51 protein-coding genes (1 of these 51 only partly in view) are annotated in these 50353 nt (G+C 73.5%); 29 read left to right on the top strand and 22 right to left on the bottom strand.

What is annotated here, in order from left to right; translation table 11 throughout:
* Nucleotides 1-592, bottom strand: a 592-nt coding sequence (locus T328_RS25490; protein ID WP_496498506.1) for an IS256 family transposase, incomplete at its 3' end; no start/stop codon positions are given.
* A gap of 218 nt (nucleotides 593-810) precedes the next feature.
* Entirely contained in the window at nucleotides 811-1275 is a 465-nt protein-coding gene (locus T328_RS25485) for an ATP-binding protein (protein WP_496498490.1), read from the bottom strand.
* A gap of 205 nt (nucleotides 1276-1480) precedes the next feature.
* Here T328_RS25485 and T328_RS25480 point away from each other — a divergent pair, with 205 nt between their 5' ends.
* From T328_RS25480 to T328_RS25440, 9 genes are all read left to right on the top strand, one after another.
* Nucleotides 1481-2389, top strand: a complete 909-nt coding sequence (locus T328_RS25480) for a hypothetical protein (protein WP_496498489.1) — start codon at nucleotides 1481-1483, stop codon at nucleotides 2387-2389.
* 168 nt (nucleotides 2390-2557) lie between these two features.
* The gene (locus T328_RS25475) at nucleotides 2558-3331 is read left to right on the top strand and encodes a YcnI family copper-binding membrane protein (protein ID WP_496498488.1); all 774 of its coding nucleotides are present in this window, start codon (nucleotides 2558-2560) and stop codon (nucleotides 3329-3331) included.
* A gap of 131 nt (nucleotides 3332-3462) precedes the next feature.
* On the top strand, nucleotides 3463-4134 hold the full coding sequence (locus T328_RS25470) for an SCO family protein (RefSeq protein ID WP_496498487.1): 672 nt from the start codon (nucleotides 3463-3465) through the stop codon (nucleotides 4132-4134).
* The gene (locus T328_RS25465) at nucleotides 4131-4637 is read left to right on the top strand and encodes a copper chaperone PCu(A)C (protein ID WP_496498486.1); all 507 of its coding nucleotides are present in this window, start codon (nucleotides 4131-4133) and stop codon (nucleotides 4635-4637) included. The genes T328_RS25470 and T328_RS25465 overlap by 4 nt, the downstream gene beginning before the upstream one ends.
* 10 nt (nucleotides 4638-4647) lie before the next feature.
* Entirely contained in the window at nucleotides 4648-6882 is a 2235-nt protein-coding gene (locus tag T328_RS25460) for a copper resistance CopC/CopD family protein (protein WP_496498485.1), read from the top strand.
* Nucleotides 6879-8303: a Dyp-type peroxidase gene (locus T328_RS25455; RefSeq protein ID WP_496498484.1), complete on the top strand. Its 1425-nt coding sequence runs from the start codon at nucleotides 6879-6881 to the stop codon at nucleotides 8301-8303. Before T328_RS25460 ends, T328_RS25455 begins: the two co-directional genes overlap by 4 nt.
* Before the next feature lie 197 nt (nucleotides 8304-8500).
* Nucleotides 8501-9436 carry a prephenate dehydratase gene (gene pheA, locus T328_RS25450; protein ID WP_496498483.1) on the top strand — a complete coding sequence of 312 codons (936 nt, stop codon included), beginning with the start codon at nucleotides 8501-8503 and terminating at the stop codon, nucleotides 9434-9436.
* 518 nt (nucleotides 9437-9954) lie between these two features.
* Nucleotides 9955-11244 carry a serine--tRNA ligase gene (gene serS / locus T328_RS25445; RefSeq protein ID WP_496498482.1) on the top strand — a complete coding sequence of 430 codons (1290 nt, stop codon included), beginning with the start codon at nucleotides 9955-9957 and terminating at the stop codon, nucleotides 11242-11244.
* Complete coding sequence (locus T328_RS25440; RefSeq protein ID WP_496498481.1) at nucleotides 11241-12053, top strand: HAD family hydrolase; 813 nt, start codon at nucleotides 11241-11243, stop codon at nucleotides 12051-12053. Before serS ends, T328_RS25440 begins: the two co-directional genes overlap by 4 nt.
* Nucleotides 12054-12154: 101 nt before the next feature.
* On the opposite strand, the gene T328_RS25435 is transcribed toward T328_RS25440, so the two are convergent.
* The gene (locus T328_RS25435) at nucleotides 12155-12910 is read right to left on the bottom strand and encodes a sulfite exporter TauE/SafE family protein (protein WP_496498505.1); all 756 of its coding nucleotides are present in this window, start codon (nucleotides 12908-12910) and stop codon (nucleotides 12155-12157) included.
* A 201-nt stretch (nucleotides 12911-13111) separates the two neighbouring features.
* Here T328_RS25435 and T328_RS25430 point away from each other — a divergent pair, with 201 nt between their 5' ends.
* On the top strand, nucleotides 13112-14002 hold the full coding sequence (locus T328_RS25430; protein ID WP_496498480.1) for a LysR family transcriptional regulator: 891 nt from the start codon (nucleotides 13112-13114) through the stop codon (nucleotides 14000-14002).
* Between the two features lie 45 nt (nucleotides 14003-14047).
* A complete protein-coding gene (locus T328_RS25425) occupies nucleotides 14048-14203 on the top strand; it encodes a hypothetical protein (RefSeq protein ID WP_496498479.1) in 156 nt (51 codons plus the stop codon).
* 254 nt (nucleotides 14204-14457) lie between these two features.
* Here the strand turns inward: T328_RS25425 and T328_RS25420 are convergent, their stop codons facing one another.
* Nucleotides 14458-15108 (bottom strand): DsbA family oxidoreductase, encoded by a 651-nt coding sequence (locus tag T328_RS25420; protein ID WP_496498478.1) that lies wholly within the window; start codon nucleotides 15106-15108, stop codon nucleotides 14458-14460.
* 63 nt (nucleotides 15109-15171) lie between these two features.
* Between T328_RS25420 and T328_RS25415 the strand changes: the two genes are divergently transcribed.
* The 6 genes from T328_RS25415 to T328_RS25390 all read left to right on the top strand — a co-directional run bounded on the left by T328_RS25415 (nucleotide 15172) and on the right by T328_RS25390 (nucleotide 21630).
* A complete protein-coding gene (locus tag T328_RS25415; protein ID WP_496498477.1) occupies nucleotides 15172-15567 on the top strand; it encodes a winged helix-turn-helix transcriptional regulator in 396 nt (131 codons plus the stop codon).
* Nucleotides 15568-15759: 192 nt separating this feature from the next.
* Nucleotides 15760-16155 carry a hypothetical protein gene (locus tag T328_RS25410; protein WP_496498476.1) on the top strand — a complete coding sequence of 132 codons (396 nt, stop codon included), beginning with the start codon at nucleotides 15760-15762 and terminating at the stop codon, nucleotides 16153-16155.
* Between the two features lie 194 nt (nucleotides 16156-16349).
* Nucleotides 16350-17951 carry an MFS transporter gene (locus T328_RS25405; protein WP_496498475.1) on the top strand — a complete coding sequence of 534 codons (1602 nt, stop codon included), beginning with the start codon at nucleotides 16350-16352 and terminating at the stop codon, nucleotides 17949-17951.
* Between the two features lie 348 nt (nucleotides 17952-18299).
* Nucleotides 18300-18914 (top strand): LysE family translocator, encoded by a 615-nt coding sequence (locus tag T328_RS25400; protein WP_496498474.1) that lies wholly within the window; start codon nucleotides 18300-18302, stop codon nucleotides 18912-18914.
* 2 nt (nucleotides 18915-18916) lie between these two features.
* Nucleotides 18917-19693, top strand: coding sequence for a B3/B4 domain-containing protein (locus T328_RS25395; RefSeq protein WP_496498504.1), 777 nt, complete (start codon nucleotides 18917-18919; stop codon nucleotides 19691-19693).
* 245 nt (nucleotides 19694-19938) lie between these two features.
* Nucleotides 19939-21630 carry an aminotransferase-like domain-containing protein gene (locus T328_RS25390; RefSeq protein ID WP_496498503.1) on the top strand — a complete coding sequence of 564 codons (1692 nt, stop codon included), beginning with the start codon at nucleotides 19939-19941 and terminating at the stop codon, nucleotides 21628-21630.
* Nucleotides 21631-22057: 427 nt separating this feature from the next.
* Here T328_RS25390 and T328_RS25385 read toward each other — a convergent pair whose 3' ends face one another.
* The 3 genes from T328_RS25385 to T328_RS25375 form a co-directional block, all read right to left on the bottom strand.
* Nucleotides 22058-22861 (bottom strand): ABC transporter permease, encoded by an 804-nt coding sequence (locus tag T328_RS25385; RefSeq protein ID WP_496498502.1) that lies wholly within the window; start codon nucleotides 22859-22861, stop codon nucleotides 22058-22060.
* 94 nt (nucleotides 22862-22955) lie between these two features.
* Nucleotides 22956-24617 (bottom strand): DUF1349 domain-containing protein, encoded by a 1662-nt coding sequence (locus T328_RS25380; RefSeq protein ID WP_496498473.1) that lies wholly within the window; start codon nucleotides 24615-24617, stop codon nucleotides 22956-22958.
* Between the two features lie 107 nt (nucleotides 24618-24724).
* Nucleotides 24725-25666, bottom strand: a complete 942-nt coding sequence (locus tag T328_RS25375; protein ID WP_496498472.1) for an ABC transporter ATP-binding protein — start codon at nucleotides 25664-25666, stop codon at nucleotides 24725-24727.
* Nucleotides 25667-25809: 143 nt separating this feature from the next.
* On the opposite strand from T328_RS25375, the gene T328_RS25370 reads away from it, so the two are divergent.
* The 3 genes from T328_RS25370 (at nucleotide 25810) to T328_RS25360 (ending at nucleotide 28741) form a co-directional block, all read left to right on the top strand.
* Nucleotides 25810-27249, top strand: a complete 1440-nt coding sequence (locus tag T328_RS25370) for a sensor histidine kinase (RefSeq protein WP_496498471.1) — start codon at nucleotides 25810-25812, stop codon at nucleotides 27247-27249.
* Nucleotides 27246-28004 carry a response regulator transcription factor gene (locus T328_RS25365; protein ID WP_496498470.1) on the top strand — a complete coding sequence of 253 codons (759 nt, stop codon included), beginning with the start codon at nucleotides 27246-27248 and terminating at the stop codon, nucleotides 28002-28004. The genes T328_RS25370 and T328_RS25365 overlap by 4 nt, the downstream gene beginning before the upstream one ends.
* A 65-nt stretch (nucleotides 28005-28069) precedes the next feature.
* The gene (locus T328_RS25360) at nucleotides 28070-28741 is read left to right on the top strand and encodes an HAD family hydrolase (RefSeq protein ID WP_496498469.1); all 672 of its coding nucleotides are present in this window, start codon (nucleotides 28070-28072) and stop codon (nucleotides 28739-28741) included.
* Between the two features lie 78 nt (nucleotides 28742-28819).
* Here the strand turns inward: T328_RS25360 and T328_RS25355 are convergent, their stop codons facing one another.
* Nucleotides 28820-29377, bottom strand: coding sequence for a GNAT family N-acetyltransferase (locus tag T328_RS25355; protein ID WP_496498468.1), 558 nt, complete (start codon nucleotides 29375-29377; stop codon nucleotides 28820-28822).
* 64 nt (nucleotides 29378-29441) lie between these two features.
* Nucleotides 29442-30440, bottom strand: a complete 999-nt coding sequence (locus tag T328_RS25350) for a LysR family transcriptional regulator (RefSeq protein WP_496498467.1) — start codon at nucleotides 30438-30440, stop codon at nucleotides 29442-29444.
* 73 nt (nucleotides 30441-30513) lie between these two features.
* Here T328_RS25350 and T328_RS25345 point away from each other — a divergent pair, with 73 nt between their 5' ends.
* Both T328_RS25345 and T328_RS25340 read left to right on the top strand, forming a co-directional pair.
* A complete protein-coding gene (locus T328_RS25345) occupies nucleotides 30514-31830 on the top strand; it encodes a DMT family transporter (protein WP_496498466.1) in 1317 nt (438 codons plus the stop codon).
* A 10-nt stretch (nucleotides 31831-31840) separates the two neighbouring features.
* Nucleotides 31841-33211, top strand: coding sequence for a serine hydrolase domain-containing protein (locus tag T328_RS25340; protein ID WP_496498465.1), 1371 nt, complete (start codon nucleotides 31841-31843; stop codon nucleotides 33209-33211).
* A gap of 151 nt (nucleotides 33212-33362) precedes the next feature.
* Here T328_RS25340 and T328_RS25335 read toward each other — a convergent pair whose 3' ends face one another.
* The 3 genes from T328_RS25335 to T328_RS25325 all read right to left on the bottom strand — a co-directional run bounded on the left by T328_RS25335 (nucleotide 33363) and on the right by T328_RS25325 (nucleotide 35695).
* Nucleotides 33363-34523, bottom strand: coding sequence for a winged helix DNA-binding domain-containing protein (locus tag T328_RS25335; RefSeq protein ID WP_496498464.1), 1161 nt, complete (start codon nucleotides 34521-34523; stop codon nucleotides 33363-33365).
* A 153-nt stretch (nucleotides 34524-34676) separates the two neighbouring features.
* Nucleotides 34677-35129 carry a GNAT family N-acetyltransferase gene (locus T328_RS25330; RefSeq protein ID WP_496498463.1) on the bottom strand — a complete coding sequence of 151 codons (453 nt, stop codon included), beginning with the start codon at nucleotides 35127-35129 and terminating at the stop codon, nucleotides 34677-34679.
* A 101-nt stretch (nucleotides 35130-35230) separates the two neighbouring features.
* Nucleotides 35231-35695, bottom strand: coding sequence for a MarR family winged helix-turn-helix transcriptional regulator (locus T328_RS25325; protein ID WP_496498462.1), 465 nt, complete (start codon nucleotides 35693-35695; stop codon nucleotides 35231-35233).
* A gap of 159 nt (nucleotides 35696-35854) precedes the next feature.
* On the opposite strand from T328_RS25325, the gene T328_RS25320 reads away from it, so the two are divergent.
* Nucleotides 35855-37291, top strand: coding sequence for an MFS transporter (locus tag T328_RS25320; protein ID WP_496498461.1), 1437 nt, complete (start codon nucleotides 35855-35857; stop codon nucleotides 37289-37291).
* Here the strand turns inward: T328_RS25320 and T328_RS25315 are convergent.
* On the bottom strand, nucleotides 37248-37625 hold the full coding sequence (locus T328_RS25315) for a cupin domain-containing protein (protein WP_496498460.1): 378 nt from the start codon (nucleotides 37623-37625) through the stop codon (nucleotides 37248-37250). The two genes, T328_RS25320 and T328_RS25315, sit on opposite strands and share 44 nt — an antisense overlap.
* 68 nt (nucleotides 37626-37693) lie before the next feature.
* Between T328_RS25315 and T328_RS25310 the strand changes: the two genes are divergently transcribed.
* On the top strand, nucleotides 37694-38167 hold the full coding sequence (locus T328_RS25310; RefSeq protein WP_496498459.1) for a MarR family winged helix-turn-helix transcriptional regulator: 474 nt from the start codon (nucleotides 37694-37696) through the stop codon (nucleotides 38165-38167).
* 81 nt (nucleotides 38168-38248) lie between these two features.
* Nucleotides 38249-38638, top strand: a complete 390-nt coding sequence (locus tag T328_RS25305; RefSeq protein WP_496498458.1) for a hypothetical protein — start codon at nucleotides 38249-38251, stop codon at nucleotides 38636-38638.
* Nucleotides 38639-38756: 118 nt separating this feature from the next.
* On the opposite strand, the gene T328_RS25300 is transcribed toward T328_RS25305, so the two are convergent.
* Complete coding sequence (locus tag T328_RS25300) at nucleotides 38757-39425, bottom strand: winged helix-turn-helix transcriptional regulator (RefSeq protein ID WP_496498457.1); 669 nt, start codon at nucleotides 39423-39425, stop codon at nucleotides 38757-38759.
* A gap of 105 nt (nucleotides 39426-39530) precedes the next feature.
* On the opposite strand from T328_RS25300, the gene T328_RS25295 reads away from it, so the two are divergent.
* The gene (locus tag T328_RS25295) at nucleotides 39531-40427 is read left to right on the top strand and encodes an alpha/beta fold hydrolase (RefSeq protein WP_496498456.1); all 897 of its coding nucleotides are present in this window, start codon (nucleotides 39531-39533) and stop codon (nucleotides 40425-40427) included.
* Between the two features lie 51 nt (nucleotides 40428-40478).
* Here the strand turns inward: T328_RS25295 and T328_RS25290 are convergent, their stop codons facing one another.
* Entirely contained in the window at nucleotides 40479-42065 is a 1587-nt protein-coding gene (locus T328_RS25290; RefSeq protein WP_496498455.1) for a VWA domain-containing protein, read from the bottom strand.
* A gap of 290 nt (nucleotides 42066-42355) precedes the next feature.
* On the opposite strand from T328_RS25290, the gene T328_RS25285 reads away from it, so the two are divergent.
* The gene (locus T328_RS25285; protein ID WP_496498454.1) at nucleotides 42356-42958 is read left to right on the top strand and encodes a Repetin; all 603 of its coding nucleotides are present in this window, start codon (nucleotides 42356-42358) and stop codon (nucleotides 42956-42958) included.
* 112 nt (nucleotides 42959-43070) lie between these two features.
* Here T328_RS25285 and T328_RS25280 read toward each other — a convergent pair whose 3' ends face one another.
* The 4 genes from T328_RS25280 to T328_RS25265 form a co-directional block, all read right to left on the bottom strand.
* Nucleotides 43071-43892, bottom strand: a complete 822-nt coding sequence (locus T328_RS25280; RefSeq protein WP_496498453.1) for a GNAT family N-acetyltransferase — start codon at nucleotides 43890-43892, stop codon at nucleotides 43071-43073.
* Nucleotides 43893-44180: 288 nt separating this feature from the next.
* Nucleotides 44181-44636, bottom strand: coding sequence for an ASCH domain-containing protein (locus T328_RS25275; protein WP_496498452.1), 456 nt, complete (start codon nucleotides 44634-44636; stop codon nucleotides 44181-44183).
* Nucleotides 44637-44640: 4 nt separating this feature from the next.
* The gene (locus T328_RS25270; RefSeq protein WP_496498451.1) at nucleotides 44641-44874 is read right to left on the bottom strand and encodes a hypothetical protein; all 234 of its coding nucleotides are present in this window, start codon (nucleotides 44872-44874) and stop codon (nucleotides 44641-44643) included.
* Nucleotides 44875-44966: 92 nt separating this feature from the next.
* A complete protein-coding gene (locus T328_RS25265) occupies nucleotides 44967-45578 on the bottom strand; it encodes a hypothetical protein (RefSeq protein ID WP_496498501.1) in 612 nt (203 codons plus the stop codon).
* Between the two features lie 447 nt (nucleotides 45579-46025).
* Here T328_RS25265 and T328_RS25260 point away from each other — a divergent pair, with 447 nt between their 5' ends.
* Entirely contained in the window at nucleotides 46026-46196 is a 171-nt protein-coding gene (locus tag T328_RS25260) for a hypothetical protein (RefSeq protein ID WP_496498450.1), read from the top strand.
* Between the two features lie 120 nt (nucleotides 46197-46316).
* Here the strand turns inward: T328_RS25260 and thiC are convergent, their stop codons facing one another.
* Nucleotides 46317-48080, bottom strand: a complete 1764-nt coding sequence (gene thiC / locus T328_RS25255; protein WP_496498449.1) for a phosphomethylpyrimidine synthase ThiC — start codon at nucleotides 48078-48080, stop codon at nucleotides 46317-46319.
* 193 nt (nucleotides 48081-48273) lie between these two features.
* Between thiC and T328_RS25250 the strand changes: the two genes are divergently transcribed.
* The gene (locus T328_RS25250; RefSeq protein WP_496498500.1) at nucleotides 48274-49722 is read left to right on the top strand and encodes a YibE/F family protein; all 1449 of its coding nucleotides are present in this window, start codon (nucleotides 48274-48276) and stop codon (nucleotides 49720-49722) included.
* Between the two features lie 70 nt (nucleotides 49723-49792).
* On the opposite strand, the gene T328_RS25245 is transcribed toward T328_RS25250, so the two are convergent.
* Nucleotides 49793-50005, bottom strand: coding sequence for a DUF5326 family protein (locus tag T328_RS25245; RefSeq protein ID WP_496498499.1), 213 nt, complete (start codon nucleotides 50003-50005; stop codon nucleotides 49793-49795).
* A gap of 137 nt (nucleotides 50006-50142) precedes the next feature.
* A protein-coding gene (locus tag T328_RS25240; RefSeq protein WP_496498448.1) for a cupin domain-containing protein crosses the window boundary here: on the bottom strand, nucleotides 50143-50353 show its 3' portion. It continues 107 nt past the right edge of the window; 211 of the gene's 318 nt are visible here — the last part of the coding sequence; the start codon falls outside the window, past its right edge — the gene reads right to left on this strand; its stop codon occupies nucleotides 50143-50145.

Below are 50353 nucleotides of genomic sequence, written 5' to 3'. Positions count from 1 at the left end.
CACCGGCCCAGATCCCGAGGATGTCGCGGTGTCCGTCGACGGTGACAGCCATGACGACGTAGACCGGCCGGTTGGCGACCTGCCCGTCACGGATCTTCACGTGGATGGCGTCCACGAACAACACCGGATACACCGCATCGAGCGGACGGTTCTGCCACTCGGCCATGCCGTCCATCACGCTGTCGGTGATCGTGGTGATGGTCGACTTCGACACACTCGCGCCGTAGACCTCGGCCAGGTGAGCGGATATTTCGCCGTGTGTGAGGCCCTTGGCGGACAGCGACAGCACCATCTCATCCACCCCGGTCAGCCGCCGCTGCCGCTTCTTCACGAGCTGAGGCTCGAAGGAGCCCTCGACGTCCCGGGGCACGCTGATCTCGACCGGGCCGACGTCGGTGGTCACCGTCTTCGAGCGGCGGCCGTTGCGGGAGTTGCCGCCGTCCCGGCCGGCCACGTCGTGCTTCTCGTAGCCGAGGTGGTCGGTCATCTCGCCGTCCAGGGCGGACTCGATGACCCGCTTCGTCAGCTGCTGCAGCAGCCCGCCTTCCCCGGTCAGCTGCAGGCCCTCCGCCCGGGCCCGGTCGACCAGCATCCCGATCAGCTGGTCATCCACCACCGGCTCCCGGCCAGCACCCTCCGCGGCTGCCTCGTTCTCAACCTCGGGTACAACATCAGTCATTCGGTGTCACTCCATGATCCAGTTCCACCGTCTGTTGTACACGCCCAGAGCCGCCGTTCGGGCGTACTTCCCGCGACACGAAGTGATCGATTAAGAGGGAAGTGTGCAGGTCAACAGACCGAGACGGGTGGTTACGCAGCCTGCAGCGGGGCGTCCGCGCGCCATTTGAGGATCTTGTCGAAGCTCACCACCGCGCCGCGGCCCGGGCGGTCGCGGATGTCGACGTGGTCGCTCAGCTCCGCGATCAGGAACAGGCCGCGGCCGCCCTCCGCGCCGGTGTCGGTGGGGGGTGGCACCGTGGGGCGGGTGGCGGGGGTTTCGGGGGGTGGGGGGTGGGGGGTGAAGCCGGGGCCGGAGTCGATGACCTCGATGTGGCAGCGGTCGCCGTCGAAGTAGGCGGTGACGCGGTAGTCCTCGCCGGCCCCGGCGCCGCCGTGTTCGACGGCGTTGGCGCACGCCTCGGTGAGGGCGAGGGAGAGGTCGAAGGCGACGTCCGGGTCGACCCCGGCCGTTTCCATCGCGCCGACCAGCAGGCGGCGGGCGAGCGGGACGCTGGCCGCCTCCCGGCGCAGTCGCAGGGACCACCACATGCTCATGCGTTCAGCCTCCTGGCCGCCACCCCGACATACGGTACGTATAACCCTTGTGTCGGCACCGTAAGCACGCGAGTTGCGTGAGAACCCTCATTCGGCGGAGTGGTTTCTTCCGCCTTCCGGGGTGGGACATGACAAAACCTGGATACGGCCGATCGGCGCCCCGGCCGGGTCGGCGCGGCCGTGCGGTGAGATGATGGCGCCCGCCATGGCTGCCCCTCTCGCCTCCGCCGGTACGGAGCTGCGCCTCCTGCGGGCCGCGGTGTTCACCGCGGTCTGCGTCGTGCTGGCCGCCGGGGGGCACGTACTGGCCTCGGACGAGGCGGTGCCGCTGTGGACGTTCGGCGTCGCCGCGGCGCTGGTGTTCGCCGTGGCCGCGCCGCTGGCCGGGCGGGAGCGGTCGCTGCCCGGGATCGCGGCGCTGCTGGCGGTCGGGCAGACCGGGCTGCACGGGGTCTTCGGGCTCGGGCAGCACTGCGCCGTCGGCGGTACGGCGGCGGGTGCGGGTGCCGGTGCGGGTGCGGGTGCGTACGCCCACGGTGGCGCGGATGCGGGCGGCGAGGGCGGCAGTGCCGCCGTCGACCTCGCCCACCGGCTGCTGTGCAACGACACCGTGATGAACCTCACCGAGGGCCAGGCCCGCGAGATCGTCACCAACGCCGGCCTCGACCCGGATGTCGGCGCTGGCGCTGGCGGCGTCGCCGGTACGGCGGACGCGGCAGCCGGGGCGGCGGCCGGGGCGCACCCGCCGCACGCCGGGCACGGCGGCGGGCTCGGCGACGGCCTCGGCGCCGCGTTCGACATCTCCACGTACTCCCTGCCGATGGTCCTCGGCCACGTCCTCGCCGCCCTCGTCGCCGGCTGGCTGCTGCGCCGCGGCGACGCCGCCGTCACGTCCCTGCTGCGCATCGCCGCCGCCACCGGCGCCGGCCTCGGCCCGCTCCGCGCCGCCGTGCGCTACGCGCGGGTCCTCGACAGCGGGCTCGACGACGCCGGCCGGCCGGCCGTGCGCCCGGGGGCGGCGACGGCGTACGACGGGCAGAGCGCCCGTACCGTACGCGCACTGCAGCACGCCGTCGTACGCCGCGGGCCCCCGGCCCTCGCCCTCGCGGCCTGACGCGACGGCACCTCTCCGGCTTACGGCCCGCGCGCCGCACGCCCCGTACGACACGGGCGGGTGCGGGCGCCGGTCTCGGATGAGCGGGTGGTCGCGCCGCTGCCGCACGCGCGCTACCCCACCATCCACCACACCGACCGGAGTGTGTCACTCATGAAGTCATCCCGTATGCGCCGAATGTCCGTCAGTACCGCTGTTGCCGCCGGCGCCGTCCTGATCCTCGCCGGGCCGGCCGCCGCGCACGTCAGCATCGACCCCGGAGAGGCCGAGCAGGGCGGCTACGCCACCGTCAACTTCAAGGTGCCCAACGAGCGCGACGACGCGTCGACGGTCAAGCTGGAGGTCACCCTGCCGGCCGACCACCCGCTGACGTCCGTCATGCCCCAGCCCGTACCCGGCTGGGACGTGAAGGTGGAGAACGCCAAGCTGGACACCCCGATCGACTCGCACGGCGAGAAGATCACCGAGGCGGCCAGCAAGATCACCTGGTCCGGCGGGAAGATCGAGCCGGGGACGTTCCAGCAGTTCCCCGTCTCCATGGGCGCCCTCCCCGAGGACGCCGACCAGCTCGTCTTCAAGGCCATCCAGACGTACGACAGCGACGAGGTCGTCCGCTGGATCGAGGTCCCCGAGGAGGGCGCGGAGGAGCCGGAGCTGCCGGCTCCCGTGCTGGCCCTGGAGCCGGCCGAGGACGGCGGCCACGGCGACGACGCCGGGAACGCCGACGACGACACCGAGCCCGCCGCCGCCGAGAGCGGCGACGACGCCGACTCCGACGCCGACGATACGGCCGCCGACAGCGACGACGGCTCCTCCGACACCATGGCCCGCACGCTGGGCATCGTCGGTATCGCGCTCGGCGCCGCCGGGGTCGCGTTCGGCGTGCAGTCGCGGCGGCGCGGCGGCTCGGGCGGTTCGGGCGGTTCGTCCGCGGCGCAGTAGGCGCGGAAGGCACAGCAGGACCAGCAGGACCAAGCAAGCGCAGTAACAGCATTCGGCACGTCGTACGAATTACGCAGGTGGCCCGGCCGGCGACCCCGGGCGGGCCACCCGACCCCTCAAGGGAACACAGCATGCGCACAACCCGTACCACCACCGCCTACGCCGCCGCGGCCCTCGCCGCCGCCGCGGCGCTCACCCTCACCGCCTGCGGCTCCGACTCGGGCGACGACGCCGGCTCCGCCCAGCCGGCCGTCGAGGTCTCCGGCGGCAGCACGAAGCCCGGCGTCGTCCTCGACACTCCTAAGGAGAAGCCGGATCTCGTCCTCACCGACACCGAGGGCGAGGAGTTCGACCTCGTCGCCGAGACCGCGGGCAAGCCCACCCTCCTCTTCTTCGGCTACACCAACTGCCCCGACGTCTGCCCCACGACGATGAGCGACATCGCCATCGCGAAGCAGAAGCTGCCCCGCGCCGATCAGGAGAAGCTGCAGGTCGTCATGGTCAGCACCGACCCGAAGCGCGACACCCCGAGCCGGCTGGGCGAGTGGCTCGACGCCCAGGACAAGGACTTCATCGGCCTCACCGGCGACTTCGACGCGATCGAGGCGGCGGCGAAGAGCGTCGGCGTGCACATCGACAAGCCGGTGAAGGAGAAGGACGGCAGCATCACCGTCAGCCACGGCGCGTCTGTCCTGGCGTACTCGCCGAAGGACGACAAGGCGCACATCCTGTATCTCGCCGGGGTGACGGCGGGGCAGTACACCAAGGACATGCCGAAGCTGATCAAGGGGCAGAAGCCGTGAGGCGTACGCGCTCGACCGCGGCGGTCGCGGCGGCGGCTGCCCTGTCGTTCGCCCTGTGCCTCGGCGCCTGTTCCGCCGACGACTCCGGTACGGCCACGAAGGCGGACTCCGGCGGCGGCCCGGGCTCCGGTGACGGCCCGCGGCTGCGCGCCGAGGGCGGCTTCGTACCGCAGCCGGTGCTGAAGGACCTCGCCGCCGGCTACCTGACCGTACGCAACGACGGCCCCGCCGACGACCGGCTCACCGCCGTCAGCACCGACCTCGCCGACGACGTCACCCTGCACACCGCCGAAGGCGAGCGGATGCGCGCCGTCGACGGCTTCGACGTACCCGCGGGCGGCGAGCTGAGCCTCGCCCGCGGGGGCGCCCATCTGATGCTGGAGAAGCTGGATCGCAAACCGGAGGTTGGCGAGAAGGTCTCCTTCGTGCTGCACTTCGCCGAGTCGGAGCCGATCGAGGTCGAGGTGCCGGTGCAGCCGACGACGTATCGCCCCGCGGAATGAGAGGCGTGCCATGACCCCCTACGCACAGAACCGCCGCGCACCGGTCCGCCGGCGCACGGTGTCCCGCAGGCGCGTGGTCGGTGCGCTGTGCGCCGCCGTCGCCGCCGTGCTGTGCGTCCTCGTCCCCGGCGCCACCCCGGCGACGGCGCACGCCGCGCTGACCGGCACCGACCCCGCCGAGGGCACGGTCGTGCAGGAGGCGCCGGCGGCCGTCTCGCTGACCTTCTCCGAGTCCGTGCAGCTGGCCGACGACGCCATCCGCGTCCTCGACCCCGACGGCAACGACGTCACCAAGGGGGCCTCCGGCCACGCCGACGGCGACGCGACGACGGCGACGGCCGCGCTGCGCCCGGGGCTGCCGGACGGCACGTTCACCGTGGTCTGGAAGACCGTCTCCGCCGACAGCCACCCCATCTCCGGCGCGTTCACCTTCTCCATCGGCAAGCCGTCGAAGACGACGGTGGCGGTGTCCGAGGCGGGCGAGGACAACGGCAGCGCCAAGACGCTCTACGACACCGCGCGCTACGTCGCGTACGCGGGCTTCGTCCTGCTCGTCGGCGGCGCCGTGTTCGCGGGCGTGTGCGGCGGGCGCAACCCGGTCGTGCGGCGGGTGGCGAGCGGGGGGTGGGCGCTGCTGTTCGCCGCCACCGTGGCGCTGCTGCTGCTGCGCGGGCCGTACACGGGCGCGGACTTCGGGCTCGACTCGGTGCGCGACGTGCTGGAGACCCGCCCGGGCACGGCGCTGCTGTCGCGGCTGCTGCTGCTGGGTGCGGCGGCGGTGGTGCTGGCGGTGCTGTTCGGGATGTACGGGCGGGACGGCCGGGAGAACGCGGCCGCCGGTACGGGCCCGGCAGGTGATCCGGGTACGGGCCCGGATGCCGAGGCGGGTACGGACGACGAACGACCCGCCGCGGACGAGGACGACGCCGATGACGACTCCGGCACCGGTATCGACGTCGGCGCCGACGTCGATACCGACACCGCCCGGGACCGCGACCTGGCGATCGGCCTCGGGCTCGGCGGCGGCGTGGTCGCCGTCGGCCTCGCCGCGACGTGGGGCATGGCCGAACACGCCTCCACCGGCATCCAGCCGTGGCTGGCCGTGCCGATGACGATGGTCCACCTGCTGGCCGTCGCCGTCTGGCTCGGCGGCCTGACCTCGCTGGCGCTGAGCCTGCGCATCGGCCCGCGGGTTCCGTCGTACGTCATACGCCGCTTCTCGCGGATGGCGCTGACGTCGGTGACCGTGCTCGCCGGGACGGGCCTGTACCAGGCGTGGCGCGGGCTCGGCAGCTGGGGCGCGCTGACGGACACGACGTACGGGCAGCTGCTGCTGGTGAAGCTGGGGCTGGTGGCGGTGCTGGTCACCGCGGGGTGGACGTCGCGCCGCTGGACGCACCGGCTCGCCGGTACGGGCCTCGCGGCGAGCGCGGAGCCGGCGGCGGAGGAGGCGGAGGCGCTCGTGCCCGCCGCGGCCACCGCGAAGGCGGGCGCCGGCGCCGGGACGGTGCCGGCCGCCTCCGGCGGCGGGGCGCGGGACGGCGCCACGGTGCCGGCCCAGGGCTCCGGCTCCGGCGGCGACTCCGCACCGGACGACGACACCACCTCCGACGACAACCCCCGCACCGACACCGGCGCAGACGTAGACACAGAAGCAGACACAGACACCGACGACCCCGAACGCGCCGCCCAGCTCGCCCGCCAGCGGGCCGCCGTCGCCGCGAACCGCGCGCGTAAGGAGCGCGACTCCGACCCCGCGCGCCGCGGACTGCGCCAGTCCGTCCTTGTCGAGACCCTCCTCGCCGTCGTACTGCTCTCCGTCGTCACCCTGCTGACGGGCACCCAGCCGGGCCGGGCCGAGACCGAGCAGGCCGCGGCCGAGGCGGCGCAGCAGCAGCCGGCCGGGCCGGTGAAGGTGAAGGTCCCGTACGACACGGGCGGGCAGGGCGGCGCCGGAACCGCGGAGATCACCGTCGACCCCGGACGGGCCGGCGACAACCAGCTGCACGTCTACCTCACCGACGCCAACAACCAACTCCTGAACGTCCCCGAGCTGAAACTCTCCTTCACCCTTGAGGAGAAGAACGTCGGCCCGCTCGACATCGCCCCCACCCCCGTGGAGAACGGGCACTGGGCCGCCACCGGCGTCCAGCTCCCGCTGGCCGGCGAGTGGACGCTCCGGCTGACCGTGCGCACCTCACCCATCGACCAGGTGACAGAAGAGAAGAAGTTGACCATCCCGTGAGTTCGACCCGCTCCTCCAGCACCACACCGGACACCAACCCCGGCACCGACGCCAACCCCGGCACCGATGCCACCCGGCACCCGGTCTCCCGCCGCCGCCTCGTCGGCGCCGCGGGGGCCGCCGGGGCGGCGGGGCTCCTCGCCGGCGGCGCCTCCGGCGCCGTCGCCGCCGAGGCGCTGCGCGACGAGCCGCCCACGCCGCTGACGGCGATCGGCGCGAACGCGGTGTCGTTCCACGGCCCGCACCAGGCGGGCATCACCACCCCGCCGCAGGCCGCGGGCCACTTCGCCGCCTTCGACCTGGCCCCGGGCGCCGGGCGCAGCCAGGCCGCGGCGCTCCTCAAGCGCTGGTCGGCCACGGCCCGCGAGCTGAGCGAGGGCCGGGCGGCGGCGGCCGGCACGGGCAGCGCGCTCGACGCCGGGCCCGCGGCGCTGACCGTGACGTTCGGCTTCGGGCGCACGTTCTTCGACCGCACCGGCCTGGCCGACCGGCGCCCCGGCGGGCTCGACCCGCTGCCGCCGTTCTCCGCCGACGCGCTGGACGCGCGGCGCAGCGACGGCGACCTGTGGCTGCAGATCGGCGCCGACGACGCGCTCGTGGCGTTCGACGCGCTGCGTACGCTCCAGCGCCGGGCGGGCGACGCGGCGGTGCTGCGCTGGCAGATGAGCGGCTTCAACCGCACCCCCGGCGCCACCGACCGGCCCCGTACCGCACGCAACCTCATGGGGCAGATCGACGGCACCAACAACCCCAGGCCCGAGGACCCGGACTTCGACGCGCACATCTTCGTCCCCGCCCATGGGGGTACCCCCGCCAATGAGGGCGTAGCCGGCGGGGGAGGGGGTACCCACGCCGGTGGGGGCACCCCCGCCAGTGAGGGCGTAGCCGGCGGGGGAGAGGGCGTAGCCGGCGGGGGAGACCCGGCGTGGCTGGCGGGCGGCTCGTACGCCGTCTTCCGCCGGATCCGGATGCTGCTCGACACCTGGGACCACCTGTCGCTGGAGCGGCAGGAGCGGGTCATCGGCCGCCGCAAGTCCGACGGCGCCCCGCTGTCGGGCGGGGAGGAGACGACGCCGGTCGATATGAACAAACAACTCGCGGACGGGTCGCTCGCCATCGCGGGGGACGCGCACGTACGGGTGGCGGCGCCGGAGTCGAACGGCGGGGCGACGATGCTGCGGCGCTCGTTCTCGTACCACGACGGCTATCTGGACACCCGGGACGGGCCGGTGCCGGACGCCGGGCTGCTGTTCGTCGCCTGGCAGGCCGATCCGCTGAAGGGCTTCGTGCCCGTCCAGCGCAAGCTGGACCGGGGCGACGGGCTGTCGCGCTTCCTGCGGCACGAGGCGAGCGGGCTGTTCGCGGTGCCGGGCGGGGCGGAGGAGGGCGAGTACGTGGGTCAGCGGCTGCTGGAGGGCTGAGCCGGCGGGCCGTCTCTTACAGAGGAGGCTCCCGCGGCTCCCGTACGGAACAGCCGGGCCCGGCCCGTACGGAACGCGGACCCGGCGCCTTCGCCGCCCCCCACACCATGATCGTCCGTTACCCGGACGGCCGCCCCCCGACCCCCGCCCGTGGGTATCGTGGCCGTCTCGCCGATCGCGCACGAGGAGCCGCCCCCATGTCCGCCAGCCGCTTCACCTATCTCGGCCCCGAAGGCACCTTCACCGAAGCCGCGCTGCGCACCCTCCCCGAGTCGGCGACGCGCGAGCTGGTGCCGATGGTCTCGGTGCCCGCGGTGCTGGACTCGGTGCGCAGCGGGGAGGCCGCGGGCGCGCTGGTGCCGATCGAGAACTCCGTCGAGGGCGGCGTCACCGCCACGCTCGACGAGCTGGCGCTCGGCGAGCCGCTGATGATCTACCGCGAGGTGCTGCTGCCGATCGCGTTCGCCCTGCTCGTGCGGCCGGGGACGCGGCTCGCGGACCTCAAGACCGTCACCGGGCACCCGGTGGCGCAGCCGCAGGTGCGGCGCTGGCTGGCCACGCACCTGCCGGACGCGGTGTGGGAGTCGTCGGCGTCCAACGCCGACGGTGCGCGGCAGGTGCAGGAGGGGCGGGTGGACGGGGCGTTCGCGGGCGAGTTCGCCGCGTCGGTGTACGGGCTGGAGCCGCTGGTCTCGGACATCCACGACGCGGAGAACGCCGAGACCCGGTTCGTCCTCGTCGGCCGGCCGGCGCGGCCGGCGGCGCCGACGGGCGCGGACAAGACGTCGGTCGTCATCTGGCTCGGCGAGGACCACCCGGGCGCGCTGATGGAGCTGCTGCAGGAGTACGCGGTGCGCGGCGTCAACCTGCTGCGCATCGAGTCGCGGCCGACGGGCGAGGGCATCGGGCGGTACTGCTTCTCGGTGGACTGCGAGGGACACATCACCGACCGCCGGGTGGGCGAGGCGCTGATGGGGCTGAAGCGGATCTGTCCGCGGGTACGGTTCCTCGGCTCGTACCCGCGCGCGGGGCTGTCGCCGGCGGACGTACAGCCGCTGCGGCTGGGGACGTCGGACACGGCCTTCACGGAGGCGTCGGACTGGCTGACGCGGTGTCTGGACGGCCGCGCCTGACCTGGGGTCTGTGCACAGTTCACAGAGTTATCCACAGGGCGTCGGCATGGACTGTGTATAACTTCGGCGCCCCGGACGGGCAATGTCGACAAATCTGTCTAGTGACTGATTTCCGGCGTACAGCTGCTGAGATGGTTACTCGTCACGGCAATTCTCTTGATCCACTCCAAGGCGGTAGGCAATTCCGCTCCAAAGGGTGTGTAGTCGGGGCGGCAACGGGGAATTCCTGCGCCAGCACCGGCCGCACGGAACGATCTTCCCCGTCTTCCACAGGCCGCCTCCCCCGCCTGTGGATAACTTTAAGCATCCGCGGCCACCTGTGGAAAAGGGATCCTCAACTCCCCTGCGCACCACGGACGCAGGGAAGCTTTATGTCCTAATTGCACCGCATCGCCCTTTTTCTTCGGTGCTCCAGAAGTATGACCCGCGAAACGGTCTATTCACCGCAGAACGCTGGGAAATCCACAGCGGTGGAAATCGTCTGCGAGCCTGTCCGCGGACCCCGGTAACCTGGCTCCGTGATTGACCTTCGCCTGCTTCGTGAGGACCCCGACCGAGTGCGCGCGTCGCAGCGCGCCCGTGGAGAGGACGTCGACCTCGTCGACGTCCTGCTCTCCGCCGACGAGCGGCGCAGGTCGTCCAGTACCCGCTTCGACGAGCTGCGAGCCGAGCAGAAGCAGCTCGGCAAGCTGATCCCGCGCGCGCAGGGCGAGGAGAAGCAGGAGCTGCTGCGGCGCACCGGCGAGCTGTCCGCCGCGGTCAAGGCCGCGGACGCCGAGCAGGACGAGGCCGCCGCCGAGACGCAGCGGCTGCTGCTGCGCCTGGGGAACGTGGTGCATCCCGACGTGCCGGTCGGCGGCGAGGACGACTTCACGCTGCTGGAGACCGTCGGCACCCCGCGCGACTTCGCCGCCGAGGGCTTCGAGCCGCGGGACCACCTGGAGCTGGGCCGCATCCTCGGCGCCATCGACACCGAGCGCGCCGCGAAGGTCTCCGGCTCCCGCTTCTACTACCTGACGGGCGTCGGCGCACTGCTGGAGCTGGCCCTGGTCAACGCCGCGATCGCGCAGGCCACCGCCGCCGGCTTCACCCCGATGCTCACCCCCGCGCTGGTCAAGCCGCGCGCCATGGAGGGCACGGGCTTCCTCGGCCAGGCCGCCGAGGACGTGTACTACCTAGAGCGGGACGACTTCTACCTCGTCGGCACCTCCGAGGTCACGCTCGCCGCGTACCACATGGACGAGATCATCGAGACCGACCAGCTGCCCCTGCGCTACGCCGGGTTCTCGCCCTGCTTCCGCCGCGAGGCGGGCTCGCACGGCAAGGACACCCGCGGCATCATCCGGGTGCACCAGTTCGACAAGGTCGAGATGTTCTCGTACGTCGTCCCGGAGGACGCGGAGGCGGAGCACGCGCGGCTGCTGGAGTGGGAGAAGCAGTGGCTGTCGTCGCTCGGCCTGGCGTACCGCGTGATCGACGTGGCGTCGGGCGACCTGGGCGCGTCGGCGGCGCGAAAGTACGACTGCGAGGCGTGGATCCCGACGCAGGGGAAGTACCGCGAGCTGACGTCGACGTCGAACTGCGGGGAGTTCCAGGCGCGGCGGCTGTCGGTGCGGATGCGCGACGGGCAGGGCCAGAAGAAGGCGGCGCGCCCGCTGGCGACGCTGAACGGGACACTGTGCGCAGTGCCGCGGACGATCGTGGCGATCCTGGAGACGCACCAGCGGCGGGACGGCTCGGTGGCGGTCCCGGAGGTACTGCGGCCGTACCTGGGCGGGCGCGAGCTACTGGAGCCGGTCGCCACATGAGCGGCGCCCTTCCGTACCGGCTCATCGCGACCGATCTCGACGGCACGCTGCTGCGCAGTGACGAGACGGTCTCGCCGCGCACACGCACCGCCATCGAGGCGGCATGCGCACGGGGCGCGACGCACATCGTCGTCACCGGCCGCGCCGTGGTCTGGACCCGGCCCATCCTCGACGAGCTGGGCTACGAGGGACTGGCCGTCTGCGGCCAGGGCACGCAGGTGTACCACGCGGGCGAGCACCGGCTGCTGACCTCCGTGACCCTCGACCGCCGCCTCGCCGCCGCCGCCGTGGCGAAGCTGGAGGCCGAGGTCGGCGAGGTCGCGGTGGCCGTCAGCACGGACGGGCTCGCGGGCGAGGTGCTCGTCGGCCCCGGCTTCCGCGCGGTGGCGGCTCGGGAGACCGTGCCGGTCCGCCGGGTGGCGGCGCGTGACGAGCTGTGGGCGCAGCCGATCGGCAAGCTCTACCTCCAGCACGCCGAGCTGGACGACGACGCGCTGACGGCCGCGGCCCGGGAGACCGCCGGCGACCTCGTCGGGGTGGTGCTCGCCGGCGCCGACACCGTCGAGATGCTGCCGCACGGGCTGAGCAAGGCGACGGGGCTGTCGCTCGCGGCGCGCCGGCTCGGGGTCACGGGGTCGGAGACGATCGCGTTCGGGGACATGCCGAACGACATCCCGATGTTCCGCTGGGCCGGACGCGGGGTGGCGATGGCGGGGGCGCACGCGGAGCTGGTCGCGGTGGCGGACGAGGTGACGGCGTCGAACGACGAGGACGGCATAGCGGCGGTGCTGGACCGGCTGTTCGCGTAGGCGCGCGTCTGCGGACGGACGGCGCGGGGCGGTCTGCGGACCGACGGCGCAGGGCGCACGGCGCAGTACGCAGGGCGCACGGCGCAGGGCCGGGCGCGCCCTCAGCGGATGATCATCGTGAGGGCGGCGGTGGTGCCCACGGCGACGATGACGGTACGCATCAGGGTGGGCGTGAGCTTGCGGCCCAGGTGGGCGCCGAGGAAGCCGCCGGCCGTGGAGCCGGTGGCGATGATCCCGGCCGCGGTCCAGTCGACGTCGGTGACGATGACGAAGACGATCGAGGCGACGCCGTTGACGAGGGCGGCGAGGACGTTCTTGACGGCGTTGAGGCGCTGGAGGTCGTCGCGGACGAAGGCGCCGAACAGGCCCATGAGGATGACGCCCTGCGCGGCCCCGAAGTAGCCGCCGTAGACGCCCGTACCGAGGACGCCGAACCACATCGGGGTGCCGCCGTCGGTGTCGCCGTCGTCGTCGCGCCGGGCGAGGCGGCGGCTGAGGACGGGCTGGAGGAGGACCAGGGCGCAGGCGGTGAGGATGAGGACGGGGATCACGGCCTGGAACGTCTCGGCCGGCAGTTGGAGGAGCAGCAGCGCGCCGGCCAGGCCGCCGAGGAGGGAGGCGGTGGCGAAGCGGAGTATGCGGCGGCGCTGGCCGCGCAGCTCGCGGCGGTAGCCGTAGACGGCGCCGACGACGCCGGGGACGAGGCCGACGGTGTTGGAGACGTTCGCGAGGACCGGGGGGTAGCCGAGGGCGAGGAGGGTGGGGAAGGTGATGAGGGTGCCGGAGCCGACGACCGCGTTCATGCCGCCTGCGACGAGTCCGGCGCCGGCGAGCGCGGCGGCTTCGAGCGGTTCCACGGCGTCCTCGTTCCGTAGGTCGGGCTGTCGGTCGGTCGGGCTGCGGGGCTGTAGGTCGGTCAGGCTGCGGAGCTGTCGGGCTGTCGGGCCGCCGGGCTGTGTGCCGTGCGTTGCGAAGATCGTGGTCATCGTGGGCGCGACGATCCGCCCAAGTCAATCCTCGGGTGTTCTTGGGCGTCCCCAAGGGCTAGCTTGACGCGCATGACTCTGGACGACCTGCGGGTGTTCGTCGCCGTGTGCCGGGCGGGCAGCCTGAGCGCGGTGGCGCGGGAGCTGGGCTGTACGCAGTCGGCCGTCAGTCAGCACGTCAAGCGGCTGGAGCGGGAGGTCGGGCTCAGCCTCGTGGAGCGGCATCCGCGCGGCGTCGTCCCCACGCACGCCGGGGAGCTGCTGCGCGGCGCCGCCGCCGAGGGCATCGGCGGCGTGGACCAGGCGCTGCGGCGGCTGGGCGACCTGGCGCGCGGGGACGGCGGGTCGGTGCGGGTGACGACGGGAGCGACGACCGTACGGCACTTCATGTCGGCGGCGGTCGTCGCGTTCCGCGAGCGGTATCCGCAGGTCAGCCTGGAGTTCCAGACGGAGAACTCCAGCCGCGGCTGCGTGGCCGCGCTGGCCGCCGGCGGCGCCGACCTGGCGTGGATCACGATCGCCGCGCCGGTACGGGGCGTGGAGCTGCGGCGCGCGGCGGAGCTGCGGTGGGTGCTGGCGGTCCGGGAGGGCGATCCGCTGGCGGAGCGGCCGGCGGTGGGGGCGGCGGACCTGGCGGCGGTGCGGCTCATAGGTCTGCCGGGTAACTCCAGTTCGCGGGCGCATCTGGAGGCGTGGTTCGCGGAGTCGGGGGTGCCGCTGCCGGCGTTCGACACGTCGGTCGCGGACTGGGACACGGCGATTCTGCTCGCGGAGCTGGGTCTCGGGTACGCCGTCGTACCGGAGCTGCCCGGCTGGCGGCACGGGCGGCATCCGGGGGTGCGGCTGGTGCCCGTACCGGAGCTGCCGCCGCTGTGGGCGGGCTGGGCGGTGCGGCGGTGGGCGGCGCTGTCGCCGCTGGCGCGGGCGTTCGCGGACATGGTGGCGGTGGAGGCGGCGGCTTAGGACGCCTTCGGTACGGGCGAGCAGTTGCAGAAACGCGGGGCCGGCATGGTACTGGACGACGCGGAACTGCAGAATGACCCGGCCGCCCTCTCCATCGCCCTATCCGCCCTGCTGACCGACTCCTCGCACTGGGAGGCGGCCCGGGAACTGCGGGAGGAGATGGCCACATGCTGTCACCCGCCCAGGTGGCCGCGGACCTGACCCGGTCGGCGGCGCGGTAGACGGTACGAAGGGGCGGCCGGAACCCCAGGGCCAGCTGGGAGCCTGGGTACGGGTACCGCGCCGCCTTCTTCGTTTCTCCCACCGGTCCGCGCCTGTAGCGGGGGGAGCTGGATAGCCCGGTCCGGCAGCGGTGCGCCGACGGCGTGCCGCGGGGGCGAAGAAGACGGCGTGGAGTTCATCAGGCCCTGGTCACAAGGCCACGTTCATCGGGCCACGGCCAGCAGGCCCGGTCGTCAGGCCCTGGCCGACAGCGTGGCCCGCTTCAGCTGTCCGACGATGTCGGCGACGGAGAGCGCCCCCGAAATGGCTGGCCGTCCGTTGAAGGAGAAGCTGGGCACGCCGGTGACTCCGAGCCGGGCGGCCCGCTGCTCGTCAGCGCGCACGGCGTCCCCGAACTCGTCGCCGTCCAGCAGTGCCTCCACCTCCGCGGTGCCGAGCCCGGCCTCGGTGCCGAGCCGGACGAGAGTCCGCCGGTCGCCCAGGTATGCCCCTTCGGCGGTGTATCCGCGCAACAGCCGCTCGCGTACAGGCTCGCCCAGCGAGCGGTGCTCGCCGAAGTGGATGAGGCGGTGTACGTCGAAGGTGTTGACCGGTACGGCGTTCTCCAGCCGGTAGTCCAGCCCCATCTCGGAGGCGAGCTGGGTGACCATCGCCACGCCCGCGGCAGCCTGCTTGGGCGACATGCCGAGGTCGCGCTGCATGCATTGAGGAATCGTCAGTTTGCTGTCGCGGGGCCCGCCGGGGTCCAGTTCGGAGCACCGCCAGATGACCGTGACGGAGTCGCGGTGCTCGAACCGCTCCAGGGCGGCCTCCAAGCGGCGCTTGCCGATGTAGCACCACGGGCAGACGACGTCGGACCAGATCTCCACAGTGATCCCGCTCATGGGCACCACCGTAGAGGCTGGGCTTTCCTTTCGTAAGGGCATACCTTGCGGTAAGCTGCAGGCGTGGACGTAGGATCTGAGGTCAAGGAAGACAAAGCCATCGCGATGACCGACGCATTCACGGCCGACTGTCCGGCCCGCACGGTGCTGAATCACGTCAGCAGCCGCTGGGGAGTGCTGATTCTGGCCTCGTTGCAGGAGGGACCGATGCGCTTCTACGTGCTGCGGGACAGGATCGGCGGCATCAGCGAGAAGATGCTGTCCCAGAATCTACGCATATTCGTGCGGGACGGCCTGATCGCCCGAGAAGTCGAATCCACGACGCCACCCCAGGTGACCTACTCGCTCACCCCCATAGGGCGGGAACTGGCGACGACGCTGGGCAGTCTGGTCGAGTGGATCACACATCGGATCGGAGAGATCGTCGCCGCGCGCGAGCGTCACGACGAGGAGAAGTGACCCCGCCGTTCGCCGTCGCCTGACCTGGATTTGACATTCTCCGGCCACCGGGCCCGCCGCCAGGCGGGGCGGGCGTAGCCGGGCTCTACCGACGGGTCGGACGTCCTGACGTACGAGCAGTGGGCAACCGGTGACGCGTCGGCCCGCTCCCTGGAGCAGGGCGGTCTCTCCCGTACCGCGCCCGTGGACGACATGGCCGGCGTGGAAGTCGTGGGCCCCGTTCACTACCGGCTGTACCGCAGCGGTGCCTCCGAAGAGCCGCGCGTTCCCGGCTGTTTCGTCTTCGCCAGTCTGCGGGTCGACGGGCACGAGGCGGCCCGTCAGTGGGTGGACCAGGTCGTCGACTCCGTCGACATGTCCACCGTGGCCGAGCGGGACCACCCCGGCGGTATCTCGGCGCACTTCCACATCAGTGTGGACGGCACGAGTGCCCTCAACTACGCCGAATGGGCCTCCGAGGAGGCGCACATCGGCTTCATCGAGGGTTCCGTACGCCAGGAGGCGCTCTCCTTGGTCGGCGGCATGCCTCGTGCGGCGGGCATCGGCGACAACCGCTTCTTCCTCTTCCAGAGCCTGGTCAACGACTGAGGGCGCCAGGCATGTTCCACTCCTCCGGCGCTCTCCGGCACTGACGGATTCCTCGAACTCAATCCCGAACCAACGACTTTACCTGCGAACTATCGAACTGGTCCTGGGCTAACTAATGGGTAAGCCCTTACCAATCGAAAGCTCAGAACATAAGGTAAGTCCGTCGGGCTGGGCGGCCCGGAAAGGAGATTTCGGTGGATACGGAAACTGCCCCACGCGCCGGAGTGCGTGAGTGGATCGGGCTGGCATCGCTGGCACTGCCCGCAATGCTCGTGATCATGGACATGAGCGTGCTCCATCTGGCGCTGCCGAATCTGAGTAAGGATCTGGAGCCTTCCGGAGCGGAACTGCTGTGGATCACCGATGTCTACGGCTTCGTCATCGCCGGCGCGATGATCACCATGGGCACTCTCGGCGACCGCATCGGCCGCCGCCGGATGCTGCTGATCGGGGCCGTCGCCTTCGGCCTCGCCTCGGTGCTCGCCGCCTACGCGCCCACCGCGGAAACGCTGATCGCGGCCCGCGCGCTCCTCGGCCTCGCCGGCGCCGCGCTGGGCCCGTCGACGCTGTCCCTGATCAGCGCCATGTTCCAGGACGCCAAGCAGCGCAGCTTCGCCATCACGGTGTGGATGACGAGCTTCATGCTGGGCGGCGCCGTCGGCCCGCTGGTCGGCGGCGTGCTGCTGGAGGCCTTCTGGTGGGGTTCGGTCTTCCTCGTGGCCGTGCCGATCATGGTGTTCCTGCTGGTGGCGGGCCCGCTGGTGCTTCCGGAGATCCGTAACCCGGATGCCGGCCGACTCGACCTGACCAGCGCCGCGATGTCGCTGGCCGGCATCCTGCTGGTCGTCTTCGGCGTGAAGGAGTTCGCCAAGGAGGGCATCGCCTGGATGCCGCTGCTGTCCCTGGTGCTCGGCCTCGTGATCGGTGCCCTCTTCGTCGTACGGCAGCGTCGACTCGCCGACCCGCTGCTCGACATGAAGCTCTTCGCGAACCGCGGTTTCAGCGTCTCCCTCGGAACACTGACCCTGACCGTGGTGTTCATGCTGGGCAGCCAGTTCCTCATCGCCCAGTACATCCAGATGGTGGTGGGACTGGAGCCGCTGGAATCGGCGGTGTGGAGCCTGCCGATGGTCATCAGCGGAACCCTCGCGATGTTCGTCGCCCAGGGCGTGGCGGCCCAGGTGGGCAAGGCATACGTCTTCGGTGCCGGTCTCACGATTGCTGCCGTCGGCTTCGCCGTGCTCTCCCAGGTGGACGGGGACTCCGGGATCGGTCTCGTCGTCACGGCGGCGTCACTGCTGTTCGCCGGCCTGATGCCGGTGTCGTCCCTCGGTATCGGGATGATCGTCGACGCCGCGCCGCCCAAGCAGGCGGGCTCGGCAGCCGCGGTGGGGGAGACGACCCAGGAACTGGGCGGTGCCCTCGGCGTCGCGATCCTCGGCAGCGTACTGAACGTCGCGTACCACAGCGGGATGACCGACTCGGTGCCGGACGGCGTACCCGCCTCCGCCCGCGAGACGGTCACCGACAACTTGCCCGCAGCCCTCGAAGCCGCCGGCCGGCTACCCATGGGGACGGGGGCCCAACTCATCGGCGTGGCAAGGGAGTCCTTCGCGCAGGGCCTCGCCTGGATCGCGATGGGAGCTGTCCCGGTCATGCTCGCACTGGCCGTCACGGCCACGGTGCTGCTCCGGAACATGGGGCACTCCGGCGGAGACGCGGACCACGAAGGGGAGGCAGGCGAAGCAGGAGAGGCAGGCAATCCGACGCCGACGGTGGGGACGGCAACGTCCTGACCGGACTGTCCATCACCGGCCGGCCACTCATCACCCCAAGGGAGACGGGCGGCCGGGGCCGGGCTCACGTCCTGCACGTAGGTCAGGACCGAGCACATGGAGGGTGCACAGACCTGCGCCCACGAACGCAGAGGTCGGCAAGAGCTGGCAGCCTCGCGTACGGGCCCGCGCGATCCGTCGGCCCGCCGAGCGCGGCGTGATCGTCGAGACACGAGCTAGTAGTTACTGTTTATGGACCGGTGATCTCTTCCTTCTTTGGCCCTGCCGGTCAGGCCATCGGTGGGCGAGGGTGGACGGCGTCCAGCGTGTCCAGCGTCGTCAGCGACTCGCCACCGTCGGAGGCCGTCCGTGAACACCGCCTTTCTCTTGACCACACTCGTTGTGGTCGTCACGCCGGGGACCGGCGTCGTCTACACCCTGGCCGCCGGGCTGTCCCACGGCCGGCGCGCGAGTGTGGTGGCGGCGTTCGCCTGCACGCTCGGCACCGTCCCGCACGCCGTCGCGACCGTCACCGGGCTCGCGGCGCTGCTGCACGCCAGCGCCGTGGCGTTCGAGGTGGTCAAGTACCTGGGGGTCGCGTACCTGCTGTACATGGCGTGGTCGACGCTGCGGGACAAGCAGGCCCTGGTGGTCGGGGACGGCGGTGCGGCGGCCGAGCCGCGGCCGGCGGGGCGGGTGATCGTCTCCGGCGTGCTGCTGAACCTGCTCAACCCGAAGCTGACGATGTTCTTCGTGGCGTTCCTGCCGCAGTTCGTGCCGGCGGGCGAGGAGGGGTCGGTGGCCGCGATGCTGCGGCTGAGCGCGGTGTTCACCGGGCTGACGTTCGTGGTGTTCGTCGCGTACGGGATGTGCGCGGCGGCCGTACGGGGGCATGTGCTGGGGCGGCCACGGGTGATGACGGGGATCCGGCGGGTGTTCGCGGCGTCGTTCGTGGGGCTGGGCGCGAAGCTGGCGGTGGCGTGACGATGCGGTTCGGGCATGCGGAGGAGCTGCGGGCGGAGTTTCCGGAGCTGGTGGCGGGGGCGGTGTACGGGGCGGTGGACGGCGGCTCCGGGGGTGGGGGCTTCGGCGAGGGCGGCGGTGGTGGCTTCGGCGGCTTCGGCGGGGGCGGCGGCTTCGGCGGGGGTGAGGCGTGGGAGGCGCGGATCGCGGCGTACACGGACATCGCGCGGCGGCGGCTGGCGGCGGGCACGGAGGGGGAGTTCCCCGAGGTGCGGGCGTGGCGGCGGACGTACACGCGGCTGGGGCTGCGGCCGACGCAGTACCGGTGCGCGTCGGAGTCGCTGCTGCGGCGGCTGCGGCGGGAGGGTTCGCTGCCGCGGATCCACCCGGTGGTGGACCTGTGCAACGCGATCTCGATGGCGTACGCGATCCCCGTGGCCGTACTGGACGTGGACCGGATCGCGGAGCCGTGGCTGCAGGTGCGCCGCGCGGGCGGCGACGAGACGTACGTGACGTTCGGCGGCGGGACCGAGCACCCGGCGGCGGGGGAGGTGACCTTCGCCGACTCCGCGGGGCGCGCGCACGCCCGGCGCTGGACGAACCGGCAGAGCGGATATTCGGCGGTCGGCGCGGAGACGCGCAGGGTGTTGGTGGTGGCGGAGGGCATGCACGAGACGGCCGCGGTGGATGTGGCGGAGCTGACGGGTGTGGTGGAGGGGGAGTTGGAGCGGCTGTGGGGGATGGCGCCGAAGGCCGCGGTGCTGACGGGGGCGGCGGCGGAGTTCGTCTTCGGGGAGTGAGGTGGCGGTGTCCGGAGCGGTGCGGGCCGCGGGGCGCGGCCGGGCTTCCGGGGGGCGCCGGCCGGGCTTCGGAGGGGGCGCCGGCCGGGCTTCGGAGGGGGCGCCGGCCGGGCTTCGGGGGCGTTGTCAGTGGCGCGTGCCACGATGGATCCATGAACGGGGCGAAAGAAGCGACCTCTGAGAGGTCCAAAGCGTACGGGTCGGATTTCCTGCAGCTCGACGTCGGGGACGCGCCGGCGGGCGGGATGGCGGACTGGCTGGCGTGGCGGCTCCGGGAGGGGATTGCGGACGGGCGGGTGCCGGTGGGCAGCCGGTTGCCGCCGACGCGGGTGCTGGCGGCGGAGCTGCGGGTGTCGCGCGGGGTGGTCACGGAGGCGTATCGGCGGCTGACGGAGGACGGGCACGTCGAGGGGCGGCGGCGCGGGGGGACGGTGGTGGTCGCGGCGCCGGTGGGGGCGGGGGGCGCGGCGGGTTCCGGGGCGGCGGGTTCCGGTATGTCGAGGGCCGGGGCGGCGGGTTCCGGGGTTGCGGGTTCCGGGGTTGCGGGTTCCGGGGTTGCGGGTTCTAGGGCGGCGGGTTCCGGCATGCCGGGGGCTGGGGTGTCGAGGGCTGGGGCGGGTTCCGGGGCGGCGGGCTCGGCTCATCCCTCCGCGTCCTCCACGTCCTCCGGGACCCCCGCCGCCGCTGCGGGGCACGGGACCTTGTCCTCGCCCGCCGCTTCGAAGCCCGAGGCCGCGTTCTCCCCCGTCGCTTCGGGGTCCGCGGCCGTGTTCTTCCCCGCCGCTCCCGGGCCGGGGGCCTTCGACGCCCTCCGCGCCGCCCCGGCCCGGATCGACCTCACCCCCGGGCCGCCCGACCTCGCCGCGTTCCCGCGCGCCGCCTGGCTCCGCGCCGAGCGCGCCGTCCTCGCCGAGCTGTCCGCCGCCGACCTCGGCTACGGCGACCCGCACGGCGCCCCCGCCCTGCGCCGTGCCGTCGCCGGCTGGCTCGCCCGCAACCGCGGCATCCGCGCCGACCCCGACGATGTCGTCATCGTCGCCGGCACCGCCCAGGCGCTCACTCTGCTGCACCCCGTTCTGCGCGCCGACGGCGTGGGGGCGGTGGCGCTGGAGGACCCCGGCTCGCTCGGTACGCGCCAGCATCTGGAGAACGGCGGGCTGGACATCCTCCCGGTGCCGGTCGACGCCGACGGCATACGTGTCGACGCGCTGCGCGCCACCGGGGCGCGCGCGGTGCTGCTCACTCCGGCGCACCAGTTCCCGACCGGCGCCGTGCTCAGCGGCGAGCGCCGCCGCGAGCTGCTGCGCTGGGCGGAGGACGGCGGCCGGCTCGTACTGGAAGACGACTACGACGCGGAGCACCGCTACGACCGGCCGCCGGTGCCCGCGCTGCGCGCGATGCTCGCGGAGCGGGTCTGTTACATGGGCAGCGTGTCGAAACTGCTGGCGCCGGCGCTGCGGGTGGGGTGGGTGGTGCCGCCGCCGGGGTACCGGGACGCGCTGGTGAACGCCAAGCGGTTCACCGACCTGGGCAACGCGGTGCTGCCGCAGCTCGTGCTGGCGCGGCTGATGGAGTCGGGAGAGCTGGAGCGGCACCTGCGGCTGCTGCGGGGGCGGCACCGGCGGCGGCGGGACGCGATGATCGCGGCGGTGGAGGCGCACCTGCCGGGCGCGGTGGTGCACGGTGCGGCGGCGGGGCTGCACCTGACGGTGATGTTCGACGGAGGGGGTGGCGCCGGTTCGTACGGGGCGGGGCTCGCGGGGGTGACCGATACGGAGTTGGCGGCGGCGGCGCTCAGCCGCGGGGTGAAGGTGCAGCCCCTGTCCTGGCACCGGCTCCGCCCGGGACCGCCGGGCCTGGTCCTCGGGTACGCGGCAAGCCACCCCGACGCGGTGACCGAGGGGGTGAGGCTGCTGGGGCGGGCGCTGCGGGGCTGACCTGGCCGGGGGTGCGGGCCGTAGACCGGGCTGCCGCGCTCGGCGTGCTACGCCCTTCCGCGCGGACTCGGCGCGCCCCGCGCGGATTCACGCATCCGGTTCCGGCGCCACGCTCCCCGCCCGGGCTCGACGCATCCCGCGCGGGTACGCGCATCCGGTTCCGGCTCCGTGCATCTGCCGGGTTCGCGCGTCCGGATTCGCGCGTCCGGATTCGCGCGTCCAGATTCGGACCCGCGCAACCCGCCGGGGTATCACGGGCCGCGCCCCAGCGTCACGCGCCGGGCCTCGGCTTCGCACGCCGTCCCGGCCTCACACACCCGGCCTCACACACCCGGCCTCCACGCCCCGGCGTCACAGGCCGCGCCCCGACCGCACGCGGCGGGCATCCGCAGCACCGGCCGGGCCCGGCCCCGCGCCGGCCTTCGCCTCACGCGTCCCGGTGCCGCAGCACCGCACCACCCACCGCCAGCGCCGCCGCCGCCCACGCCGCCAGCACGCCCAGCCCCGCCCACGGCCCGATCGGCAACTCCCCCGTGTCCACCGTCGACTGCACCGCCAGTCCCGCCGACGCCGGCCCGTACCGCTGCAGCCGCTCCGCCCACTCCGGATCCGACAGCATCCCCGCCACCAGCGGCGACGCGTACAGCACCCCCAGGCACGCCGCGACCGCACCCGCCGTGTCGCGCAGCGCCGCGCCCACGCCCAGCGCCAGCAGCGCCACCAGCACCAGGTACAGCGCCGTCCCGAAGCCGGCCCGGAGCACCGGCCCCGCCCCCAGGTCGTACGAGGCGAAGCCCGCCGGCACCAGCGCCCGCCCCGCGAGCAGCGCCCCCCACGCCCCCGCCCCGCCCGCCACCAGCACCGCCGTGCCCACCACCGCGGCCTTCGCGGCCAGCACCCGCAGCCGGCCGGGCACGGCGGTCAGCGTCGTACGGATCGTGCCCGTGCCGTACTCCGACGTGACCGCCAGCGACGCGAGCACCGCGACCGCCGCCTGCCCGGCCCACACGCCGGTCAGGCTGGTCTTCACGACGTCCTCGCGGCAGCCGGCGGGCGGGCAGTGCGCCGTGGAAAGCCCGCTGACCGCGCCCGCGCCGACCGCCGCGGTGACGGCGGCGACGGCGAGGAGGAGCCACCACGTGCCGGGTACGGTACGCAGCTTGGTCCACTCCGCCCGCTCCGCGCGCCCCGCGGCCCGTACGCCCTCGAAACGCACCCCGCGGCCCGGCACGTCCCGCACCCCGCGCTTCGCCGCAAGCCCCGACGCACCCCCTGCCGCCAGCCCTGCCGCACGCCCCGTCGATGCGTCCACCCCGCGCCGCCCCTCACGCATCGCGCCGCCGCAGCCGCCACGCCGCCAGCGCCAGCGCCACCGCCGCCCACGCCGCCAGCACCCCGAGCCCTGCCCACGGCCCCTGCGGCATGCACCCGTCCTCCGGCAGGCACACCGTCGCCACCTGCTCGTACCGCGGCGTCGTGCTCTGCACCCCGAAACCCGCCACCGGCGTCACCCGGAACAGCCACTCCACCGCCCCCAACGGCAGCCCCCCGCCCAGCACCAGCGGCAGCACGAACAGCACCACCACGATCGTCACCGCAGCCGCCGTGTGCCGCACCAGCGCCCCCAGCCCCAGCGCGAACAGCGCCACCAGCGCCAGCAGCAGCCCCGTCCCCACCACCGCCCGCAGCGCCGCCCCGTCGGACAGCGACACCTCCGGGAACTGCGGCGGCCGGTGCCCGCCCGACCGCAGCGCCCGCTGCCCCACCAGGAACGCCACCACCGCGCCCGCCAGTCCCGCCGCGAACGCCACCACCGCCAGCACCGCGCCCTTCGCCGCCAGCACCCGCCCGCGCCGCGGGCCGGCCGTGAACGTCGTACGGATCATCCCGCGCTTGTACTCGGCGGTGATGAACAGCACGCCCAGCGCCGCGAACGCGATCAGCCCGACCTGCGCCCCCGCCAGGCTCATCCACGTCAGATCGGCCGCGGGCGGGAGCGGGCCGATGTCGCCGGAGCCGGTGACGGTGAACGTGCCGCCGGCGCGTTCGGTGCCGCCGGCGGGGCCGTTCGCCGCCGCCGGGCCGGACGTCGGCCCCACGGCCTCGTCCCGCCACGCCGCCGCGCCGTCCCCGTCGCCATCACCGCTCCCGTCCCCGTCGCCGTCCCTGGCCCCGTCCCCGTCGCCACCACCGCCGGACCCCCCGGACCCACCGCCTTCGAGTCGTACGTTGTCGAAAACCCCCGTCGCCTCGCTCGACTCCGCCCCGATGCTCACCGACCCGAACGACCGCTCCACCCGCACCGTCTCCGGCGCCGCCACGAACAGCCCCGCCCGCGCCGTCTCGGGCAGCCCGGCCGCCGGCACGCTGCCGACCTCGTCCCAGCGTTCGCCTCCCCCGCCGGCTACGCCCTCATTGGCGGGGGTACCCCCATTGACGGACACGTAGCCGGTCAGCCGATCGCCCTCGCGCGTCAGCCGCAGCCACACCGGAGCGTCACCGGCCGCGTCGCCGGCCACGTCGCCGCCGGCGACGTCGTGCTCGAACCCGTACTGCAGCCGCACCCCGTGCTCGTCCGTGCGCATCAGCGCCACGTATGGACTCCCCGGCTCGGTGCCCGCCTTCACGATCACGCCGGCCTTCGCCCACGGCGCGTCCGTGCCCTCGCCCGTCGTCAGCTCCGTCACGCGCGCCGTGACGCTGCCGTCCCCCGCCAGCGGCCGGTGCACGAAGCGGAACGAGTCCGCCACCCGCTCCGCCGCCCCGGCCCCAGCCCCCGCCTGCGTACCGGAACCGCCGCCCCCGTCGTCGGACGTGACCACGTCGCCGCCACCCGCCGACACCAGCGACACCAGCACCGTCACCACCACGCCCGCCAGCAGCGTCAGCAGCCACCGGTCGACGCTGCGCAGCTTCGTGAACTCGGCGCGCAGCAACTGCCGGAACCCGGCGCGCCCGGGCGGCAGCTTCGAACGGTACGGGGCCACGCCCCCGCTCTCCGTACGCACCGCCACCCCCGCGCCATCCACCCCCGCGCCATCCGCCCCAGCACCGGCCCCGGCCCCGGGCCCAGCACCCGCACCCGCACCCGCACTCATCGCGCGCCCTCCCCCTCCGGCGCGGCGGCGAACTCCGCCTCGCCCCGCGTCAGCTCCATGTACGCCTCCTCCAGCGACGCCCGGTGCGCCGCCAGCCCCGAGAACGGCACCGCCCCCGCACCCAGCAGCTCCGCCACCCGCTCCGCCGGCAGCCCCGAGACCGTCAGCGACTCCCGGCCCGTCGCCGCCACCGTCGCCCCCGCCGCCGACAGCACCGTCATCGCCCGCTCCCGCGCCGCCGTGTGCAGCGCGACCCGGCTTTCGGAGGCGGCGGACAGCAGCTCGGCCACCGACGTGTCGGCGACGAGCCGGCCGCGGCCGATGACCACCAGGTGGTCCGCGGTGTCCTCCAGCTCGCTCATCAGATGGCTGGAGACGAGCACCGCCCGCCCCTCCGCCGCCAGCCGGCGCAGAAAGCCGCGGATCCAGCGGATGCCCTCCGGGTCCAGGCCGTTGACCGGTTCGTCGAAGAGCAGCACCGGCGGGTCGCCGAGGAGTGCGGCGGCGATGCCGAGGCGCTGGCGCATCCCGAGCGAGTAGCCGCCGGCCCGCCGGCGCCCCGCCGCGCCGAGGCCCACCTGCTCCAGCAACTCGTCGACGCGGCGGGCCGGCAGGCCGTGCGAGTGCGCCAGCCACAGCAAGTGGTCGCGCCCGCGCCGGCTGGGGTGCACGGCCGCCGCGTCCAGCGCGGCGCCCACGTGCTGCAGCGGGCGGCGCAGCGCGGCGTACGGGAGGCCACCGACCAGCGCGCTGCCCGCGTCGGGGGCGTCGAGGCCCAGGACGATCCGCATGGTGGTGGACTTGCCGGCCCCGTTGGGGCCGACGAACCCGGTGACCTGTCCCGGGACGACCGTGAACGACAGCCCGTCCACGGCGGCGACCGGCCCGAAGCGCTTGCGCAGCTCCCGGACCTCGATGGTTGCTTCTGACGCTGCCATGGTGAGGAGGCTACGAAGCGGGCGGCGGGCGGGTCGTCACGCGGGGGAGGAGTCCTGGGGGCGGCGGAGTAGCTCGTATGGGGGAGGCGGTTGTCCGGAGCGGGAGGGACGCTGGGAGGGGCGGGCGCGGGGAGAATGGCGGCGTGACGGGAGCACGGAGGGCGCGGCGGGCACGGCGGTCACGGGGGGACGGGGCGGCCGACGGTCCGTACGGCCCGGAGAGCGCGGTCGGTACGACCGGGGAAGACACCCACGGCTCGTACGACACCCGCGCCCCGCATGACACGCACGACGCCCACGCTCCGCACGACGCCCACGACACGCACGACACCCACGACGCGGAGACCGACCACCCGCCTGGCCCGTACACAACGGCCACCCGCCTCCGCCGCCTCGCCGCCTCCCCCGACGGCCCCGTCGCCGCCGCCGCGCTCCTCGCGCTTCTCGCCGCCGTCGACACCGTCCTGCGCGCCGGCGCCGGCGACCGCCTCACCGCCGCCCTCCTGCTCGCCTTCGGCGCCACCGCCCCCGTCGCGCTGCTACGCACCCACCCCACCCCCGCCGCCGTCCTCGCCACCGCCGCAAACACCCCGCTCCTCGCCCTCCTCGGCGCCCCCGTCGCCGCCGGTGTCGCCGCCCAGGCGCTGCTCCTGCACCGCCTCACCCGCCACGGCTCCCGCCGGGGACGCGCCCTCGCCGTGCTGCTCGTGCTGCCGCTCGCCGGCTACGCCGTCGGCGACCCCGGCACCACCGCCGGCGGCCGGCTCGACGACGCCGGCCGGCTCCTGGCCGCCGCCGCCGCCGTACTCCTCGCCGCCGCCACCGCCACCGGCCTCGCCCACCGCGCCCGCAGCGCCGCCGCCACCCACAGCACCACCGAACGCGCCATCGCCCACACCCTCTACGAACACGCCGCCCGCGGCGAACGCGCCCGCATCGCCCGCGAACTCCACGACGTCGTCGCCCACCACATCTCGATGATCTCCGTACAAGCCGAAACCGCCCGCCTCACCACCCCCGGACTCCCCGACGAAGGCGCCCGCCGCCTCCGCGACATCGGCGACACCGCCCGCACCGCCCTCACCGAGATGCGCCGCCTCCTCGGCGTACTGCGCGAAGACGCCGGCGCCGCCCCCGCGGAACGCCGCCCCCCGCCCGGACTCGCCCAGCTCAACGAACTCCTCGACGGCGCCCGCGACGCCGCCGGCTCCGCCGTACGCCTCATCGTCAGCGGCTCCGTACGCCCCCTCGGCACCGGCATCGAGCTCACCGCGTACCGCATCGTGCAGGAAGCCCTCACCAACGCCCGCCGACACGCCCCCGGCGCCGCCGTCGACGTCGAACTGCACTACGCCGACACCGCCCTCCTCCTGCGCGTCCGCGACAACGGCCCGGGGCCCGCGGCCCTCGTCAGGTCCGGCGCCGGCGGGCACGGGCTGCCCGGCATGCGCGAACGCGCGGCGGCCGTCGGCGGCAGGCTGCGCAGCGGCCCGGCCGCGGGCGGCGGCTTCCTGCTGGAGGCGACCCTCCCCACGCAGACCCCCGCGACCACGGACGCGAGTGCGACGGGAACCGCGGCATGACCACCGGCCCGGCGGACCCCGCCTCCGTACGCAACGCCTCCGCGCACGACAGCGCAGCGCCCGACAGCGCCGTCCGCGACAGCGCCGTCCGCGTCGTCGTCGCCGACGACCACGAAGTCGTACGCGCCGGCTTCGCCGGACTCCTCGCCACCCGGCCCGACTTCGACGTCGTCGGCACCGCCCGCGACGGCGCCGAAGCCGTCCGCGTCTGCCGCGAACGGCGGCCCGACGTCGTCCTCATGGACGTCCGCATGCCCGGCGTCGACGGCATCGAGGCCACCGCCCGGCTCACCGCCGCCGGCGCCCCGCACCCCCGGGTGCTGATCCTCACCACCTTCGACCTCGACGAGTACGTCTACGACGCCCTCGCCGCCGGCGCCAGCGGCTTCCTGCTCAAGGACGTCACCGCGGAGCAGCTCTTCGACGCCGTGCGCGTCGTCGCGGCCGGCGAGGCGCTGCTCGCGCCGGCGGTCACGCGGCGGCTCATCGCCGAGTTCGCGCGGCTGCGCGCGGCGCGGCCGGGGCGGAGCGGGGCCGCCGCGCCGCTCGCGGCGCTGACGCCGCGCGAGACGGAGGTGCTGCGGCTCCTCGCCGAGGGCCTGTCCAACCCCGAGTTGGCGGCGCGCCTCCACGTCAGCGAGGAGACGGTGAAAACGCACGTCAGCAGGCTGCTCGCCAAGCTCGGGCTGCGGGACCGTACGCAGGCCGTGGTCATGGCGTACGAAACGGGCCTCGTCGTCCCCGGCACCCGCTGACGCCCAGGCCCCAGGCCCCAGGCCCTCTCCCCCCGCCGGGCGACCGCTCGGTTAGCCTCGTGACCATGCCCCGAGCCATCGAACTCGTGATATTCGACTGCGACGGAGTCCTCGTCGACTCCGAGCGCATCGCCGCCGCCGCGCAGGTCACCGTCGGGGCGGAACTCGGCTGGCCGCTCACCGAAACCGACGCCGTCGAACTGTTCATGGGCAAGTCCCAGAAATCCGTCGGCGCCATGGTCGTCGAACGCCTCGGCCCGGGCACGGACGAGACCTGGCAAACCCGCTACTACGAGGAGTTCATCGCCGGCCTCGACCGCCTCGAAGCCGTACCCGGCGTCGTCGAAGCCCTCGACGCCATCGCCGCCGCCGGCCTGCCCACGTGCGTCGCGTCCAGCGGCGGGCACGAACGGATGCGCCGCACCCTCGGCCGCACCGGGCTGTACGACCGCTTCGCCGGACGCATCTACTCCGCCGCCGACGTCGACGGCCGCGGCAAACCCGCCCCCGACCTCTTCCTCCACGCGGCGCGCGAGACGGGCTACGCGCCGGAGGCGTGCGCGGTGGTGGAGGACAGCCGCTACGGCGTGCAGGCGGCGCGCGCCGCCGGCATGCGCGCGTACGGCTTCACCGGTGGGCTGTCACCGGCCGAGTGGCTGGCGGGGCCGGACACCGTCCTGTTCGACGACATGCGCAAGCTGCCGGTGCTGCTGGAAGCCGCCGGCACGGCCGACTGACGGCGCACGCGGGCGGAGGACGGGCGAGCGGCTCGTACCGACGGCTCGTACCAGCGGCTCGTACCGGCCGGAACGCGGCTACGCCTCGCGGCCCCTGAGCCACTCGGACCCCAGCACCGACCACACCTCGATGTCCTGCCGCACCCCCCGGTAGGGATGATGCGCGCGCAGCACGCCGTCGCGGCTCATGCCGAGGCGCTGAGCGACCTTGATGCTCGGGGTGTTCTCGGCGGACACGTACCACTCGACGCGCTCCATACCGCGCTCGCGCACCGCCCAGTCGATGATCACGCGCACCGCGCGCGTGACCAGCCCCCGGCCCGCCGCCGCGGGCTCCAGCCAGCAGCCGGCCTCGCACGTGCGCTGCTGCGCGTCGAAGACACGGAAGAGGACGCCGCCGACGAGGAGGCCGTCGAGCCAGATGCCGTAGAGGCGGCCGGTGTCGGAGGCGGCCTTGTCGGCGTACGACTGGAGCCAGGCGCGGGCGGAGTCGAGGTCGGCGGCGGCGTCGGGGAGGCCGATGTGGCGGCCGATGAAGTCGCGGCCGCGGTCGATGTGGGCGAGGAACTCCTTGGCCTGCCACGGCTCCAGCGGCCGCAGCTCGGCACCTTCGTCACCCAGGGATATCGCGAACATCCGGTCCTCCACTGGCAGCGCTCGACACCGTGATCCTCGCACGACCCCGGACGAACCCCGCAGGTCACCTCCCCGCCGCCGCGTGCCCCGTATGCGCCGTATGCGCCGTGTGCCCCGTATGCGCCGCCCGCGCCGCATCCGCCAGCGCCGCCACGCACGCCCGCACCGCCGGGCTCTCCGCCCGGGACCGCCACGCCGCCTGCACCGTACGCCGCACCACCGGCCGCACCGGCACGAACCGCACCCCCGGCGGACACGGCCGCTGCGCCATCTCCGGTACGAGCGACACGCACAACCCGCCCCGCACGAGCGCCAACTGCGTGGCGTACTCCGTCACCTGATACCGCACCTCCGGCTCCAGACCCACCTCGCGCAGCGCCTGCGTCAGCCCCTCGTAAGGCTCGGTGCCGACCGGACAACTCGCCCACACCGCCGCCCTGTCCGAGCCGACCGACCCGGCCGACCCGGCCGACCCGGCGAGACCGCCCAGCTCGGCGAGGCCGACGCGCTCGCGGCCGGCCAGCGGATGAGCATCCGGCACCGCCAACTGAACGTCCTCCACCACCAGGGTCCGCACCGCCAGCCCCTGCGGCAGCCGGATGGGCCGGCTGCTCCAGCTCTCGATCAGCAACAGATCCAGCTCCCCGCCGACCAGACCCGGGACCAGCTCGACGACCTCGCCGTCGACGACGGTGGGGGCCAGCCGCGGATGCGAGGCGGTGAGGGTGGTCAGCACCTCGGGCAGCAGCGCACGCAGCGAACTGCCGACGCCGCCGAGACGCAGCGGGCCGAGGATCTCGTCCTGCAGGTCGGCGAGGTCCGCCTCGGCCTCGGCGACCTGGGCGCAGACGCGAGCCGCGTGCGCGGCGAGCACCTTGCCGGCATGGGTGAGGCGGACGCTGCGCCCGTGCGGCTCCAGCAGCCGGTGCCCGGACTCGCGTTCCAGCTTGGCGAGCTGCTGCGAGACGCCGGAGGCGGTGACGTGCAGCGACTCGGCGGCGCGGGCGATGGTGCCGTGGACGGCGACGGCGTCGAGGGCGCGGAGGCGCTCCAAACTGAACACCAAGCGATGCTAACGCTTTCGACTAACGAATCATCGCTTTTTCTTGGGAGAGTGGGCAGGCAGAGTGAGGAGCATGCGAGTCGAAGGGGACGGCCAGGGCGGCGAGCGAAGCGGCATAGGCGCGACGGCGGGCCCTCCGGGCGATACGACCGGCCAGCCCGAACGCACCGCGTCCGCCGCGACCGTCCCGTCCGCCGCCCCCGGCGGCGAAAGGCTCCTGAACCGGCTGGCCGGCCCGGTCGCGATGGTCATCGGCGGCTCGGCCTGCATCTCGCTGTCGGCCATTTTCGTGAAGCTCTCCGACGTGAACGCCGGCACCGCCGCCTTCCTGCGCTGCGCACTGGCACTCCTGCTGCTCGTCCCCCTCGCGGCCGTCGAACTCCGCCGTCTCGGGCCGCGGGCCCGGCGGCCGGTGCTCACGGACCTGGCGGCCGGGCTGCTGCTCGGCGTCGACTTCGTCTTCTGGGCGGCCAGCATCCGGGACGTGGGCGCCTCCATCGCCACCGTGCTGCTCAACATCCAGGTGGTCGTCTTCCCGTTGCTGGCGCGGCTGCTGACCCGTACGCCTCTGCCCCGCGGCTTCTGGCTGACCGCCCCGGTACTGCTCGCCGGGGTGGCGCTCGCGGGCGGCGCGATCGGCGACCCGGAACCGGGCAGCAGCCCCGTGACCGGCATCCTCTACGGCACGGCCGCCGGCGTCGCCTTCGCCGGCTATCTCTTCCTCACCCGCCTCGGCGGCACCCGCCCCCACCGCGTCCGCGACCCGCACCCCCGGGCCCCCCACCCCCCTTCCCCCCACCCCACCTCCACCTCCCTCTCCGCCTCCGCCTCCGATCCGCCCTCCACCTCCGCCCGTTCGCCCGCCTCCGCCTCCTCGCCCTCTCCCTCCTCGCCCTCACCCACCTCTCCCGCTCCAGCCGCCTCCCACCCCGCTCCAGTCCCGGCCCCGACCCCGACCCCGGCCTCTCCCGCTCCGACCCGTCCCCGCGGGCACATCGCCGTGCCCGTGTGCACCGCGACCTTCTCCGCCGGCATCGCCTCCGGCGTCCTCGGCGCGCTGTGGACCGGCATCGACGCCACACCCGAGCCAGCCGCCGTCGGCTGGCTGGCGGCGTTGGCCGCACTCGGCCAGGTCCTCGCCCTGCTCCTCATCACCCCCGCTCTGCCTCGGCTCGCCCCGGCCACCGGGGCGGCGCTGCTCCTGCTGCAGCCGGTGCTGGCCATCGCCACCGCCGTCGCGTTCCTCGGCGAACGGCCCACGGCGACGCAGTACGCCGGCTGCGCGCTGGTGATCGCCACCGTCTGGTACGCCACCCGCGTCGGCGGCAGCCGCAGCCGCGGCAACCGCGGCGCCGAAACTCCCGCGCACCGCCCCGCGGCCCGCGGCTAGGCTGCGCCGCATGCCGCCGTATGACGACGCCCTGCTCCCCGCCACCGCCCGCGCCCTGCGCCACCGGATCGCCGTCGCGCAGCGCGAGGGCCGTACTCCTTCGCTCGTCGCGGCCGTCGTACGCGACGGGGAGACTGTCTGGTCCGGCGCCCGCTCGATGATCGACGGACACGAGCCGACGTCCGACACCCAGTACCGCATCGGCTCGATCACCAAGACGTTCGTCGCGGTGCTGGTGCTCCGGCTGCGCGACGAGGGCCTCGTCGACCTCGCCGATCCGCTGGAGAAGCACCTCTCCGGCACTCAGGCGCCCACGGTGACCATCGCTCAACTCCTCTCACACAGTTCCGGTATCGGCGCCGAGCCCCGCGGCCCCTGGTGGGAGCGGACCCCGGGCGCGCTGCGCCCCGGGCTCGGCGAACTCTTCGACGGCGACCCCACCCGTCACCCGGCGGGCCGACGGCACCACTACTCCAACCCCGGCTTCGCCTACCTCGGCGCGCTCGTCGAGGCACTGCGCGGCGCACCCTGGGGTGAGGTGCTGCAGCGCGAGCTGCTGGAGCCGCTGGGGCTGCGGCGTACGACGCTGCTTCCCGAGGCCCCGCACGCCGGCGGCTTCGCCGTCCATCCGTGGGCCGACGTCATGCAGCCCGAGCCGCTCCACGACACCGGCCGGATGGGCCCCGCGGGCCAGTTGTGGTCCACGGCCGGCGACCTGGCCCGGTTCGCGGCCTTCCTCGTACGCGGCGACGACCGGGTGCTCTCCGCCGACACACTGGCGGAGATGCGCACCCCCGCCGTGGCGCCCGAGGCCGCGTCCTGGGACAGCGCGTACGGGCTCGGAATGCAGCTGATCCGCGTCAGCGGCACGCTGCTCGCCGGCCACACCGGCTCCATGCCCGGGTTCCTCGCCTGCCTCCTCTCCGACGTCGACGAGGGCGTGAGCGCGGTCGCCCTCACGAACGTCACTTCCGGCGTGTCCGTATCCGGGCTCGCCGCCGATCTGATCGGCACCGTGGTGCGGCACGAACCGCGCATCCCCGAGCCGTGGCGTCCGCTGGCCGCGGACGCGGTGGATCCGGAGCTGCTCGCGCTGACGGGGCCGTGGTACTGGGGCGCGAACCCTCATGTGCTGCGGTTGAAGGAGGACCGCTGGCTGGACCTGAGCCCGCTGAACGGCGCGGGCTATGCGTCGCTGCTCCGCCCGGAAGGGGACGGCACGTGGACGGCGGTCGACGGCTACTGTGCCGGCGAGACGCTGCGGGTGGAGCGGTCGGCGGACGGCGAGGTCTCGCACCTCGACCTGGGCACCTTCGTCTTCACCCGGGAGCCGTACGACCCGGACGCCCCGGTCCCCGGCGGCACCCGCGGCTGGACGTAGCCCCCGTCCGGGCCGCGCCGCCCCGGGCCACCGCCCCCGAGTCACCGTCCCCGGATCACCGCCCCCCGGGCCACCGTGGGGTCCCGCCGTCAGGACCCACCGGGGAACCCTGGACCCCCACCGTTGGGCACCGACAGGTGGTCGGTAGCCCCTACGCCCCCAGCTCCTTCTCCAGCGGCGTGCGGAACCTCGGCGTTATTCGGGCGTCGCCGATCCACCCCGCAAGCCGCTCGGCCTCCGCGGCCACCGCGCGTTCCGCGTCGCCGCCCACGTCCGTCAGCATCCGCCACACCACCTCTCCGTGTTTTCGCTGCGCCCAGCCACCGACGACTTCCCCGTTCCACCACACCGTCGGTCCCACGTTGCCGCTGCCGTCGAACAGCGCCTTGCGGTACCCGGCGTCGAGATACCAGTCGCGCTCCTTCCAGCCCATCGGTGTCGGGTCGAGCCCCGGCAGCAGCGCCGCCCACGGCTCCGGCTCCGGCTCCGCGACCGGCTCGGTGTCGTCCGGCAGCACGTACCCCGTGCCCTCGTCCAGCTCCACCGCCACTGCGCCCGTCGTGGCCAGCGCCTTGCGCGCGGCGGTCTTCGTCCAGCCGGTCCACCAGGCGAGGTCCGCTTCGGTAGCCGGCCCGTACGCGTACAGCCAGCGTCTGGTCAGCTCCGCCTGCGCCTCGGCGACGTCCATGCCCCCGAATTCCTCGCCCGGCGCCCACCGGAACTGGCTCGACGTCCACGACCCGCGCGGGTGCCCACGGCGTATGTGCCCGTCGCAGGCCAGCATGCGCAGCACGCGCGTGGCCACGCCCTGCTGTGTCTCCTGCCGGGTGCCGGGGAAGACCGTGATCTTCGTGCGCAGCAGCGGCTCGGCGGCGGATATCTCGCTGCCGGTCGCCTCACCTTTGTCCTTCAGCACCGCCAGCGCGGCGGCCTCGGCGCGCTGCAGCCACGCCTCGTCCAGGCCGTTCCAGTCCTTGAGGTGCTTGAGGAACGTGGCGCGCTCGCGCGCCGCGATGGCGCGCGCCGCCGCCGCGTCCACGACGGGCGCCAGGTCGCGGTTGACCGCGAAGAGCGTGCGCCGCATAGACAGCAGTTTCACCAGCGACACGTCCTCGTAGAGCGCGTGCTCGACGGGCGTGACGCCAGGCTCCCGCATGCGCGCACAGGCAGAGAGGAAGACGGTCGCCGCGTCCGTCGCGTGCAGCGCGACGACCGCGTCCACCGCCTCGACGGGAGAGGTCGCGCGGGCGGCCGGCGCCAGTGCGTGGCGCACGCCGATCCGGGCTCGTCGCTGCTCGGTGGTGATCTGCATAGTGGCAGTATGCCGAAGCCCGCGCCGGCCCGCTCGGGCCTGTGGATAACTTCGGATACAACCCGCTGACCCCCCTCTGAACAGCGATTATTGAGCGCAAGGGGGCGGACGCGGAGTGGGCTGCGAGCCGTCCGCGGATCCAGTCCACCGCCGCTACAGGGTCCGCTTGAAGCCCACGTGCGACGCCGCGAATCCCAGCCGCTCGTAGAAGCGGTGCGCGTCCGTGCGCGTCGCGTCCGACGTCAGCTGCACGACCGCGCACCCCTGCCGGCGCGCCTCCTCTACCGCCCACTCGATGAGCTGCGTCCCCAGCCCGCCCCCGCGCTCGTCGCGGTGCACGCGCACCGCCTCGATGAGCGCGCGGGTCGCGCCCCGCCGCGACAGGCCGGGGATGACGGTGAGCTGCAGCGTGCCGACGACGCGGCCGTCGCGTTCGGCGACGACGAGGTGCTGGCCGGGGTCGGCGTCGATCCGTGCGAAGGCGTGCGCATACGGGGCAGGGTCGTCGGGGGTTTCGCGGGCGGCGCCCAGCGGGTCGTCGGCGAGCATCGCCACGACGGCGGGGACGTCGGCGGCGGTCGCGCGCCGGATGTGCAGATCGCTCATGCGGCCGACCCTACGCGTGCGCGGCGGGCGCATCCCAGGCCGTACGCGCCCCTCCGCGACCTCTGCGCCCCCGCGCCGGACCTCTGCGCCCGTGCGCGCTCCTACGTCGCGTACGCCGCCGGCGGGGCCTCCAGCGTCTCCACCGCCGCCACCAGCGGCGCCAGTTCCGGCCGCTTCGCGGCCTCGTCCAGTGCGGCGCGCAGCGCGGTCTCGTAGCCGGGCCTGGCCTCCGCGAGGAGTCGGCGGCCGGCCTCGGTGACCTCGGTGTAGATGCCGCGGCGGTCGTCGGCGCAGAGGTAGCGGCTGAGCAGGCCGCGGTCTTCGAGGCGGGTGACGAGGCGGGTGGTGGCGCTCTGGCTGAGGACGACGGTGTCGGCGAGCTGGTTCATGCGCAGGTGGAAGTCGTCCTGGCGGCTGAGGGCGTCCAGTACGGAGTATTCGCGGGCGCTCAGCCGGTGCGCGCGCTGCAGCGTGCGCTCCACGTGGTGCTCGATGCGGGCGTGCAGGGATGCCAGGGCCGTCCAGCCCCGGGCCAGTTCGTCGAGCTGCTCGGCTGTGGCCGCCATGAGCGCCTCCGCGTCCCGTGAGTGCGTGCGTGCGTTCGCCGTCCTGGTGTCGAGTTTACTCGACGACCGCAATAGCCCGCGTTTGCAAGAATCGGCGTGCGCAATTATTGTGGGCGCTTGCTAAAGGACAGCCCTCGCACCCACGGCAGGAGTCCCCGCATGCCTCTCGCGCTGCTCGCGCTCGCCATCGGCGCGTTCGGGATCGGCACCACGGAGTTCGTCGTCATGGGCCTGCTGCCCGAGGTCGCCGACGAGTTCTCCGTCTCCGTCCCGGCCGCCGGCTGGCTCACCACCGGCTACGCCCTCGGCGTCTTCGGCGGCGCCCCGCTGCTCACCGCCCTCGGCACCCGCGTCTCGCGCAAGCGGATGCTGATGAGCCTCATGGGCCTGTTCATCGCCGGCAACGTCATCTCCGCGCTCGCGCCCGCCTTCGGCGTCCTGCTCGCCGGACGTATCGTCGCCTCGCTCGCGCACGGCGCTTTCTTCGGCATCGGCGCGGTCGTCGCCGCCGGGCTGGTCGCGAAGGACAAGCGGGCCGGGGCCATCGCGATGATGTTCACGGGACTGACCGTGGCCAACGTCGTCGGCGTCCCCGGCGGCACGCTCGTCGGGCAGACCGTGGGCTGGCGGGATACGTTCCTCGCGGTCGCGGCGATCGGGGTCGTCGGTCTGGCCGGCGTGGCCAGGCTCATACCCGACCTGCCCCGGGAGACCCGGGAGACCCGGGAAGCCCGGGCGACCCAGGAAACCGGAGTAGCCGGAGAAGCCGGAGAAGCCCGCGAGCCGTCGAGCGCCGTCGCCGGCGGTGGCACGGACCTCCGGCGCGAACTGGCCGCGTTCCTCAACGTCCAGGTGCTCCTGGCCATGGCCATGACCGTCCTCGGCTTCGGCGGCGTCTTCGCCGCCATCACCTACATCGCACCGATGATGACCGAGGTCGCCGGCTACGCCGACGGCTCCGTCACCTGGCTCCTCGCCCTCTTCGGCCTCGGCATGGTCGGCGGCAACCTGGTCGGCGGGCGCTTCGCCGACCGCGCCCTCATGCCGATGCTGTACGTCGCACTGAGCGCCCTGACCGCGACGCTGGCGCTGTTCACGCTCACCGCGCACAGCAAGCCGGCGGCGGCCGTGAGCATCTTCCTCGTCGGTTTCTTCGGCTTCGCGACCGTACCGCCGCTGCAGAAGCGGGTGCTGGACCAGGCCGCCGCCGCGCCGACCCTCGCCTCCGCCGTCAACGTCGGCGCGTTCAACCTCGGCAACGCCCTCGCCGCCTGGCTCGGCGGCCTGACCATCTCCGCCGGCCTCGGCTACACCGCCCCCAACTGGGTCGGCGCCGCCCTCGCCGCCTCCGGCCTGGCCCTCGCGGTCCTCGCCGCGACCCTGGAGCGCCGCGCGGCCCGCACCGCCGGTGCGGCGGCGGCCTCGCGGACGGTACGGGTGGCGGGCAACGCCGTACGGGCCGAAGGCGGCGGCGTACGCGCCGAGAACCACGACGCCGTACGGACCGGCCCGGCCGCCTCCGCCGACGTACCAGACGTACCACCGGTCTCCGCTACTCCGCCCACGGCAAGGGATGCCGCTGCCCGTCCTCGGTGACGGCACTGCCCCCGGCCGCCATCGCCACCAGCGCCTCCACGTCGCCGGAACCTTCTGCCGCACCGAGCCGCCGCAGCACGTCGGGCGGGAGCAGCACGGCGTGCCCGGCGGCCGCGGTCTCGGTGCGGCCGTCGCCGGTCACGGTGAGGGAACCGGATATGACCATCCATACCTGCTCGCGGTCGATGGCGTGCACGGGCCCGGACCGGCCGGCTTCGATCCGCACCCGCCAGGTGCTGAGTGCGGTGCTGCCCTGGGAGGGGGTGGCGAGGGACTCCATGGTGGCGTTCGGGGTGGTGACGGTGCGGTCGGGGGAGGGAGTGATGACCTTCATGAATGTAAAGCTCCTTTACTCGATGGGTTGAGTAAAGGAGCTTTACTCAACCGTGTCAAGATGTTCCCGTGACCCGCGACGACGACAGCCCGCCGACCCCCGAGCTACTGTTCCTGCTCGGCATGGCCTTCCAGCTCGTGCTGACCGAGTTCAACGAGCGTGTGGCCGCGGCCGGTTACCCCGACCTGCGGCCGGTGCACGGCATGACCTTCCAGATCCTCGGCGCCGACGGCGCCACCAGCAGCGAACTCGCCTCCCGGCTCGGCGTCACCAAACAGGCCGCCGGCCAACTCGTCGACGACCTGGAGCGCCGCGGCTACGTCCGCCGCACCACCCACCCGGCCGGGGGACGCCGCAAGCTCGTCGTCCTCACCGACGCCGCCCGCCGGCACCTCGACATCGCCGGGCGCGCCCTGCACGACCTGGAAGCGGAACTCGCCCGCCGCACGGGCGCCGACACCACACTCCTCCGCACCGAACTCCTCCGCCTCGCCCACGGCCTCGCCGGCGACGGCCTCCCTCCGCTACGCCCCGTCTGGTGACCCGGCGTACGCCCGCCGACCCCGGGACATCACCCGTCAGGCCGGCTTGACGTCAAGCTGTCCTGACGCGACGATGAACCCATGTCCACCCCAGACACCCAGGAAGCCCGGCACACTCTCATGACCGCCGCCGCGCGCTACGACGAGCTACGCCTGCGCGACGCACTCGGCGACGGCGACCCGGGCAGCACTCCCCTCACCAGGGAGGAATCCCTCGAACTCCTCGCCCTCGGCGAGGTGCTGGCCCGCAAGGCCGGCTACGGGCGGCAGCTCGCCGTACGCGCCGCACGTTCCCGCGGGGCCTCCTGGTCGCAGATCGGCGCCGCCCTCGGCACCAGCAAGCAGTCCGCCTGGGAGACGCACACCCGCTGGATCGAGGACCAGGCCGCCGCCAACCGCCGCGACGGTTACGGCGGCATGGACCCGGCCGACGAAGCCGCCGCCCGAGCCCTGGCCGACGAGCCCGACTGACCGCGCGGCGCACCACGCGCACCGAACGCCGCCCGCCCCCCGCCACGTCCGCGCGGTTGCGGGATCCGCGTGCATGCCGAATCACGGCTGGATCGGGGCGAGTTCACCGTCCACGCTCTCAGCTTCGCTGCACCGCCTCCACCAGGCGCTCCATCACCTCCCCGTCACCCTCGACCGTCAACTCCCCCGCCTCGACCGCCTCGGCCAGCGGGCGCTCGTGGGCCAGCACCGACCGCAACGTGTCGTGATCCGTCGTCACCGCAACGTCCGGAGACCGCGGCTCCTCGCCGCGCCGCACCTCCGTCAGCTCGCCGTCGGCGACCTCCAGCCGGTACACCTCGCGCTCCAGCTCTATGCGGTAGCTCGCGGACCACGCCGCGTGCGGCTGCGGCTGGAAGTAGGCGCGCAGCCCGAGGAGCACGGTGTCGGAGGTCAGCACGCCCTCCAGCGGTATCACCGGCGAGCGCAGCCCCCACCTGCGCAGCGCGGCGAAGACCGGCTCCAGCTCGCTGCCCCACTCCGTCAGCTCGTACACCTTCGCCGAGGCGGGCGGCGGCAGCGTACGGCGCGAGAGCACACCGAACCGCTCCAGATCGCGCAGGCGCTGGGACAGCACGCTGGGCCCGATGCCGGGGAGCGCGGCCTGCAGATCAGCGTAACGGCGGGGGCCCAGGCGCAGTTCGCGCACGACGAGCAGCGCCCAGCGTTCCCCGATCATGTCGAGCGCGTGGGCGATCGGGCACGCCTGCCCGTACGTCCGCCTCTCATCGCCGCTTCCCCTTGCCATCGCCGCGCTCCTCCCGCTCCCCAACTCCACATTCACTTCGAAAAATGTAGCACACACTTCGGAGAATGTAGTAGCGTGGGGGAAACCGGATGAGGGAGGCGAGTCATGAACGGCACGGCAGAAGTCCAGCCCGCGGCCGAGCGGTTGGTTCGGGTCGGAGACGTCGAGATCTGCACGCAGGCGTTCGGCGCCGCCTCCGATCCGCCGATCCTGCTGGTCGGCGGCGCGGAGGCGTCGATGGACTGGTGGGAGGACGGCTTCTGCGCACGCCTCGCCGCGACCGGGCGGTACGTTGTCCGCTTTGACGCGCGCGACACGGGCCGGTCCACGACGTTCCCGGTCGGGGCGCCGACGTACGGCAGCGAGGACTTGCTCACCGACGTGGTCGGCGTGCTCGACGCGCTCGGCCTCGACTCCGCGCACCTCGTGGGTGTCTCGATGGGCGGCGGGATCTCCCAGCTCATCGCGGCGCGGTACCCCGGCCGGACCGCTTCGCTGACGTTGATCGCCACGAGCCCCGCGACACCGGGCGGGCCCGACCGCCCCGAGTTGCCGCCGATGAGCGAGGAGCTGGCGCGGAAGTTCGAGGAGCCGCAGCCCGGGCCCGACTGGTCGGACCGCGAGTCGGTCATCGCCTACTTCCTCGCCGGTGAGCACACCTTCGCCGGCACCGTCCCGGTGGACGAGCAGCGCGTACGCCGCGTCGCCGGCCGCGCCTTCGACCGCAGCCCCGTCCCCGCCGCAGCCGCCAACCACTGGCTGCTCGACGACGGCAAGGAGCCGGCCGAGCTGTCCCTCGGCGACATCACCGCACCGACCCTCGTGCTCCACGGCACCCACGACCCGCTGTTCCCCTACGCCCACGGCGATGCGCTGGCCCGCGAGATCCCCGGGGCAACCCTCGTGCCACTCCCCGGGATGGGGCACCAGATGCCGCCCCCCGAGCTGTGGGACACCGTTATATCCGCGCTCGTCGCGCACACGGAGTCGGCGGGAGGCTGAACAGCGGACGGCCCGGAGCCTCTTGGCCCGGCGCCGAGGGCCGAGGGCCCGTCAGAGTATGCGTTCGCGGCGGGCGGCGGTTATCCAGCCGGGGAACTCAGAGAGGAGGCGGTCGTAGAGCTGCGGGTCGGGCAGCTCGCTGATGTCGTCGACGGCGAAGAACCCGACGTTGTCGACGCGGCGCCCGCCGAGGGTGTCGAACCGCTCCAGCACGCCGTAGTCGGACTTCCCCAGCCCCACGAACTGCCAGAAGATCGGCTCCTCGACCGCCTGGCGCAGTTCGTACTCGATCTCGGCGTTGCGGTAGACGCCGCCGTCGGAGAAGAACAGCACGAGTGTGGGAACGGGGGCCGGGTTCTCGCGGACGTAGGCGCGGACCTCGGCGATGACCTTCTGCTCCTCGTTCTGGATGCCGACCATCCGCATGTCGATCTGGCCGTCCTCCAGGCCCTTGCGCTTCTTGCGGGGCCGGAAGAGGGCGAGCTGACCGACCCGCACGTGCAGTCGCAGCCACTCGGGGAGATCCCCCAGGTGCAGGTCCGGAAGCCGGGCCGGATGGGAGGCGAACGTCCACGCCTGCATCGCGCCGTCGTCGTCCAACTGCGCGGCGACCGCGGCCATTCGCTCGACGACGTCGGCGACGACGCGTTTGGCGTAGAGGGGGGTCATGGAACCGGATGCGTCCAGGACCAGGATGACGCGGGCGGAGATATCGGTGGCCCCGTGCTTGCGCAGGCTGATGGCCACCTGCTCCTTGCGCAGCGACAACCGCTTGTGCATGTCAACGGGCAGTTGCTCCTCGCCCTTGACCAGGCGCGGCGCGCCGGGCGCGGCCGGGGGAGCCGGCGCGTAAGGCGCGGCGGCGGGCGGCGGCACCGCGGCGGGTGCAGGGGCGGGCGCCTGCGGAGTGGGGACCGCGGGGGCGGTCGGTGGTGCCGGCGGGGCCGGCGGTGTACCGGGGGCGGCGGCCGGGGCGGGTGCCCCCGCGGGCGGAGTCGGGGCCGGTGGGGCCGCGGCCGGTGGGGTCTGGGCCGGTGCCCCCGCGAGCGGGGCCGGGGCCTGGGCGGCGGAATGGGCGGCGGGCCGGGGTTGTTCCTCCGGGGGTGTGTCGTCGACCGTGATGCCGAAGTCGGTGGCCAGACCGGCCAGTCCGGAGGCGTAGCCCTGGCCCACCGCGCGGAACTTCCAGCGGCCGTTGCGCAGGTACAGCTCGCCGCCGACGAACGCCGTCTCCGTCGTCGCCTCCATGTCGAAGCGCGCCAGCTCGCCGCCCGTTCCGGCGTCCAGCAGTCGCAGCGTCAGCCCCGGCACCTGGCCGAACGTGCCACCGTCGGCCGAGGCGCACAGCACGACCCGCTCTACGGCCGGACCCAGGGAGTCCAGCAGGACCTCGACGGAGTCGGTGAACCGGCCGCCCGCTCTCTGCTTGCCGAGGTGCGTGACCGACTGGGAGGTGTGCCGCGGCTGGTTGTAGAAGACGAAGTCGCCGTCGTCGCGGACCCGTCCGGCCGCGGTGAGCAGCAGCGCCGAGGCGTCGACGTCGGGGACGCCGGGCCCGTCGGACCAGGTGAGTTCTGCCCGTACCGCGGACGCGTCGACGGGCAGGTTGGCCCCTTTGCTGAGCGATCGGGTGGCCATGGGATCGGTCCCCCTCTCCGGTGCGGTCGAGCGGCGGTTGCGACGGAGCGCGGCACACACCCTGGTTCCGTGGAGAACTCCCGGGGTCCCGGCGTGGTTCCGCGGCCGGTGGGAGCCCTGCCCTGGTCACGTACAGCGTGTCATGCCGCGGAGGTAGCGGGGCCGGGCGGCGGCCAGACCGAAGACGTACGCCGCTTGCCGCCGCAGGCTGACGCGGCGCGCACCCGTCGCGCGCGAAGCTGCTGACATCCCGGAACGCCCGGGACGACAGCCTTTGAGGAGACATCATCTTGCGCTACGTACGCAGCAACCGCGTCCGCGCCGTCGCCGTCACGGCCGCCCTGCTCGCGACGGCCACCGCCGGCACCGCCGCCGCAACCGTCGACGGCCGCAGCGGCGGCGGCAACAGCGGCAACGCCGTCAACGACGCCCACGGCGCTGGCGACCGCGGCCGAAACGCCGCCGCGCTGACCGGCACCGCGAAGCTGACCCGGTCGCTCGGCGACGACATCACGTTCTCCTTCGACGCCCGGCTCGCCGCCGAGCACCATGAGAACCCCCTGAAGGCCACGGGCACCTTCCGCTTCAGCCACTACCTCGACGGCACAGGCAACTGGGCCGAGGCCGAGGTCGACTGCCTCGTCACCGGCGGCAAGGTGGCCGTCGTCTCCGGCGTCGTCACCGACACCGACCTCCCCGGCGCGAAGGGTCTGCGCGTCGGCGTCACCGTCCACGACCAGGGCCGCCACGACCGCCTCGGCTACAGCTGGGCCGCCACCGGCGGCCCGATGGAGGACAAGGACCTGGCGCCGTGTGTGAGTTCGGCACCGTTCGAGAAGGTCAAGCGCGGCACCGGCGACTTCCGGGTCCTGCCCTGGCAGCCGGAGCTCTGACCGGGCCACCCCATGACGCGGTGCAGGGTGAGGCGGTCCGACAGGCGACGGCCAGCGGCGGTCAGGCCGCCGACCCGCCGAACCGCCAAGCCGCAGACCCGCCACCCCCGGGTCAGGCCGACGGCGGCGTCGCCGGCAGCGAGACGTACAGGCGGGAACCCCCGGGCCGGTAGCCGATCCGGGTGTACGTGTGGCGCGAGCCCTCCCCCGAGTACTCCAGCCACACCGACCCGACCCCGCGGTCGAACATCGCCTCCGTCAGCGCCGCGGTCACCGCCGCGGCGACACCCCGGCGGCGGTGCGCCGGGCGGGTGCCGACGCCGGCCAGCTCGGCGGTGTCCTCGGCCGGCGGCGAGCACGTCGCGCCGCCGGCACAACCGCCGTCCCCGGCCCGTACGAAACGCACCTCCCCGCCGTCCCGCTGCAGCCGCCGCAGCCGCGCCGCACCCTCCGCCGACGCGGCGAACGCGCCGCCGAACGCCTCGGCGAGCGCGGCGTCCAGCGCCCGGAACTCCTCGTCCGTACCCGGAACCTCCACCCGCGGGCCGCCCCCGCCGCCCCCGTTACCGCCGAGCCACCGGCCGTCACCGCCGAGCCACCGGCCAGCGAACGTGTCCGGGGTGCAGACGAGGTACTCGTGCACCGCCTCCGTCCCGAACCCCGCCGCCCGCAGCGCCGCCGCCACCCCGGGCGCCGCCCCCGGCACGAACTCCAGCCGCGGCAGCAACCCCCGCTCCCGGAAGGCGCCGACCAGCGCGGCGACGTCGCCGCCGGTGGGCGCGGCGCCGGGCAGCGGGGTGGCGTAGTTGAGGTACGGGCTGTCGGTGCCGGGGGAGAAGCCCACGACGAAGCCGCCGGTCTCGACCGCGTCGGGGCGGCGGCGGAGGTTGGCGACGGCGAATTTCTGAACCTGGTTGTCCCTGGGATGTGCCACGGTGATGTCGACCTCACGAAGTCTCTGGAAAGAGCGCATGGGCATCGTGGGGCCGCCGTACGGGACGGGCGTGTCCGGCGGTACGAGCCGGCGGGACCGCTACGGAAGCGGGCCGGCCACTCGGCGCCGACGGCGGCCGCTGAAGGACGCCGGAATCAAAGGCTTCATTCCTCACCGTGAGTACGCCGGAGGGATCACCGGCGAATCCGTTCTACGAACCCGCAGAACGCCGCCAACCTCTCACGCCCGCCGCACCCGTGCAACGCGCTTCACGCCCACCCGCGCGGATCACCCGGGCCGCGGCCCGCCGGGCGGCGGCGGGATGCGTTCCACGACGCGGAAGCGTTCCGCGACCACCAGAGCGTCGTCGTCGACCGTGAACCCGGGGTCCCCGAGCACCTCGCGCATCGCCTCGCCGTGCCAGAACGCCTCGTGCCCTTCCCGCCACCCGGCGACGGTCTCGTGCCCCTCGCCCTCGTCGACCGCGTGCCGCAGGTCGATCTCCCGCAGCGGCAGCACGCGCACCGCCGTGATCTCGATGACGGCGACCCGCCGCCCCCGGGAGTCGAGCAGCGCCGCCCGGTCCCCCGCCTCCGGCAACGCCTCGCCCTCGGCCTCGTACGCCGCGAGCAGCCCGGTCGTCGCCGTCTTCGCACCGGACAGCACCGCGCCGACCAGCCTGTCGCGCAGCGGCCCGGGGAAGGCCAGCTCGTACGGGGGCAGCTGAGCCGCGGGTTCGGACATGGCCTCAGCGTACGTGCGCCGCCGGCCCGGCGGGCCTGCGCCGTCGCGGGGCCTGTAGGTGCCGGCCTGCGCGGCACCGGGTGGTGAAGTCGGCGTCCAGCCGGGCCACGAGCCGCTCGAAGAGCGCTCGGGTCGCGGCATGGTCGTAGCCGCGCGGGTACTCCAGCAGCTGCGGATCGTCCAGTCGGCGCAGGAGGGCGATCAGGTCGGCATCGCTGTCGGCATCGCTGTGCGTCATCGGCCCATGATGGCGGAGCGTGCGGACCCGGCCCGTCGGAGCCGGAGCGCAGGCTGCGGGAAGCATGCGGAGGCACTTCCCGGGGCACCCGCTCACCGCGCGGCGCGGCTCCGGCGGTGCTGGGCACGCAGGGCGGCCAGTCTCCGGTGGTCGCGGGCGGCGGGCGCGCTCTCGCCCAGGGCGAGGAGCGACAGGAGTTGTACGGAACGTCCCGACGACGCGGCGGCCTCCAGCTTGTGATGGCCGTCGAGCAGGAAGTGCGTCAGCCCCCAGTGCTCGTAATAGTCGGTCGACCGGGTGTCCACCGCCGGCTGGCACAGGTCCAGGGTCGACACCGCCACCGCCGTCGGAACCGCCCCCTGCCTCATCCGCCCGGCGTACTCCTCGACCCGGTCGCGCTCGTTCCAGGTCGGCGGGACCATCGGCACCACGAACTCATAAAGATGCGCCTCGTCGCCGACCGCGGTCTCGAACGTGCGGTAGTACGGGGTGTGCGGGTACTCCGGCAGGCCCCAGAACCCGTCGATACCCCAGGTGGCCACCTGCTCGTGGCTGAAGTAGTCGCCCTCATGCCCCGGGACGGTCAGCCGCGGTTCGACCCGGAGGAGCAGCGGCAGATAGTCGTCCTCGGGAAGCAACGCGGCGAACGCCTCCACGACGACGCCGTCCGGTTCGGTGAGCCGGAGGGCGAGGCGCTCCCGCACGTCCTCCAACGACAGCGTCTGCCGGGCGCCTTGGAGACGCCGGAAGAGGAACGGGCAGGTCCCGCACCAGAAGCTGCGCTCGAACGCCGGCTCGTCGTCGACGACGAGCAGCCTGAGGCCGACCCCCGCCCCCGACCCTTCGGCCCCTCTTCGAACCGAAGCCGCGCCCGGGACGCGGCGACCCCGAGCCTCCGCGGCTCACCGACCAGCACCTTCACCCGTAAGACCGTACGAGATGCCACCGCGGCCGGCACGCGGTTCCGGTGCGATGGGCCCCCGCCACGGAGTCGCCTGAGATGGTTTTCCCCGGTTGCGCCAGCCCGGCCCCACACGATGAACTGCGCCAATGGCCAGGAACCGCGTGCTTTACCTGCTGGGCAGCGCCGCTCCGCCCGTGCTCGATGTCGGGGACGTCATCAAACGCGCACAGGCGGGAGGATGGAACGTGTGTCTCGGCAGCACACCCAGTTCACGCGCAGCATCGAGACGCTTCGCTCCATGGGCGTGCACGTCCTCTACGGCGAAGGCGGGTTCGTGCCGGACGAACCAGGCAAGGGCCGGCCGGACGCATACCCGTGGGACCTGGCCCTCGAAGCGGCCACGAGGCTGATCGATTGACTCGACGGCTACGGCGTGAGCCGCACCCGGCTTCTGCCGGGCCCGGTGACGAACCGCGCGCGCGGACGGCGGCGGGCCCCTCTCGGCTGACAGAGGGGCCCGCTTACAACTGTGGCGACGTCAGTCGGCCACGGGAAGGTAGACGCGGTTGCCTGCGGCGGCGAACTCCTTCGACTTCTCCGCCATGCCCGCCTCGATCTCCTCCTCCGTCGCACCGTGCGCGCGGCGGATGTCATGAGAGATCTTCATCGAACAGAATTTCGGCCCGCACATCGAGCAGAAGTGCGCCGTCTTCGCCGGCTCCGCCGGCAGCGTCTCGTCGTGGAACTCGCGCGCCGTGTCCGGGTCCAGGGCCAGGTTGAACTGGTCCTCCCAGCGGAACTCGAAGCGGGCGTCCGACAGGGCGTCGTCCCAGTCCTGGGCGCCCGGGTGGCCCTTCGCGAGGTCCGCCGCGTGGGCGGCGATCTTGTAGGTGATGACGCCGGTCTTGACGTCGTCGCGGTCCGGCAGGCCCAGGTGTTCCTTGGGGGTGACGTAGCAGAGCATCGCCGTGCCCCACCAGGCGATCATCGCCGCGCCGATGCCGGAGGTGATGTGGTCGTAGGCGGGGGCGATGTCCGTGGCCAGGGGGCCGAGGGTGTAGAACGGAGCCTCTTCGCAGATCTCCTGCTGCAGGTCCACGTTCTCCTTGATCTTGTGCATCGGGACGTGGCCCGGGCCCTCGATCATGGTCTGTACGCCGTGGGACTTCGCGATCCGGTTCAGCTCGCCGAGCGTACGCAACTCCGCGAACTGCGCCTCGTCGTTGGCGTCCGCGATCGAGCCGGGGCGCAGGCCGTCGCCGAGGGAGAAGGTCACGTCGTACGAGGCGAGGATCTCGCACAGCTCGTCGAAGTGGGTGTAGAGGAACGACTCCCGGTGGTGGGCCAGGCACCAGGCGGCCATGATGGAGCCGCCGCGGGAGACGATGCCGGTCTTGCGGCGGGCGGTGAGCGGGACGTAGCGCAGCAGGACGCCCGCGTGGACGGTCATGTAGTCGACGCCCTGTTCGCACTGCTCGACGACGGTGTCCTTGTAGACGTCCCAGCTCAGCTCCTCCGCGCGGCCGTCGACCTTCTCCAGCGCCTGGTAGAGCGGGACGGTGCCGATGGGGACGGGGGAGTTGCGGAGGATCCACTCGCGGGTGGTGTGGATGTTACGGCCGGTGGACAGGTCCATGACCGTGTCGGCGCCCCAGCGGGTGGCCCACGTCATCTTCTCCACCTCCTCCTCGATGGAGGAGGTGACGGCGGAGTTGCCGATGTTGGCGTTGACCTTCACCAGGAAGTTCTTCCCGATGATCATCGGTTCGGACTCGGGGTGGTTGACGTTCGCGGGGAGCACGGCGCGGCCGGCCGCGATCTCGTCGCGTACGAAGGCGGGCTCGACGCGCTCGCGGAGCGCGACGTACTCCATCTCCGCGGTGATCTCCCCGCGTCTGGCGTACGCGAGTTGGGTGACCGCGTCGCCGCGGGCGCGCCGCGGCTGGCGCGGGCGGCCGGGGAAGACGGCGTCGAGGTTGCGCAGGCCGCCGCGGGGGGCGGTGTGCTTGAGGCCGTCGTCCTCGGGGCGGGGCGGGCGGCCCGCGTACTCCGCGGTGTCGCCGCGGGCGATGATCCAGTTGTCGCGCAGGGGGCTGAGCCCGCGGCGTACGTCGGTGTCGATGGTCGGGTCGGTGTACGGCCCGGACGTGTCGTACAGCGTCACGTCCCGGCCGTTCGTGAGGTGCACGCGCCGCACCGGGACCCTGATGTCGGGCCGGGCGGGGTGTTGTACGTGGTCCTTGTGCCAGCCGGCCGCGCTGGATTCCTCGGTGGCGGGCGTACGTGCATCCGAAACGGTCATGGAGACCCACTCCCTACGCCGGCATTACCCGGTAACAGGTTCGGCGGTCGGCGCAGCTGTGGTCCGGATGCGGATCCGTCAGCGCCCTCTCAGCCCGGTGCTCCGAGCTCCCGCGGTGTGCAGTTCGCCGACCACGCTAACCGCTGTACGTCCCGGCGCGGAAGAGGGCCTCCGCGACGGTCCCTGCGATGATCTGGGCGTGACGCATTCGCACGGCCACGACCAGGGGCACAACCACGGGCACGCCCACGGCGCCCCCGCCTCGCCCGCCCCGCCCGCCTCGCACCGGCTGCGTACGGTGATCGCCGCGGTGCTCGTCCCCTTCGCGCTGGCGGTGTTCGCCGGGCTGATCGCGCTGTGGCCGGGCGACGAACCGGCGGGCGAGCGCAGCGGCGTCGGCTTCGACCAGGAGCGGCAGCGGGCGAAGGTCACGAAGATCGAGCAGGTCAAGTGCGCCGACGTGGGCGCGCAGGTGCAGGAGCAGGGGCCGCCGGGCGGCGGCGGCACCGACGAGCCGCGGCCCGACGAGGACGCGGTGTGCGAGCGGGCGACGATCGAGGTGACGTCGGGCAAGCACGCCGGGCGCACCTTCACCGAGATCGTCGCGCCGGACGCGTCCCGGCGGTACGACGTGGGGCAGGAACTCGTCGTCTCCTACTCGCCGGAGGCGCCGCGGGACCTGCAGTACGCCGTCTCCGACGTGGTGCGTACCGTGCCGATGGCGGCGCTGGCGCTGGTGTTCGCGGTCGCGGTGGTCGTCGTCGGGCGGCTGCGCGGGCTGGCGGCGCTCGCGGCGCTGGCGGTGAGCTTCGCGATCCTGATCCTGTTCATCCTGCCGGCGATCCTCGACGGATCGAACCCGCTGCTGGTGGCGGTGGTCGGAGGCAGCGCCATCATGCTGATCGCGCTCTACCTGTGCCACGGGTTCAACGTGCGCACGTCGGTGGCGGCGCTCGGCACACTCGCGTCGCTGCTGCTCATCGGGCTGCTGGGCTCGCTGTTCATCGGCTGGTCGAAGCTGACCGGGAACACCGACGACTTCACCGGTCTCATCCACACCCAGTACCCGGACATCGACATGAGCGGGCTGCTGCTGGCGGGGGTGCTGATCGGCTCGCTCGGGGTGCTCGACGACGTGACGGTGACGCAGGCGTCGGCGGTGTGGGAGCTGCGGCGGGCCGACCCGTCGGCGCCGTGGCGGAAGCTGTACGTGTCGGCGATGCGGATCGGACGGGATCACATCGCGTCGGTGGTGAACACGCTGGTCCTCGCGTACGCGGGGGCGGCGCTGCCGTTGCTGCTGCTGTTCACGATCGCCGACCAGAGTGTCGGCACGGTGGCGACGAGCGAGTTCGTCGCCGAGGAGATCGTACGGACCCTCGTGGGCAGCATCGGTCTGGTCGCCTCGGTGCCGCTGACCACGGGGCTCGCGGCGCTCGTCGTCTCGGCCGACCGCCGCCCGGGGGCGGAGCCGGGTCCGGGACCGGCTGTGGGTCCGGGGCCGGGTTCGGGACCGGGTTCGGCGTCGGCGCCGGGTCCGGCGGCGAGTGGCTGGGCGGGCACGGGCCCCGGCGCTGCCGCGGCTCCTCCCGAGGGCCGCGCCCGCCGCCGGGGCGGCGGCGGTCGGCGGCGCCGGAAGTAGCGCCGGAGGCGAGTGGCGGTGAGGCGAGTGGCGGTGAGGCTGGTGAGGCGAGTGGCGGTGAGGCGGTCGGCTACCAGTCGTTCTCCGACGACGACGCGGTCATGAACTTCCGCACCAGGAAGATCGCACCCGCGATCAGCGCCGCGGCCAGCAGCACCTTGAACAGCAGGCCGATGATGAACCCGACCAGCGCCATGATCAGGCTGCCGAAGACCACCAGCACGATCGCCGGGATCAGCACCCACGTCACCCACCACGGCAGTCCCGCGGTGATCTCTTTCACGGACACGGTCATTCCTCCTCCGGTACGCCGGGGTTGTCCCGGTGCCATCGATGCTAAGCCGCCGGACGGGCGGATGGGAGTGCCCCCGGCCCCGGTCCACCCCGGAACGAACCCTGAGGCACCCCTGAGGGACTGATTCACGCCTCGGGTGGAGAGAAGACCACCAGCACCCGGAGATCCTCGGTGATGTGGTGGAAACGATGCGGGACACCCGCCGGTACGTAGACGACGCAGCCCCTGCCGACCTGCAGGGTCTCGTCGCCGACGGTGACGGAGCCGCGACCGCTCATGATCACGTAGACCTCGTCCTGGCGATGGGGCTGCTGCGGATCGGGGGCGCCGGCGTCC

The organism is Streptomyces sp. CNX435 (assembly GCF_059570575.1).
The sequence above is the reverse complement of the archived record's forward strand: the minus strand, read 5'-3'. Positions and strand labels throughout refer to the sequence as shown.

What these genes read in the sequence shown, in the direction of transcription:
- T328_RS25485 (WP_496498490.1), bottom strand. Translation starts at nt 1,275, where the DNA reads ATGAGCATGTGGTGGTCCCTGCGACTGCGCCGGGAGGCGGCCAGCGTC.
- T328_RS25480 (WP_496498489.1), top strand. Translation starts at nt 1,481, where the DNA reads ATGGCTGCCCCTCTCGCCTCCGCCGGTACGGAGCTGCGCCTCCTGCGG.
- T328_RS25475 (WP_496498488.1), top strand. Translation starts at nt 2,558, where the DNA reads ATGCGCCGAATGTCCGTCAGTACCGCTGTTGCCGCCGGCGCCGTCCTG.
- T328_RS25470 (WP_496498487.1), top strand. Translation starts at nt 3,463, where the DNA reads ATGCGCACAACCCGTACCACCACCGCCTACGCCGCCGCGGCCCTCGCC.
- T328_RS25460 (WP_496498485.1), top strand. Translation starts at nt 4,648, where the DNA reads ATGACCCCCTACGCACAGAACCGCCGCGCACCGGTCCGCCGGCGCACG.
- pheA (WP_496498483.1), top strand. Translation starts at nt 8,501, where the DNA reads ATGTCCGCCAGCCGCTTCACCTATCTCGGCCCCGAAGGCACCTTCACC.
- T328_RS25440 (WP_496498481.1), top strand. Translation starts at nt 11,241, where the DNA reads ATGAGCGGCGCCCTTCCGTACCGGCTCATCGCGACCGATCTCGACGGC.
- T328_RS25430 (WP_496498480.1), top strand. Translation starts at nt 13,112, where the DNA reads ATGACTCTGGACGACCTGCGGGTGTTCGTCGCCGTGTGCCGGGCGGGC.
- T328_RS25425 (WP_496498479.1), top strand. Translation starts at nt 14,048, where the DNA reads ATGGTACTGGACGACGCGGAACTGCAGAATGACCCGGCCGCCCTCTCC.
- T328_RS25420 (WP_496498478.1), bottom strand. Translation starts at nt 15,108, where the DNA reads ATGAGCGGGATCACTGTGGAGATCTGGTCCGACGTCGTCTGCCCGTGG.
- T328_RS25410 (WP_496498476.1), top strand. Translation starts at nt 15,760, where the DNA reads ATGGCCGGCGTGGAAGTCGTGGGCCCCGTTCACTACCGGCTGTACCGC.
- T328_RS25395 (WP_496498504.1), top strand. Translation starts at nt 18,917, where the DNA reads ATGCGGTTCGGGCATGCGGAGGAGCTGCGGGCGGAGTTTCCGGAGCTG.
- T328_RS25390 (WP_496498503.1), top strand. Translation starts at nt 19,939, where the DNA reads ATGGCGGACTGGCTGGCGTGGCGGCTCCGGGAGGGGATTGCGGACGGG.
- T328_RS25375 (WP_496498472.1), bottom strand. Translation starts at nt 25,666, where the DNA reads ATGGCAGCGTCAGAAGCAACCATCGAGGTCCGGGAGCTGCGCAAGCGC.
- T328_RS25365 (WP_496498470.1), top strand. Translation starts at nt 27,246, where the DNA reads ATGACCACCGGCCCGGCGGACCCCGCCTCCGTACGCAACGCCTCCGCG.
- T328_RS25360 (WP_496498469.1), top strand. Translation starts at nt 28,070, where the DNA reads ATGCCCCGAGCCATCGAACTCGTGATATTCGACTGCGACGGAGTCCTC.
- T328_RS25355 (WP_496498468.1), bottom strand. Translation starts at nt 29,377, where the DNA reads ATGTTCGCGATATCCCTGGGTGACGAAGGTGCCGAGCTGCGGCCGCTG.
- T328_RS25345 (WP_496498466.1), top strand. Translation starts at nt 30,514, where the DNA reads ATGCGAGTCGAAGGGGACGGCCAGGGCGGCGAGCGAAGCGGCATAGGC.
- T328_RS25340 (WP_496498465.1), top strand. Translation starts at nt 31,841, where the DNA reads ATGCCGCCGTATGACGACGCCCTGCTCCCCGCCACCGCCCGCGCCCTG.
- T328_RS25335 (WP_496498464.1), bottom strand. Translation starts at nt 34,523, where the DNA reads ATGCAGATCACCACCGAGCAGCGACGAGCCCGGATCGGCGTGCGCCAC.
- T328_RS25330 (WP_496498463.1), bottom strand. Translation starts at nt 35,129, where the DNA reads ATGAGCGATCTGCACATCCGGCGCGCGACCGCCGCCGACGTCCCCGCC.
- T328_RS25325 (WP_496498462.1), bottom strand. Translation starts at nt 35,695, where the DNA reads ATGGCGGCCACAGCCGAGCAGCTCGACGAACTGGCCCGGGGCTGGACG.
- T328_RS25320 (WP_496498461.1), top strand. Translation starts at nt 35,855, where the DNA reads ATGCCTCTCGCGCTGCTCGCGCTCGCCATCGGCGCGTTCGGGATCGGC.
- T328_RS25315 (WP_496498460.1), bottom strand. Translation starts at nt 37,625, where the DNA reads ATGAAGGTCATCACTCCCTCCCCCGACCGCACCGTCACCACCCCGAAC.
- T328_RS25305 (WP_496498458.1), top strand. Translation starts at nt 38,249, where the DNA reads ATGTCCACCCCAGACACCCAGGAAGCCCGGCACACTCTCATGACCGCC.
- T328_RS25300 (WP_496498457.1), bottom strand. Translation starts at nt 39,425, where the DNA reads ATGGCAAGGGGAAGCGGCGATGAGAGGCGGACGTACGGGCAGGCGTGC.
- T328_RS25295 (WP_496498456.1), top strand. Translation starts at nt 39,531, where the DNA reads ATGAACGGCACGGCAGAAGTCCAGCCCGCGGCCGAGCGGTTGGTTCGG.
- T328_RS25290 (WP_496498455.1), bottom strand. Translation starts at nt 42,065, where the DNA reads ATGGCCACCCGATCGCTCAGCAAAGGGGCCAACCTGCCCGTCGACGCG.
- T328_RS25275 (WP_496498452.1), bottom strand. Translation starts at nt 44,636, where the DNA reads ATGTCCGAACCCGCGGCTCAGCTGCCCCCGTACGAGCTGGCCTTCCCC.
- T328_RS25270 (WP_496498451.1), bottom strand. Translation starts at nt 44,874, where the DNA reads ATGACGCACAGCGATGCCGACAGCGATGCCGACCTGATCGCCCTCCTG.
- thiC (WP_496498449.1), bottom strand. Translation starts at nt 48,080, where the DNA reads ATGACCGTTTCGGATGCACGTACGCCCGCCACCGAGGAATCCAGCGCG.